The following is a 57,671-nucleotide window of genomic DNA, read 5'->3' as shown; positions in this document are numbered from 1 at the left end:
AGTTTGTTCGTCAACAATTAGAATTTTGTTGTCCATGATAACGTATTCTACATCTTTTTCAAACAAAGTGTATGCTTTTAAAAGTTGTGTAAGCGTATGAATACGTTCTGACTTTATACCAAAGTCTTGAAACAATTTTTCTTTGGCTTCGGCTTCTTTATCTTTTTCTAAATTTTGTTTTTCAATTTTAGCAATTTCGGTTCCAATATCTGGAAGAATGAAGAAATCATCTGAAGTGTCTTGCGATAGATATTTAATTCCCATATCGGTCAATTCCACTTGATTGTTTTTTTCTTCGATAACAAAATATAATGCTTCGTCAACGATTGGCATTTTACGATTGTTATCCTGCATGTATTCGTTCTCCGTTTTTTGAAGTAATTGCTTATTTCCTTCTTCACTTAAAAACTTAATTAACGGTTTGCTTTTCGGTAAAGCACGATATGCTCTTAATAATTGGAAGCCACCATCTTTTGTGTTTCCTTCTTTAATCAAACGTTTAGCTTCGGTTAAAAATCCACCTGCAATTTGACGTTGAAGATTATAAAGATTTTCAATTTTTGGTTTTAATTCATTGAATTCATGTCTATCACCATCAGGAACTGGACCAGAAATGATTAATGGCGTTCTAGCATCATCAATCAATACAGAGTCAACCTCGTCAACAATAGCGTAATTATGTTTTCTTTGAACTAAATCTTCTGGCGCATGCGCCATGTTATCACGCAAATAGTCAAAACCAAATTCATTGTTTGTTCCATAAGTAATATCAGCTTCGTACGCTTTTCTTCTTGCATCAGAGTTTGGCGAATGATTATCGATACAATCAACCGTCATTCCGTGGAATTCAAATAATGGTGCTTTCCAAGTGCTGTCACGTCTAGCTAAGTAATCGTTTACGGTTACCAAGTGAACACCGTTTCCTGTCAAAGCATTCAAATAGAGTGGAAGTGTTGCCACTAATGTTTTTCCTTCACCCGTTTGCATTTCTGCAATTTTTCCAGTGTGCAATACAATTCCACCAATCAACTGAACGTCGTAGTGAATCATATCCCAAGTGATTTCTTTTCCAGCTGCATTCCATGAATTTGACCAAATAGTTTTGTCGCCTTCTAATGTGATGTATGGTTTTGTTGCAGAAAGTTCTCTATCTTTTGGAGTTGTTGTTACTTCAATTGTAGTATTGTCTTTAAATCGACGAGCAGTTTCTTTAACAACAGCAAAAGCTTCTGGAAGTATATCCATTAAAACTTTCTCTGAAATGTCATAAGCTTCTTTTTCTAAAGCATCAATTTCATTATAAATATCTTCTCTTTTATCGATATCTGTTGTGCCTTCAGCTTCAGTTTTTAAAGCTGAAATTCTAGAATCTTTTTCAAATCTAGCTTCTTTGATTTTTTCTTTGAATTCAACAGTTTTTTGTCTCAATTCGTCGTTTGATAATGCAGCTAAACTGCTTTCAAACGCTTTAATTTTATTTACAAGTGGTTGTATTGCTTTTACATCTTTTTGGGATTTGTCTCCAACAAAAGCTTTAAGAATACTATTAATGAAACTCATATTATTTTTATGTTTTTAAAGTGTGCAAATTTAAACAAAAAAAAAGCCCTAAATGGACTTTTCTTTCTTAGTGTTTACTTATTTTTTAATATTCATCCTCGTTCCAAAGATAGTCTTCGTCAGTTGGATAATCAGGCCAAATTTCTTCCATCGATTCGTATATTTCACCTTCGTCTTCAATAGATTGAAGATTTTCTACTACTTCAAGTGGAGCACCAGCTCTAATTGCGTAGTCAATTAATTCGTCTTTGGTTGCTGGCCACGGCGCATCGCTTAAATATGATGCTAATTCTAATGTCCAATACATTGTCTATCGGGTTTAATTTTATGCAAAAATAAATTTATTACTGAAAAAGTCAAGTAAAAAATGATTTATTTTAAAAAAAAGATAAGAACGGCTTTTTAATATCAGAATTAGAATTCAAATTATTGGATTCTATAAATTCTATAGGCCAATTTGTTCAAAAAAATTATTTTCTAGGAATCCATTGAACTTCGTCGGCTTGCAAGTCGTAGGACAACTTCCGTGCCAATACAAAAAGGTAGTCAGAAAGTCGGTTTAGGTATTTAATTACAAGCTCATCTGTAGGTTCAATTTCGTTAAGATGTACTGCTAAACGTTCGGCTCTACGGCATACGCAGCGCGCAATATGACAATATGACACAGTAGTATGTCCGCCAGGTAAAACAAAATGTGTCATTTGTGGTAAACTTTCATCCATTTTGTCTATTTCTTTTTCTAAAAACTCAATATCCGATTCAACAATACCAAGATTTTGAAGTCTTGGTTGTCCGTTTTTTAAGATTTCTTTTTCTGGTGGTGTAGCAAGTATTGCTCCAACTGTGAATAATCGGTCTTGTACTTCAATTAATACATTTTTGTAATCTTGATTGATTTCCTGATCACGGATTAATCCAATATAAGAGTTTAATTCATCTACGGTTCCATAACTTTCAATACGAATATGATGTTTTGGAACTCGCGTTCCACCAAAAAGAGCTGTAGTTCCTGTATCTCCAGTTTTTGTGTATACTTTCATGGATGTAATAAATTGGATTTTTTAATTCTCAAAGATACAAAAAATGCTATGGATTATTTTTAGCCCTGATTGAAGTGGAAATCCTCGAAGAGATTGTAACGAAAAGCAGGAATTACATAAATAAAATTACCCAAACCATTTGCTTCAAATTATTTGTGCTTGTCGTTAAGGTTATCACTTTCAATCATTCCGTCACGCAAACGAATGATTCTGTGCGCATAGGCAGCAATGTCTTCTTCGTGAGTTACAAGAATTACTGTGTTACCATTTTTATGAATTTCGTTGAAAAGATTCATGATTTCAACTGAGGTTTTACTATCTAAATTTCCTGTTGGTTCGTCGGCAAGAATAATTGAAGGTTTGTTGACTAATGCACGAGCAACGGCAACACGTTGACGTTGACCACCAGAAAGTTGATTGGGTTGATGGTCCATTCTGTCGCCAAGACCAACTTGATTTAAAACTTCTGTTGCACGAATATTTCGTTCTGATTTTGCGTGTCCAGCATAAATCATTGGCAAAGCGACATTGTCTAAAGCCGTTGTGCGAGGTAAAAGATTAAATGTTTGAAAGACAAAACCAATTTCTTTGTTTCTGATTTCTGCTAATTCGTCGTCATGCATTTGTGAAACATCATTTCCATTTAAAATATATGTTCCAGAAGTTGCAGTGTCTAAACATCCTAAAAGGTTCATCAGAGTAGATTTTCCAGAACCACTTGGTCCCATTAATGCAACATATTCGCCTTTGTTGATTTGTAAATCAATACCTTTTAAAACATTTATAATTTCGCTGCCTAGAACAAAATCTCTTTTGATTTGTTTTATATCTATTAATGGATTTGCCATTTTTTAATCGAATTATTTATTTTGGAATACATTTAATAGGACTAAATTCATTTCAAATTGTTACAATTTTATTGTTTTTTTAAGTTGTTTTTGGAATAAACAGTTTTTTAAAAATGAGTTTTATAGTTGTTACATTTAAAGGAAACTCATATAAAACATGAAGCATACTGAGAAAAAATAATGCTGACAAACCTACTTTATAATTATAAAAATACAACCCGATACTAGCAATCCAAATAGCAAGAATTACAAAAATTCTAATTTTAGAAGCATTCTTGTTCCAGCCGATTATAGAAGTTTTTGAAAACCAATTTAAGTAATGATAAGTATAACAAAAAGCCACAAAAACTTGAATTTTCAGCCCAATTTCGGAGATTAACAAAAATTTACCATCATTATTATTTGATAACAATGTAGCTATATAATAATTTAAATTATGCATTCCTGAAGCGTAAAAAGTATCACGAGTTGTACCTGAAAAACTATAATTATTGGTATTTATAGGATAGAAACTAACAAAAAATGGAACTAGAATTAGAAAAACTATTGCAAGAATTCCTGGAAATGTTTTTTTGTTAATTGTTCCATAAATCATGAAAAGTAATGTAAATAAATAAACATGAATTATAGTTGGAACAAAAATAGTTAATATAATTTCTGTTACTGAGAAAGTTGATATTATAAAATTTGCAATTATTAAACTTAGAATTCCATAAATAATTATTGATTTTGCTTTGTCTAAGTAAATCAAGCCAATTGCTAAAAGAAAGCTGATCAACAGAATATAACTGTTCGAATTGGCACTTTTGCGAATTAATGAATGTACAAACGAATTTTCTTTTAAACTCGAAAAATAGGGTAGATTAAAAAAATGTGGAATAGAAAGAATTAAGCAAAGAACTAAAAAAGTATAAATCCATTTTTTGGATTTAATAAAATAGTTTTTTTTATCTAACCAATTGATTTCTGTGGCATAATGTAATGGTCCAAGGACTGCATATGAAAATAAAAAAAGCTCAAAAGGCAAGAAGTAAGCTAAAATTAACGAAAGAACAATTAATCCAACGTTTAAAGTATCTATTGATTTCAAAAGGAATATTTTTTATAAAAATAGAAAATTTATTTTTCTCAAACTCTGATTACAAAATCTTCTTTTTCCTGTTCACTTCTAAAAAAAACAATTCCCCATTGAAACGTGTCTATCGTAACTGTTACTTTTGGGTGTTTTTTTATGATTTCCCATGCTTGTTCCATTTCAATGCTCCAATGTATGTCATCAAAAATCCAAACACTATCATTGGTAATTGTTGGCAAAAGCAATTTAAAATAGTCTAAAGTTGCAGTTTTTGAATGATTTCCGTCAAAATAGATAAGTTTGAAGTTTGAATTTTCAGATTTTATATTCTTTAAATAAGATGGGAATTTAGTATTTATAAAATCAACGTTCTGAAGTTTTGAAATTGTAAAGTTTTTTTTTGCTTCAGATAATGTATTTGGACAACCTTCTAATGTTGTAATTTTTGCTTTTGGGTTACCTAATGACAATGCCGAAGTGGCTAAACCAAGAGAAGTTCCAATTTCTAAAATAGTTGATGGTTGAAAATAATTTGTAATTCTAAACAGTAATTCAGCTCTTTTTCTAGAAATTCCAGCTGTTTTAGCAATTTGAGAAACTTGTCTTTTGTTGCTTTTAAAAACTCTTGAACCAGCACCAAAATCGGTTACTTCAATGAATTGATTATTGGTTAAAACTGAATTTCTATAGTTTTTTAAAATGGAATATTCTGGATAATTCTTTTTGTCGTAAAAACATTTGGTGACTAAATCAAATACAAACGGCGAATGCACTCCGTGTTCGTTTTTGGAATTCCAGAGAAATTTTAAATATGATTTTACTATTTGAAACATTATTCCATTTTTGAAGAAAGTTCAAACCAACGTTCTTCTTTTTGTTCTAATTTTTCGATAATTTTTTGCAATTCCAAAGCTTTTTTCTCAATGTCATTGTCTGCAACTTTTCCTTCTGAAAACAAATTTTCGATTTGCTTTTTCTCGTATTCTAAATCCTTAATTTCACGTTCAATTTTGTTGAATTCCTTTTGTTCGTTAAAATTCAAACCAACAGTTGTTGGGTTATTTTGTTTCCAATTTACTTTTTCAGTACTGACGTTTGATAAGTTTTTAGGTTCTGAACTATCTTCATAAGCTCTGAAATCTGAATAATTTCCTGGAAAATCTTCAATAATTCCTTCACCTCTAAAAATAAATAAATGGTCTACAATTTTATCCATGAAATATCGGTCGTGAGAAACCACAAGCAAACACCCTGGATAATCTAAAAGGAAACTTTCTAAAACATTCAACGTTACAATATCCAAATCATTTGTTGGCTCATCCAGAATTAAAAAATTTGGATTTTGGATTAAAACGGTACACAAATACAAACGTTTCAATTCGCCACCACTCAATTTTTCTACAAAATCATATTGTTTTTTGGCGTCAAAAAGAAATCGCTCCAATAATTGCGAAGCCGAAATAATTTTTCCTTTCGTTAGCGGAATGTATTCGCCATATTCCTTAATTATATCAATAACTTTTTGACCAGGTTTTGGATTAATTCCACTTTGTGTGTAATAGCCAATTTTTATCGTATCACCAACAACCACTTTTCCTGCATCGGGTTGTGTTGTTTTAGTTAAAATATTTAGAAAAGTAGATTTTCCGGTTCCGTTTTTACCAATAATTCCAATGCGTTCGCCACGTTGAAAATCATAACTGAAATTGTCTAATATCGTTTTGTCTTTGAATTTTTTATACAATTTGTGCAACTCAATAATCTTACTTCCCATGCGTTCCATGTTGATTTCGAGTTCTACTACATTTTCTTTTCGGCGACTTTCAGCAACTTCTTTTATTTTATAAAAATCATCCTGACGCGATTTAGATTTGGTAGTTCGTGCTTTTGGTTGACGACGCATCCAAGCCAATTCTTTTACAAAAAGATTTTGTGCTTTGTCAATCGTAGCATTTTCCATAGCAATACGTTCTTCTTTTTTCTCTAAATAATAAGAATAATTGCCTTTGTAAGAATATAACTTTCCGTTGTCTAACTCGATAATTTCGTTACAAACACGTTCCAAAAAGAATCGGTCGTGTGTAACCATAAATAGCGTGATGTTTTCTTTGGCAAAATAACTTTCTAACCATTCAATCATTTCTAAATCTAAATGGTTTGTTGGTTCATCCAAAATCAATAAATCCGGACGATTAATAAGAATTATAGCTAATGACAAACGTTTTTTTTGGCCACCAGAAAGACTTTTTACTTTGAGTTTTAAATCGTCAAGTTTAAGTTTGGAAAGAATTTGCTTGAATTGTGTTTCAAAATCCCAAGCATTGTATCGGTCCATTTCATCAAATGCCAATTGGTATTTTTCTTCATCTTCAGGATTTTCAAGCGCTTTTTCATAACGCTCAATCACATGAAGGATTTGATTATCTGAAGCAAAAATACTTTCCTCAATAGTCAATTCGTCTTGTAAATTATTGTTTTGCGAAAGAAAAGCCATGTTCAAACCTTTTCTAACTACAACTTGTCCAGAATCTGGTTCATCTTCACCATTGATGATTTTCATGACACAGGTTTTTCCTGAACCATTTTTGGCAATAAAAGCAATTTTTTGGTCTTTATTGATGCCAAAAGAGATGTCTTTAAACAATACTCGTTCACCAAAAGCTTTGGATATATTTTCTACTGAAAGGTAATTCACAATTGAGATTTCTAAAATTTATGCAAAAGTACTATTTTAAAGCATTACAAAAGTTTCAAATTTTCAAATTGATATTTTTTCACGTTATATTTGTCGAATGCAACTATCGGTAATCATACTTAATTATAATGTTCGTTACTTTTTGGAACTCTGCGTTTTGAGTGTACAAAAAGCTATTCAAAATTTGGATGCCGAAATTATTGTGGTTGACAACAATTCTTCCGATGATAGTTGTGCAATGATGAAAGCTAAATTTCCTCAAATCAAACTCATTGAGAATAAAGAAAACCTAGGTTTTCCAAAAGGGAATAACATTGCCGTTGAACAAGCAAAAGGCAAATATATCTGTATACTGAATCCTGATACTATTGTTTCAGAAGATACTTTTCATAAAATATTTAATTCTAATCTTTTAATTCAAAAAACAGGAATTATTGGATGTAAACTAATTGACGGCTCAGGAAAATTTTTACCCGAAAGTAAACGTGGAATTCCAACACCTTGGGTTGCTTTTACAAAAGTTTTTGGGATGTATAAATGGTTTCCATATAACACTTTGTTCAATAAATATTATGCACAACATTTGGACAAAAATCAATCGGGTGAAATTGAAATTCTAGTAGGTGCTTTTATGTTTTTAGAACGCAACTTATATAATGAAGTTGGCGGTTTTGACGAAAAATGCTTTATGTATGCTGATGATATTGATTTGAGTTATATGGTTTTGCAAAAAAAGAAAATCAATTATTATTTTCATGATACAACTGTAGTTCATTTTAAAGGTGAAAGTACAGTTAGAGATGAAAAGTATATAAAACGTTTTCAAGAAGCAATGAATTATTTCTATGCTAAACATTTTAAGAAATCTTTTTTCTTTACATTTTTTATGAAAACAGGTTCAATTCTGTTTTCTTTTTTGAAAAAAAGTCAAGCCAAAAAGCCTGCAAAATCAAACCCAGAAAACTATGTTTTGATTTCTGATAATATAACTTTAAAGGATAAATTATCTGATAAACTTCAAAAAAATATTCAAATTAGTCCACTAGAAAATGGAAAAGTAGTATTTTCGCAATCGATTTCGAAGAATAGTAAAACTGAAATAATTTTTGATGTTAATTACTGTAATTTCAAGGAATCACTTTCGTTTATGGAAGAAAAATCTAAAATGTTTACATTCAAATTTTTAGTTCCCGAAAGTGGTTATTTATTAGGAAGTAATAGCAGTAATGACAGAGGTGAAATTATTTTTGTTTAGTCAAAATGTTGATAAACTATCTCGAAATTATTAATAAGTAAAACCAGTAAATTATCGCTTAAGTTCAATATTTAGTACTTTTGCATAGAAATACAACCACACTTTAGTTTACAATTATGGCAAAGTTTGAATTGAAATTACCAAAAATGGGAGAAAGCGTTGCAGAAGCAACCATTACCAATTGGTTAAAAAACGTTGGCGATACCATTAATGCTGACGAGGCAGTTTTGGAAATTGCAACGGACAAAGTAGATAGCGAAGTTCCGAGTGAAGTATCAGGAACATTGTCTGAAATTTTGTTTCAAGTAAATGATGTTGTGAAAGTTGGTCAAACTATTGCTTATATTGAAACAGAAGGTTCTTCAGTTCAAGCAGTGCCAACTGTTCAAGCAGTTGTTCCTGCAGCAGTTGCAGAAGTCACAAAAACCTTTGAAGCAGCAAAAGAAAGTGTTGCGCCTGTTGTTTTAGAAAAAACAGATTTTTCAAGTTCAGATAAATTTTTCTCTCCATTGGTTAAAAATATTGCGCAACAAGAAGGCGTTTCTATTGGTGAATTAAATTCGATTTCAGGTTCAGGAAAAGAAGGAAGAGTTACTAAAGAAGATATTTTAAAGTTTGTTGAAAGTAGAAAATCAAATGGTGTTTCAATACAAACTCCTTCAACACCAGTTTCAACACCAGCACCAGAAACTATTTCTGCACCTGCGCAAGTTGAAACTCCAAAACCAATATCTCAACCTACTGCTGCAAAAGTTGAAACTCCAAAAGCTCCTGTTTCTGTGAATGGCGGTGATGAAATTATAGAAATGGACAGAATGCGTAAGTTGATTTCTAAATATATGGTTGAATCTGTACAAACTTCAGCGCATGTTCAATCATTTATTGAAGTTGATGTGACTAATATTGTAAAATGGCGTGATAAAGTAAAAACAGCTTTTGAAAAGCGTGAAGGTGAAAAATTAACATTTACACCAATTTTTATGGAAGCAGTTGCCAAAGCGTTGAAAGATTTCCCAATGATGAACATTTCGGTTGATGGTGAAAATATCATTAAACGTAAAAATATTAATTTAGGTATGGCTGCGGCTTTACCAAATGGAAATTTAATTGTTCCTGTAATTAAAAATGCTGATGAATTAAATATTGTTGGGATGGCAAAAGCAGTAAACGATTTAGGAAATAGAGCAAAAGCAGGTAAATTAAAACCAGATGATACTCAAGGTGGAACATATACAGTTACCAATGTTGGTACTTTTGGTTCTGTTTTCGGTACACCAATTATTAATCAACCTCAAGTTGGAATTTTAGCACTTGGTGCTATTAGAAAAGTTCCTGCGGTCATTGAAACTCCAGAAGGTGATTTTATTGGAATTCGTCAAAAAATGTTTTTGTCACACAGTTATGATCATCGAGTTGTTGATGGCGCTTTAGGTGGAAGTTTTGTGAAACGTGTAGCCGAATATTTAGAATCTTTTGATGTCAATAGAGATTATTAAAACATATAAAAATCCCGATTTAATAATCGGGATTTTTTTTGATAAAAAATGAATTAACATATTTTAACAATAAAAGCTAAGTTCAAAATTTTATCTTTGTTAACTAAAAATATATAATGGAGTTAAAATTAAACAGACCAATTTGCTTTTTTGATTTAGAAACTACTGGAATTGATGTTGCTAAAGATAGAATTGTTGAAATAGCAATTTTCAAAGTGTTTCCAAACGGAAATAAAGAAAGTAAGACTTGGTTGGTAAATCCAACAATTCCTATTCCTTTTCAAGCTACAGCTGTTCATGGAATTACAAATGAAAAAGTAGCTAACGAACCAACTTTCAAAGAACTTTCGGGCCAAATTTATAATATGATTAAAGATTCAGATTTGGCGGGTTATAATTCAGATAGATTTGATATTCCTTTATTGGCTGAAGAATTATTGCGTGCTGATGTTGATTTTGATATGAAGAATAGAGTTTCTGTTGATGTTCAGACAATTTTTCATAAAAAAGAAGAAAGAACGTTGAGCGCAGCATTGAAGTTTTATTGTAACCAATCATTAGAAAATGCCCATTCTGCTGAAGCTGATACAATGGCAACCTATGAAATTTTAAAAGCACAACTTGATAGATATGAAGATTTAGAGAATGATATAAAATCGCTTTCTGAATTTACTACTCGAAAAAAATCAGTTGATTTTGCTGGGTTTATTGCTTTAAATGATAAAGGACAAGAAATTTTTACCTTCGGAAAACACAAAAATGCTTTAGTAGATGAAGTTTTAGAGAATGAACCAGGTTATTTTGGTTGGATACAAAATGCAGATTTTCCATTATATACCAAGAAAGTTTTAACTGGAATCAAATTAAGAAAGTTGAATAATAAATTGTTTTAATATCAAATGAAGATAATTTGTATTGGACGTAATTATGTAAATCACATTGCAGAGTTAAACAATGAACGTCCAGATGAACCTGTAATTTTTTTGAAGCCAGACACAGCTATTTTACCAAAAAAAATGCCTTTTGTAATTCCAGAATTCAGTAATGAAATTCATCATGAAGTAGAAGTTTTGGTTAAAATTTCGAAAGTAGGGAAGTATATTAATCCAAAATTTGCTCACAAATATTATGATGAAATTGGATTAGGAATAGATTTTACGGCAAGAGATTTACAATCAAAATTGAAAGAGAAAGGATTACCTTGGGAAAAAGCAAAAGCATTCGACGGTTCAGCGGTTATAGGTGATTTTTTTCCAAAAAGTGATATTAATTCCGTTGAAAATATTACTTTTGAATTGAAGAGTAACGGAAAAGTGGTTCAACAGGGAAACACTAGTCATATGCTTTGGAAGATTGATGAAATTATTTCATATGTTTCTCAATTTTTTACACTCAAAAAAGGAGATATTATTTTTACGGGAACACCTGAAGGTGTTTCAAAAATAAATTCAAATGACGTTTTAGAAGGATTTATTGAAAATAAGAAATTATTTAGTCTACACATAAAATAAAATGGCAATAAACTACAACCTAGCAAAAGTTTACGAATTATCAGATAATGATCCAGAATTCGTGATGCAAATTATTTCACTTTTTGTAAGTGAAGTTCCAGATGATATGAAACAAATTGAAATTGGAATTGAAAACAAAAACCATAAATTAGCATACAGTTATGCTCATAAAATAAAGCCAACTCTTGATTTACTTGGAATGACAACGGCTCATCAAGAAATACTTGAAGTTGAAGCTTGGACCAAAAGAGAAGGAAAACGAAAAGAAATTAACGAAACTTTCGAAAGTATTAAGAACCAAGTTGAAAAAGCAATCAAAGAAATTAAAAAAGACTTCGAAGTCTAATACTTTTTTTCTACAAAAAAAATTCCCTAAGTTTATTAAAATATGAAAGCATCAATTGTTACAATTGGCGATGAAATTTTAATTGGTCAAATTGTTGATACAAATTCTAGTTACATTGCAAAAGCTTTGGATAGAATTGGGGTTCAAACCCACGAAATGCTTTCGATTTCAGATGATAAAAAACATATTCTAGATACATTTTCAAATCTTCAAAACAAAGTAGACTTAGTAATTATAACTGGTGGTTTAGGTCCAACAAAAGATGATATTACAAAAAAAACTTTTTGTGATTATTTTGATGATGAGTTAGTTGAAAACGAACAAGTTTTAAATCATGTTAAAGAATTGATAGAAGGTTTTTATAAACGTCCAATTACTCAATTAAATAAAGACCAAGCTTTAGTTCCATCAAAATGCATAGTGCTTTTCAATAAAATGGGAACAGCTCCTGGAATGTGGATGAAGAAAGAGAATACGGTTTTTATTTCATTGCCAGGCGTTCCATATGAGATGAAATATTTAGTTGAAAATGAAATAATTCCAAAAATAGTCAAAGAATATAATCGACCATTTATTATTCATAAAACAATATTAACCTATGGACAAGGAGAAAGCTTAGTTGCCGAAAGGATTGAAGATTGGGAAAATAATTTACCTGAATTTATTAAATTAGCTTATTTGCCAAATCCAGGAAGAGTAAGATTACGATTGACTGCAAGAGGAGAAAACAAAGAAATATTAGAAAAAGCAATAGCTGAAAATGTAGATTCACTAACTAAAATAATCAATGATATTATTGTAGGTTTTGATGAGGATGAAACTATTGAAGTTATTTTAGGAAGATTATTAAATCAACAAAATAAATCATTAGCAACTGCCGAAAGTTGCACAGGCGGAAAAATTGCTCAGATGATTACTTCAGTTTCTGGTGCATCGAATTATTTTAAAGGAAGTATTGTTAGTTATGCAACCGAAACTAAAATATCTCAATTAGGTGTCAATGCTGAAACAATAAAAAAATATTCTGTTGTGAGTTCTGAAGTTGCAAAAGAAATGGCTTTAGGCATCAAAAGCGCTATGAATGTTGACTATGCTATTGCTACGACTGGAAATGCTGGTCCAAATAAAGGTGATTCTGTTGCTGAAATTGGAACAGTTTTTATTGCTATTGCAACACCTGATATTGTTTTAGTTGAAGAATTTAATTTTGGTCAACCTAGAGAGAAAGTTATTGATAGAGCATCTAATAAAGCCATGGAATTATTACAAAAAGAAATTTTAAAAAATCTACAATAATTTTTTTGTTACAATGATTTATTTTGCGTAAGTTTGCACCCTGATTTTGAATAACGATAAAAGTAAAGCATAATGTCAAGAGTTTGTGACCTTACAGGTAAAAGAGCGATGGTAGGAAATAATGTTTCTCACGCTATGAATAAAACTAAGAGAAAGTTTTCTGTAAACTTAGTGAAAAAACGTTTCTATCTTGCTGAAGAAGACAGATGGATTACACTTAGAGTAGCAGCATCTACAATTAAAACAATTAACAAAAAAGGGTTAGCAGCAGTATTGAAAGATGCAAAAGCTAATGGATTTATCGGATAATTCCATAACCTAATAAATATATAGTAAGATGGCAAAGAAAGGTAATAGAATACAAGTTATATTAGAATGTACTGAGCACAAAGAATCTGGTTTACCAGGAACTTCTCGTTATATTACTAACAAAAATAAAAAGAATACTCCAGACAGATTAGAGATTAAAAAATTTAATCCAATCTTGAAGAGAATGACTGTTCATAAAGAAATTAAATAATTAGAGATTTTTACAAAAGTAAAATTTCAAATACACATTTAAATCATGGCAAAGAAAACCGTAGCAACTTTACAAACTACTTCAAAAAGATTAACCAAAGCTATTAAAATGGTTAGATCACCAAAAACTGGTGCTTATACTTTTCAAGAAGCAATCATGGCTCCAGAGCAAGTTGATGAATTCTTAAATAAAAAATAATAAGACAAACTCAATATAACTAAGCTACTTTCAATCGGAAGTAGCTTTTTTATTTTATATATTTGTTCGATTAAATTATTACTAATAAACTTAATAAAATGAGTTTTTTTAAAAAACTATTTTCTTCTGAAAAAAATGACCCAAGCAAAAGCGAAGAGGCAAAACAAAATCTTGATAAAGGATTAGAGCAATCTAAAACATCATTTTTTTCAAAATTAACAAAAGCAGTTGCTGGGAAGTCAAAAGTTGATGATGAAGTTTTAGACAATCTTGAAGAAATTCTTGTTTCATCTGATGTTGGAGTAAGTACAACTTTGAAAATTATTGAAAGAATTGAAAAACGTGTAGCTTCTGATAAATATCTTGGCACAGAAGAATTGAATAAAATACTTCGTGAAGAAATTGCAGGATTACTTTCGGAGACAAATTCTGGTCAAGAAACTGTTTTTTCTGTTCCTAAAGATACAAAGCCTTATGTGATTATGGTTGTTGGTGTTAATGGAGTTGGAAAAACCACTACAATAGGTAAGTTAGCACATCAATTTAAAAGTGCTGGATATAAAGTAGTTTTAGGTGCTGCAGATACTTTTAGAGCTGCTGCAATAGACCAATTGCAGATTTGGGCTGATAGAGTTGGAGTTCCAATTGTAAAACAACAAATGGGAAGCGATCCAGCTTCTGTAGCATTTGATACATTACAAAGCGCAGTTTCTCAAAATGCTGATGTTGTTATTATTGATACTGCTGGTCGTTTGCACAACAAAATTGGTTTGATGAATGAGTTGTCAAAAGTTAAAAAAGTAATGCAAAAAGTGGTTCCTGATGCGCCAAACGATGTGATGTTAGTGCTTGATGGTTCAACTGGTCAAAATGCTTTTGAACAAGCTAAACAGTTTACTGCTGCAACCGATGTAACTTCACTGACAATAACAAAATTAGATGGTACTGCTAAAGGCGGAGTTGTAATTGGTATTTCAGATCAATTTCAAATTCCTGTAAAATATATTGGAGTAGGTGAAGGAATTGAGCATTTACAGGTTTTTAATAAAGTTGAGTTTGTAGATTCTTTTTTTAAATAATATATGAATAAAATAACTACTTTTTTTAGAGAAGCTTCACCTCTAAAATTGATATTAATAGCATTACCTTTTCTATTAATTTCATTATTTATCGAGAAATCACTACCAAGTGTTTTTCTTTTTGCAAGATTAACTACTTTTATATTGGTTATTTATGCGTTTATAAAATTCTTTAACTCTAAGTTTTAAAAACTATTGAATTAAAGCATTTATTTTCCCCCATAATTCATTATCAAATCCAGATAATGCAAAATTTTGTTCATCAGCGGCATCACCCATTCTGATGACGACCATTTTTTTACTAGGAATTACATAGATTTTTTGGTCATCTCTTCCTAAAGCCATGAACATATCATTTGGAGCATTTGGAATCAAACTTCCATTAAATTGAAATTGACTTTGAGGTAAATGATAACTCGATTTTCCGTTTAACCACCAAAGATATCCGTAAGCAAGATTAATGTTTTGTGATGTATTTGTTGCTTGCGTAAAATAATTTTCGTTTAAAATCTGATTACTTTCCCATTTTCCTTTATTTAGATTTAACAATCCAAATCGAGCCATACTTCTAGTAGTACTTGTATAAACGCTTAAATCGCCATTTGTTAAACTATTAAACCAAAATCCATTCATTCCAATTTTATCTCTCAATTTGGCATTGAAATAAGCATTCCATGTTTGACCTGATGCCTGAGCAACAACATCTTGCATTTTTACATAGACGTTATGATATGCCCAACGTGTTCCTGCATCAGCAACATATTGAAGATTCGCTGGTGAAACATTATCGCCTAACGCATCATTTAATCCAGAATTCATAGAGAGTAAATTTTTGCAAGTAATTAGATTTTCTTTTGCAATTGGTGCACTTGTCCAACCTGTTCCTAAGTAATCAGAAACTTTATTGTTTATGTTAATTAGTCCTTCTTGTTCAGCAATTCCAGAAATTGTTGCTGTTAAAGTTTTTCCAGCACTTGCCCAATAATGATTTGAAGAAGCAGTATGTCCGTTGAAATAATTTTCCATCACAATTCGACCATTTACTAATATCATAAAAGATTTAGTGTGTTTTTCCTCTAAGTACGTCAAAAGTGGTTGTACTGCATTTTGATTCCAGTTTAAACTTGAAATTGATTTTGTTTCCCAAGTATTGCTTCCATCAATTGGAGGAAAATACATTTGTTCGTTAACTGGATTTGGATTTTCGTTTGTATCTGAACTACAATTGCTTAAAATAAATGGGAATAATAAAATTATATAAAGGTATTTCATTTTCAAAGTTTTTTTGTTGGACTTTAAAGATATAAAAAGGTTTAATGTTAATAATTTTAATTTTTAAAAACAGTCTCTTTTGATTATAAAAATTAAATTTGTGAATAATGAAATTATAGTCAGAAAACCATGAAAAAAACAACTCTTTTATTAATTACTTTTCTTTTTATTTCCTGTCAAAAAGAAGTAAAAAAAGAGGATTTATTTAAACTTAATGGTTATTGGGAAATTCAACAAGTTGCAAAACCTGATGGAGAAAATAAAGATTATAAAGTAAATGAAACAGTTGACTATTTTGAAATAAGCAACAATGTAGGTTTTCGCCAGAAAGTAATGCCTCAATTTGATGGAAAATTCAAAACAAATGGTATTCAGGAAACAATTAGAATAATAGATAGTAATAAAGTTTTCTATGTTGAGTATTCAACTGATTATGGTAAATGGAAAGAACAAATTTTAGAACTTAAAGATTCAACTTTGGTATTAAAAAACAAAGAAAATTTGAAATACACTTATAAAAAATTCAAACCTTTTTCAATAAAATAATGGCTAAACGATTAAGCAATGAAAGTCCCATTGGTGATGTCCTAAAAGAGTTTATCGAAGTTAATAAACTCCAATCGGGTATGGATAAAATTGATGTTCAAAAAGCTTGGAAATCATTAATGGGCAATGGTGTTAATAGCTATACAAATGAAGTAATTTTAAAAGGTTCTACATTATATGTTTCTTTGTCTTCAGCAGTTTTAAGACAAGAATTGAGTTATGGAAAGCAAAAAATTATTGTTATGCTTAATGAAGAATTGCGTAAAGAAGTAGTTAAAGAAATTGTTCTTCGCTAAGTATTGATTTCTAAATCTTTGATGTAATCTTCATGCTCTAAAAAAAAGTATTCAAAAGCACTCATTTTTTCATTAAAAAAATCAAAAATAGTTTCCCAAGTTTTTTTGTTATTAATGCTAACATTTTCGAGTTCAACCCAAATTCTACTAATTGTTTTTCCGTTTTCTAAATAAAAATTTCGTTCCAAAATTGCTTCAGGTAAATGTTCTTCATGAAGTATAGTTTTTAGAGATTCAATTTTTTCGAAATAAATTTTACGCTTTTCTTCATCCTTAGGCTCAATATCAAGTAGAACTTGAGCTTTTTTATTATCTACATAGAACTTAAAAGAAACTTCTTTAATTTTAGTGTCATACAACATCCATTTCCTCGGATATGTTTCTGCAAACGCTATCCAAAATTCTTTTTTTATTTTTTGAGCTTCTTCTTTACTATACATTTTATTTATGAAAAATGATTTTGAATACTTTTTTAGGTAACTTTATGTTTTATTTTAACGAGAAATGCAATTTGATTATTTTTTACAATTTACGCCAAAAATAATAAATGTTGGGCTTCCGGCAACGGAAGCGCATGCAAAAATGGCTCCTTCAAACAGAATAGAGTTGCTTAAAAAAATAAATCCTGAAAATTTCAATGCAAAAAAAGCAGCAGTAATGATGCTTTTTTATCCTAAAAATAGTCAAACACATTTGGTTCTTATTTTACGTAATTCTTATAAAGGTGTTCATTCATCTCAAATTGCATTTCCAGGCGGAAAACCAGAAATTGTTGATGTTGATTTAAAAGATACTGCTTTGAGAGAAACGCACGAGGAAATTGGGGTTTTGCCTGATAAAATTGAAGTTATCCGTTCTTTTACTGAAGTTTATATTCCGCCTAGTAATTATTTAGTCCATCCTTTTTTAGGTATCAGTAAAGAAGAATTACAGTTTGTTCGTCAAGAGGAAGAAGTCGCAGGTATTATTGAATTTCCTCTAGTAGATTTTTTGGATGATAGAATAATTCAAAATAAAAGATTAGATACTTCTTATGCTACAAACTTTGAAGTTCCAGGTTTTTTAGTTAATGAACACTTTGTTTGGGGAGCAACGGCCATGATATTGAGTGAGTTAAAAGAAACCCTAAAAATGGTGTTGTAAACCATTAGTTTTCCTATTTTTGTAAGTCTAAAAACTCAAAAAATAATGGGATTATTTAAAAGAAATCCTTTTGGTCATATTCTTTTTATCAAAAAATGGTTAATTAGAATCTTTGGGGTTTTAACCCACAGAAGATATCGCGGATTTAATGAACTTCAAATAGAAGGTTCTGAAATTATTACTTCACTTCCCGATAAAAATGTACTTTTTATATCAAACCATCAAACCTATTTTGCTGATGTTGTAGCAATGTTTCATGTCTTTAATGCTAGTCTTTCAGGAAGAGTTGATAGTATTAAAAACGTTGGCTATTTGTGGCAACCAAAAATGAATATTTATTATGTAGCTGCAAGTGAAACAATGAAAGCTGGATTATTGCCGAGAATTTTGGCATATGTTGGTGCTATAACCGTTGAGAGAACTTGGCGTTCAGGAGGAAAAGATGTTAAAGAAAAAAGAGAAGTAAACCCTAATGATACAGAAAACATAAAAATTGCTTTAGATGATGGTTGGGTTATTACTTTTCCTCAAGGAACAACCAAATCGTTTAAACCTGTTAGAAAAGGAACGGCACATATCATTAAACAACATAAGCCAATTGTTGTTCCGATAGTAATTGACGGTTTTCGAAGAGCTTTTGATAAAAAAGGTTTGAGAGTAAAAAAGAAAAATATTCTTCAATCGTTTATTATTAAAGAACCTCTTGAAATTGATTATGACAATGAATCTATAGAAGAAATTGTTGAAAAAATTGAATATGCTATTGAGCAACATCCTTCATTTTTGAAAGTTATTCCTGCTGAAGAAATAGAAGAACAAGAGCGTTTAAATAGATTGCGTCAATGGCAGATGTAGAAAAAACTATAAATAAAAAAGGCTCACATTGTGAGCCTTTTTTATTATTTTACTGGATTGTCTGAATTGAAAATATCTCTAAATATTTTCCACTTTCCGTCTTCTTTTTTGAAAATTTCTAATGCTTTTCCGTTGTCAATTACATTGCCTTCTTTGTCGGCCATTAGCCATTCCATTTCAGCGGACATAGTTTCAGAATCACCCCAAGTTCCAGTTGTTTTTAATGCAAAGGTTGGAACTCCTTTTGCTAGCATGCTTTCAAAATGTGCTTTAATATTTTCTTTTCCAACAACTGATTTTCCATTGGGTAACATAAATTTCGCATCTGTTGTATAACAATCTGCCATCATGTTTGCATCACCTTTGTTAAATGCTATTACAAATATTTCGTTAACACCAATTACAGCATTCTTTACTTCTTCTAGATTGGTTTCGGTTTTTGGAGCAGAATCAAAACCAGAAGATGCTTTGGTTTTATTACAACTTACAGTTAGTAGAATAAAAAAGAGTGCTAAGAATCCGTTTGCAATTATTTTTTTCATAGTAGTAAAATTTAAAATTATATTGGTTTTTTGGTTGTTTCTATAAAATTAGAACATAATAATTTTAAATTTACTGAAAAATAAAATAGTTTTTAACAAAAAAGACCAACTTTTTTTAAAAAGTTGGTCTTTAAAATATTTTATTCTTAATTATTACAAGTGAATAACTTCACCATAAGCATCCGCAACGGCTTCCATTACAGCTTCACTCATGGTTGGATGTGGATGAACCGCTTTAAGTATTTCGTGACCAGTTGTTTCTAATTTTCTTGCAACAACTGCTTCTGCAATCATATCAGTAACGCCAGCACCAATCATGTGACAACCTAACCATTCACCATATTTTGCATCAAAAATTACTTTTACAAAACCATCTGGCGTACCAGCAGCTTTTGCTTTTCCTGATGCTGTAAATGGAAATTTGCCAATTTTTAATTCGTATCCTTTTTCTTTAGCTTGTTTTTCGGTTAAGCCAACAGAAGCAATTTCAGGTGTTGCATAAGTACAACCAGGAATATTACCATAGTCAATTGGTTCTACGTGTAAACCTGCAATTTTTTCAACACAGTTAATACCTTCAGCAGAAGCAACGTGAGCTAAAGCTTGACCTGGAGTAACATCTCCAATAGCGTAGTAACCAGGAACGTTGGTTTGATTGTAAGCATTTACTAAAATTTTGTCTTTATCTGTTGCAATTCCAACTTCTTCTAGACCAATATTTTCAATATTTGTTTTAATTCCTACAGCTGAAAGTAAAATTTCTGCCTCAAGAATTTCTTCTCCTTTTGGAGTTTTTACAAAAGCTTTTACACCGTTTCCTGAAGTATCAATTCTTTCAACAGATGAATTTGTCATAATGTTGATTCCAGCTTTTTTTAGTGAACGTTCAAATTGTTTTGAAATGTCTTCATCTTCAACCGGAACAACATTTGGCATAAATTCTACTATGGTAACTTCTGTTCCCATTGCGTTATAAAAATGAGCAAATTCAACACCAATTGCACCTGAACCAACTACAATCATTGATTTAGGTTGAGTAGGCAATGTCATTGCTTGACGATAACCAATTACTTTTTTCCCATCTTGTGGAAGATTTGGTAATTCACGTGAACGAGCGCCAGTTGCAATGATTATATGGTCAGCAGAATACTCTGTAACTTTTCCATCAGCAGAAGTTACATCAACTTTTTTGCCTGGTTTTATTTTTCCAAAACCATCAATTACATCAATTTTATTTTTCTTCATTAAGAATTGAACTCCTTTGCTCATTCCATCAGCTATATCACGAGAACGTTTTACAACTGCTGAGAAATCTTTATCAAATTCTTTTACAGTCAATCCATAATCTGAAGCATGTTTTAGGTAATCAAAAACTTGGGCCGATTTTAAAAGTGCTTTGGTTGGAATACAACCCCAATTCAAACAAATTCCACCTAAACTTTCTTTTTCAATAACGGCAACTTTAAAGCCTAATTGTGAAGCACGAATTGCAGTTACATAACCGCCTGGACCACTTCCTAAAACAATAATATCGTATTTCATTTTAAATTGATTTTCTAAATTAATTGAGTTTGCGAATTTAAGGAATTATTTTTTAAAAATTAGGATTCAACTGCGAACTGAGCTTCATATAAATTTTTATAATATCCGTTTGATTTTAATAGCAATTCATTATGCGAACCCATTTCAACAATTTTTCCTTTATCCATAACAATTATTTTATCCGCGTTAATAATTGTTGCTAATCGATGGGCTATAACAATTGATGTTCTTCCTTGAGTAATTTTTTCTGTAGCTTTTTGAATTAATTCCTCGCTGTAGCTATCTATAGAAGAGGTTGCTTCGTCTAAAATTAATATACTTGGATTGCTAACATAAGCTCGAAGAAAAGCTATCAATTGTCTTTGTCCGGAAGACAACATCACACCACGTTCTTTTACATTGTAATCATAACCATTTGGCAAAGTCATGATGAATTTATGAATTCCTATTTTTTTTGCAGCAGTAATTACTTCTTCTCTTGAAATTTCAGGATTATTGAGAGTGATGTTGTTAAAAATAGTATCGGCGAAAAGGAAAACATCTTGCAAAACTATAGCAATTTGTTTTCTTAAACTTTCTAATTCAAATTCTTGTATATCGTAGTTGTCGATTGTGATTTTTCCAGAATCGATTTCATAAAAACGATTTAATAGATTTATTATGGTTGATTTTCCTGCACCAGTTGAACCAACAATAGCAATTGTTTCACCTGATTTTACCTCTAAATTAATTCCTTTTAAAACTTCTTCTTCTTTAATGTAGCTAAACCGAACGTTTTCAAAATGTATATTTCCTTCAAAATGAGGTGCAATTTTGTTTCCATTGCTTTGAACATCGGAATCTTTATCAATAATATCAAAAACTCTATTGGCTGCAATCATTCCCATTTGCATTTCATTGAATTTATCAGCAATTTGGCGCAACGGATTAAAAAGCATACTTATAAACATAGTATATGAAAACATATCACCAAAAGTGGTAAATTTATCTCCATCTAAAATATGAAAACCACCATAAATTACAACTGCTCCAAGTGTTAATGAGGAAATAATATCAGCTATTGGAAAGAAAATAGAGTTGTATAAAATGGTTTTTATCCAAGCAGTTTTGTGTTTATCATTTATTGCTTTAAACTTTTCATATTCAATTTCTTCACGATTAAAAAGTTGAACAATTTTCATTCCTGTTACTCTTTCTTGTACAAAAGTATTCATGTTTGCCACCTGAGTACGCACTTCTTCAAAAGCTACTTGCATTTTTTGTTGGAACTTTCGAGTAGCATAAACTAATATTGGCATTGCTAAAATTACAACCCAAGTAAGTCTCCAATTCATATAAAACATAAACCCAAGAATAACTACCATTTTTAATAAATCGCTGATAATCATAAAAAGTCCTTGACTAAAAATTCTAGCAATTTGTTCAATGTCAGAAACTGAACGCGTTACTAATTGACCAACGGGTGCATTGTCGTAATATTTCATTCGGAAAGTCAACATATGTTTAAACAATTTCACACGAATATCTTTAATAATATCTTGTCCTAACCAGTTAGCCCAATACACAAAATAGAATTGTGAAAAAACCTCAAGAATTAAAACAATTCCCATCCAAATAGCATAAACCAATAAACCATATTTGTCTTTTGGTTCAATATATTCATCGACAGTTTGTTTTAATAAATACGGACGTAAAGCTGCAAAAATTGATAAAAATACAGCAAAAGCAATCACTCCATAAAAACGTGCTTTATAGGGTTTGGTGTATTTTAAAATTCTTTTAAATAAATTAGAATCAAATACTTTTGCTTCCATTACTAATTTTTTGGCTTATAGATTAATGTAGTTATATTCAATTTTTGTTAAATACAAACCATGAGCAGGAACTGAAAATCCAGCTTGACTTCTGTTTTTACTTTCTATTATTTTTTTTAAATCTTCTAAAGATATTTTTTCTAATCCAATATTTATCATTGTTCCAACAATCGCTCGAACCATATTTCGTAAAAATCTATCAGCAGAAATCGTGAAAACTAATTGATTTTCATTTTGTTTCCAAAAGGCTTCATATATTTTGCAATTGAATGTATTTACATCAGTATGTGTTTTTGAAAAACATTCAAAATCTATATAATCAAATAAAATTTTACAAGCTTCATTCATTTTTTCAATGTTCAAAGCATGAGAATAATACCAACTATCATCACATTCAAAAGCATTTTTTTGTGTATGAATATAATATTCATAGGTTCTTTTGGTAGCGTCAAATCGCGCATGAGCATCATCATGAACAGTCAGAATATTAAAAACAGCAATATCTTTTGGTAGAAAAGAATTCAATTTTCGAACTAATTTTTCGGAATCAATAATTTTGTCAAAATCAAAATGAGCAAACATTTGTTTGGCATGAACACCAGAATCGGTTCTTCCTGCACCAACAATAGAAATTGGTTTTCTTAATAAAGTTTGCAAAGCTTTTTCTAAGCATTCCTGAACCGAAATAGCATCGGGTTGCGATTGCCAACCGTGATAATTGGTTCCTTTGTATGCTAAATGTATAAAGTATCTCAAGGTAGAATTTGCGAATTTTCAAAGTTGTAAAGTTACAAAGATTTTATGTTGTGTAAAGGTTAAAGTTTTCTTGTAAAGAATTTATATTTTAGCCATTCATAATTATAGAATGAAAAAAATCCTTTTGCTTTCCGATACTCATAGTCATATAGATGAAAAGATTTTAAAATATGTTCGTCTTGCAGATGAAGTTTGGCATGCAGGCGATATTGGAAATTTAGAAGTTACCGATGAAATTCAAAAAATAAAACCACTTCGAGCCGTTTATGGAAACATTGATGATGATAAAGCAAGAATGGAATTTCCGTTGAACAATCGTTTTTTTTGTGAGAAAGTCGATGTTTGGATAACACATATTGGTGGTTATCCCGGAAAATACAATCAAATAATTAGAGAAGAAATTTATCAAAATCCACCAAAGCTTTTTATTTGCGGACATTCGCATATTCTAAAAGTACAATTTGATAAAAAACTAAATTTACTCCACATGAATCCTGGTGCAGCAGGAATTCATGGTTTTCATCAAGTGCGAACTATGTTGCGCTTTGAAATTGATAATGATAAAATTCAAAATCTAGAAGTTATAGAAATTGGAAAGAAATAAAAAACCCGAACAATTGTTCGGGTTTTTTGCAGCACTAAAAAACTAAGTTTATAGGTTTATCGCAAACGATCCACAGATTTTACGAGATCTTCATCCTTTTTTATGGCTTTGTTGGCCAAAACCAAAAGTACGATAGAAAAAATAGGTAAGAACATCCCAACACCTTTCTCAGAAATAGCTGTTTCTCCAGATGCAGTTAGTGTTCGATACACAAATAATCCTAATAAAATTAAATTCAATATTATATTCAATCTGCCCATGACAAATTGTTGTTGTCTTTTTTGATGTGATAAAATACTCAATAGCGAAAGCGTAGTACTTAATCCAAATAAAGCTGAATAAATTATTTCAGACATAAAATAAACAGCTTTGTCATTAATTTTCCATAATGGAAAAACAAACGGCAAAACACCATTTACAAGTAAAGCTCCAATTAAATAATATGTTTGAGGTCTAAACATTTTTCAAAATTGAAGCACAAAAATAAAGTTTCTTTTTTAATAAATACTATTGCATCCTTAAAATTTATTTGTATTATTGCATAACAAAACCGTAAGTACTTCATCCTACGGAACATTAAAGATTTATATTTCTACCCATTTTTTTATTTCCTTATTAAACTAATTTAATACAATATAGGACATTCATGTTTGATATTTCTGCCTTAAAAGAAATGAAGCTTGCTGAGCTTCAAGAAATTGCCAAGTTGGCAAAAACTATAAAAATTACTGGTGTTAAAAAAGATAAACTCATCGAGGATATTTTAGAACATCAAGCAAAAACTACGGAATCTGAAGAAAAACCGAAACCTAACGCTAAACCAAAATTAGAAAAGCCTAAACGCAATAGAATTTCTGCTGAAGAAATTGTTAAAAAAGAAGAAAAGCAAGGTGATTTATTTGTAAACGAATCAGAATCTGAAAAAGTAGTTGAAGAGAAAACGGAAGCTAAACCAAAATTTAAGAAACCCGTTTTTGAAAAAAAAGCTCCTGCAAATACTGAAACAACAACTACTGAAGAAAAATTATCAGAGGAAACTGAATCTGAAAACTCAAAACAAGCTAACAATTCTCGTGAGCATAAGCATAAAAACCAAAACGGTAATAATCACAATGCTAACAATAATAATCCAAACTATAAAGGAAAGAAACAAAATTTCCGTGATTCAGATTATGAATTTGACGGAATTATAGAAAGCGAAGGTGTTCTTGAAATGATGCCTGATGGTTATGGTTTTTTACGTTCATCTGACTATAATTATTTGGCTTCACCAGATGATATTTACTTATCAACTTCACAAATTCGTTTGTTTGGTTTAAAAACAGGTGATACCGTAAAAGGGGTTGTTCGTCCACCAAAAGAAGGCGAAAAATTCTTTCCTCTAGTAAAAGTTTTAAAAATAAATGGTCATGATCCGCAAGTAGTTCGTGATAGAGTTTCATTTGAACATTTAACACCGATATTTCCAAAAGAAAAATTCAATTTAGCCGGAAGACAATCAAGTATTTCAACTCGAATTATAGATTTGTTTTCACCAATTGGAAAAGGACAACGCGGTATGATTGTGGCGCAACCAAAAACAGGTAAAACCATGCTTTTGAAAGATATTGCCAATAGTATTGCTGCCAATCATCCAGAAGTATATTTGTTAGTTTTGCTTATAGATGAACGTCCAGAAGAAGTTACCGATATGCAGCGTAATGTTCGCGGTGAAGTTATTGCTTCAACGTTTGATGAACCAGCAGACAGACACGTAAAAGTGGCAAATATAGTTTTAGAAAAAGCAAAACGTTTGGTAGAATGTGGTCATGATGTGGTGATTCTTTTAGATTCAATTACACGTTTAGCTAGAGCTTACAATACCGTTCAACCTGCATCAGGAAAAGTACTTTCAGGTGGAGTTGATGCAAACGCATTGCAAAAACCTAAACGTTTCTTCGGTGCTGCACGTAATATAGAAAATGGTGGTTCGTTGAGTATTATTGCAACTGCTTTAACTGAAACTGGTTCAAAAATGGATGAGGTTATTTTTGAAGAATTTAAAGGAACCGGTAATATGGAATTACAATTGGATAGAAAAATTGCCAACAAACGTATTTTCCCAGCTATTGATTTAACTTCTTCAAGTACTCGTCGTGATGATTTGTTATTAGACGAAAAAACCATTCAACGTATGTGGATTATGCGAAAATATCTAGCCGATATGAACCCAGTAGAAGCAATGGATTTTATAAACGATAGATTCAAAAAGACATTAAATAACGAAGAGTTTTTAATTTCAATGAATGATTAAAATACAAATCCCAATCTATAGGTTGGGATTTTTTCTTTACCTAAATATATGATTCAGTTCAATCGTAAATATTTTTTACTTTTTTGTTTACTTTTCTTAACAGAAGTTCTCATTGCACTTTATATGAATGATTCTTTCATCAGGCCTTACTTTGGGGATTATTTAGTGGTTATTTTAATTTATTGTTTTTTGAAAAGTTTTTTATCTTCTTCAAAATATAAAGTTGCTTTTTTTGTTTTACTATTCGCTTTTACAGTTGAGTTTTTACAATATTTAGATTGTATCACTTTTTTAGGTTTACAAGATTATAAGATAGCACGAATTGTTTTAGGAACTTCATTTTCTTGGCATGATATGTTGGCTTATTTTTTTGGGTATTTATCGATAGTTTTGGTTGAATTTTATATTTGTAAAAATAATTAATCCATTAACTCCTTAATTTGTGGTATTAATTTAAAATGTCATCTTGTCATATCGAATTTCAATAAAACTGACAATTTATTCTAATTCTTTCCTTGGCACAAAAGTTGACAAATAACAGACGTACAACACAACGTACTATTCACTCGTAGAGTAATAATCAAATTAAAAATTAAAAGGAGAAAATAAAAATGGGAAAAATTATTGGTATCGATTTAGGTACAACCAATTCTTGTGTTGCAGTTATGGAAGGTGGAGAACCAGTTGTAATTGCTAATGCAGAAGGAAAGAGAACAACACCATCAGTAATTGCATTTGTTGAAGGTGGCGAAATCAAAGTAGGTGATCCAGCAAAAAGACAAGCGGTAACAAACCCTACTAAAACCATAGCGTCTATTAAACGTTTTATGGGTAATAAATATACAGAAAGTGCTAAAGAAGCATCAACTGTTGCATACAAAGTGGTTAAAGGAGACAATGACACACCAAGAGTTGATATTGACGGAAGACTTTATACACCACAAGAATTGTCAGCAATGACACTTCAAAAAATGAAGAAAACTGCAGAAGATTATTTAGGGCAAACCGTTACTGAAGCTGTTATTACTGTTCCAGCATATTTTAATGATGCACAACGCCAAGCTACAAAAGAAGCTGGAGAAATTGCAGGATTAAAAGTAATGCGTATTATCAATGAGCCAACTGCTGCAGCGTTAGCATATGGTTTAGATAAAGCAGGAAAAGACCAAAAAATTGCTGTTTACGATTTAGGTGGTGGAACTTTTGATATTTCAGTTCTTGAATTAGGTGATGGAGTTTTTGAAGTATTATCAACAAATGGTGATACACATTTAGGAGGAGACGATTTTGACCAAGTAATTATTGATTGGATGGCAGATGAATTCAACAAAGAAGAAGGTGTTGATTTACGTAAAGATCCAATGGCATTACAACGTTTAAAAGAAGCTGCAGAAAAAGCAAAAATTGAATTATCATCTTCTACTCAAACAGAAATCAATTTACCATATGTTACTGCAACAGCTTCAGGTCCAAAACACTTAGTTAAAACGTTAACTCGTGCTAAATTTGAACAATTAGCTGAAACTTTAGTAAAACGTTCAATGGATCCAGTTGCAAAAGCATTAAAAGATGCAGGTTTGTCAACTTCTGATATTGATGAAGTAATTTTAGTTGGTGGTTCAACTCGTATTCCTGTAATACAAGAACAAGTTGAAAAATTCTTTGGTAAAAAACCATCAAAAGGAGTAAATCCTGATGAAGTTGTAGCAATTGGTGCTGCAATTCAAGGTGGAGTTTTAACAGGTGATGTTAAAGATGTATTGTTGTTAGATGTTACACCATTATCATTGGGAATTGAAACTATGGGTAATGTAATGACAAAATTGATTGAAGCTAACACTACCATTCCAACAAAAAAATCACAAGTATTCTCAACAGCTGCTGACAATCAACCAAGTGTTGAAATTCACGTATTACAAGGTGAAAGAGCAATGGCTGCAGATAATAAAACAATTGGTCGTTTCCATTTAGATGGAATTCCACCAGCACAACGTGGTGTTCCACAAATTGAAGTAACTTTTGATATCGATGCTAATGGTATCATCAAAGTTTCAGCAACGGATAAAGGAACAGGAAAATCTCATGATATTCGTATTGAGGCTTCATCTGGCTTAACTCCAGAAGAAATCGAAAGAATGAAAAAAGATGCAGAAATGAATGCTGAAGCTGATAGAAAAGCAAAAGAAACTGCTGATAAATTGAACGAAGCAGACAGTATGATTTTCCAAACTGAAAAACAATTAACTGAGTTTGGCGAAAAATTATCTGATGGTAATAAGCAAGCTATTGAAGGTGCATTAACTGAATTGAAAGCAGCTTATGAATCAAAAGATTTGAATGCTATCACGCCAGCTTTGGAAAAAATAAATGAAGCTTGGAAAAATGCTTCTGAAGAAATGTATAAAGCACAAGGTGAAGGTCAAGCTCAAGAAGCGCAACCACAAGCCGATGCTTCTGGAGATCAAACTCAAGATGTTGACTTCGAAGAAGTGAAGTAATTTAGATAATAAGGTTAATAAATTGAAAACCGAGTGAGTAATCGCTCGGTTTTTTTATTTAACATTTACCAGAATAATTATTTTGTATATTGGCATTCAAATTTTAATGATATGAAAAAAATAGTTTTCCTTTTGACGGTAGTTTTGTTTGCTAATTTTTCTTTTGCACAAAAGAGAAAAACAGCAGTCAAAAAAGTTGCAACCGAAAAATCATCTTCGGCTAAAGTTGATAATCTTACTGCAGAAATAAAAGGAAAAACATTTCAAGTTACAATCAATGAAAAGGGTAAACCAGTTGATGCAATAAATGTCAAGGAGTTGACTGATAACAATAAACCAATTGATATTAAACTATCTTCTTTTACAGCCAATGGAACTAAATTGTATTTACTACAATGGACTGAAAAAACAAATACCAAAACCGATTTGAAAACGGAAGATATTACTACTGTTTACTCTGTGGTTCATGAAATAACTAATAAAAAACAAGTGTTTTCAAATTTTGAAAAAACGAATAATATTGTAGAAAAAGTTTTTTTAGACAAATTGAAAAATGCTTCAGAAACGCAAGAAAAAATAAGACGTGAAGGATTTGTCTTTACTCTTAATCCTGATGGTTCAATAACTCAGAAAAATAAAACCCAAGAAAATAAATGGGTTTATGATGCTGTAAAAATTGATTATGTTGATGCTAAGAAAAAATAAATAAAAAACTCCCGAAATTTTCGGGAGTTTTTTTTAATTCTTTACTCTAATTTCAAATGTCTTATTCCAGTTTTTTCCAGTGACAAATAGTGTTTTTGTTTTTTTGTTATAAGCAATACCATTTAAAACTTCAGCTTCTTTATTAGTAACTTTTGCTCTTAATCCAGATAAATCTAAAACACTTTCTACAGCTCCAGTTTCAGGATTTATTACAGCAATAGCATCTTTTTGCCAAATGTTTCCATATATTTTTCCATCAATCCATTCTAGTTCGTTAACACTTTTTATTTTACTATCATTAGTGTAAACATTAACAAAGTCAATTAACTTTTGGGTTTCTGGATCCATTTTCCATATTTTTTCTGTTCCATCAGAATGGTAAATAAATGTACCATCATTGGTCATTCCCCAACCTTCGACTTTTTTATCATAGGTGAATGATTTTATCTTTTTTAACGTATTAGCATCATAAATAAATCCAGTCGCATTTTGCCACGTTAATTGATAAATTTTGTCATTTATAACGGTAATTCCTTCGCCAAAATATTGTTGCTCTAAATCAACTTTTTTAAACGATTTTCCTGTTTTATAATCAATTTTAGCTATATATGATTTTCCGTTTTGTCCAGTGCTTTCAATTAAAGTATCACGATATAATTCATAACCTTCAGTAAATGCATTGATATCATGGTCATAAGTATTCACAATATCATATTTCAATAAACTTGGTGCATTATCAGCAACCAATTCAATTCTTTTACGTGTAGAAACTGTATCATTGTCAAAATAAACCAAGGCTTTTAAGTTTTGATAACCTAATTTTCTTCCTTTTAAATTAAAAGAAGATTTTCCGCTTCCTTTAACTGATTTTACTCTTTCGTTATTTATGAAATAAACAACACTATCAATGGTTTTATTTTTATTGTTGATTATTTCTAAATTTACTTCCTCAGTACTATTAAATTTTGGTTTTAAAATAGTTTCGTTGATACTAAAATAGCTTTCTTTTTCTTGTTGTGTGTCATCACAACTTACAATTGTTAATCCTAATAAAATGGTTACTAGTATATTATATTTTCTCATATTTAAAGTAAAAAATTATCCTCACAAATATATTTATAATGCTCTTAAATTCTTGCTAAAATTTAAAAAGATTGTATATTTGCACCGGCAAGTCCTACACGACCAGCTCCTGCAAAATCCTCCAGGATGGGAACATAGCAAAGGTATGCGGTTGTAGCGGTGCGATGTAGGTCGCTTGCCATTTTTTTTTGAAACTTTAATTGCTGTCCGAACTTGTTTCGGATTTTTTTATACCTTTCATTCATGAAAATTCAATGGCAAATAGTAAAATTTAAACTCAAAGAAACTTTTGTTATTGCTTATGGAAATTATAACAATCGTGAAGCTTTAATTATTTCTCTTGAGCATCAAGGTTGTAGAGGTTATGGCGAATGTACTTCGATAGATTATTACAATATTAATTTATCAGAGTTTGAAAGTGTTCTTCAAAAAGTTAAGTTTCAAATAGAATCACATAAAATTGTTGAACCAACTGATTTTTATGCTTTTCTTTTGAAATTAAATTTGCCTAGTTTTCTGCGTTCAGCTTTAGATTGTGCTTATTGGGATTTGTTTGGAAAGTTGGAAAAGAAATCTTTTTTAGAGTTGAACCAAATCAATTCTTCTCAACTACCAGAATCTTCATTAACCATAAGTATTGATTCTATTGAAAATCAAATCAAAAAAATCAATGAATCCAATTGGAATTATTTTAAAGTGAAATGTAATTCATTGAATAAAAATTCTGTTTTCAACTATTTTGAGACTAATAAAAAAATAGCCTTAGATTCCAACGGAAGCTTTACAAATGAGGATTGTTTTTGGTTGGAAAATAATGAAGAAACATCAAAATTTCTTTATTTAGAACAACCAATGGGAAAAGAAAATTTTGCTTCATTAAGCAATAGTAATTTTGCAAATTGGATGGCTGACGAAGATTGTCAAGCTAGTGAAGACCTAGAAAAATTGCAATCACATTATAAGAGTATCAATATCAAATTAGTAAAATGTGGCGGATTAACTCCGGCATTGTCTATGATTAAAGATGCTAGAAAACAAAATTTTAAAGTCATGATTGGTTGTATGACGGAATCTACTATTGGTATTTCTGCTGGAGCAGTTTTATCACCATTATGCGATTTTGCCGATTTGGATGGTGCTACTTTAATCGAAAATGACATTGCCAAAGGTTCTCAAATTGAAAATGGTAAAATAAAATTAAGTCTCAATTTCGGTTTAGGAATTCAGTTGATATAAGTATCTTTAGCCATAATTTTAAAATTAATCAATGAGTAAAGTTGTTTTAATAACTGGTGGTTCATCTGGAATAGGCAAAGCAGTTGGTGAATTTTTACTTCAAAAAGGATATATCGTTTATGGAACGAGCAGAAATCCTGAAAAAATTACAAACTCAAAATTTCCTTTATTAGCATTAGATGTTAGGAATGTTTCTACTATTAAAAAAACTATTGCTGAAGTTATTGAAAAATCGAATAGAGTTGATGTAGTAATTAATAATGCTGGAGTTGGAATTACTGGTCCAATTGAAGAAATCCCAACAGATGAAATCAAAAATAATTTTGAAACCAATCTTTTCGGACCAATTGAAGTTATGAAAGCGGTTTTGCCTCAAATGCGTGAGCAAAAATCAGGTTTGATTATCAACATTACTTCTATTGCTGGTTATATGGGTTTGCCATATCGTGGTGTTTATTCTTCATCCAAAGCAGCTTTAGAAATTATTACCGAAAGCATCAGTATGGAAGTAAAATCATTTGGAGTTAATGTGGTTAATGTTGCGCCAGGCGATTTTGCTACTAACATAGCTTCGGGTAGATATCATGCACCGGTTATTGAAGGTTCAGCTTATGAAATTCCATACGGAAATACATTGAAACAAATGAATGAACATGTTGATAGCGGAAGTAATCCTGATGAAATGGCTTTTGCAATTTATCAAATCATCAATGAGAAAAACCTAAAAATTCACTATAAAATTGGTGCTTTTATGCAACGATTTTCTATAGTTTTAAAAAGAATTTTACCTGATAGAATTTATGAAGCGATGTTGATGAATCATTACAAATTGTAAATGTCAATTGAATTTGATTTTGTAATTTTGCACAACTTTAAAAAACACACAACTTAATTTTCATTAAACACAAAACACATTATGAAATTTTTTATTGACACGGCTAATCTAAAAGAAATCAAAGAAGCACAAGAATTAGGTGTTTTAGACGGCGTTACAACAAATCCTTCGCTTATGGCAAAAGAAGGAATTACAGGAAAAAATAATATTTTAAAACACTATGTTGACATTTGTAATATTGTAGATGGCGATGTTAGTGCCGAAGTAATTGCTACTGATTTTGAAGGAATGATTAAAGAAGGTGAAGAATTAGCTGAATTACACGAACAAATTGTTGTTAAAATTCCAATGACAAAAGATGGAGTTAAAGCTTGTAAATATTTTTCAGATAAAGGAATCAGAACCAATGTTACTTTAGTTTTTTCAGCTGGTCAAGCATTGTTAGCCGCAAAAGCTGGTGCAACTTATGTTTCTCCATTTTTAGGAAGATTAGATGATATTTCAACTGATGGATTATATTTGATTCAAGAAATCCGTGAGATTTATGATAATTATGGATTTGAAACCGAAATCCTTGCCGCTTCAATTCGTCATACAATGCACGTAGTTAATTGTGCTAAAATTGGTGCAGATGTTATGACTGGACCATTATCTTCAATTCTAGGATTGTTGAAACATCCATTGACAGATATAGGATTGGCTCAGTTTTTAGCCGATTACGCTAAAGGAAATCAATAATTAATTAGAGAATAAAAAAAGGCTTTCTAATTTAGAAAGCCTTTTTTTTTATTTTAAATTTTCTTCAAACTTCGTGTCAAAAACGTTGGTAAATGCATTTTTGATTTTGCCGTTTTCGTCTAAAATAATCGTTCTATGAATTTTATTAATTGCCCATTTGGCTTTAATGTCTTCAAAATTTGCACAACGTAATTCGGTTATTTCAGTAATTTGATAGCTTTTCAAAAATTTCAACCAATCTTCTTGTGAGTCATTTAAATTAATAGCGATGTATTCGTAGCTCGGATATTTTTTCTTGAAATCCAAAATCTTTTTATGAACGCCTTCAAAGTGTGCGATTGCCCTACCAGTCCAAAAGAAAATTACAGTCTTTTTGGGTTTGAAAGCTGTAGATTTAAACTTATTTCCATTAACATCAATTAAATCAACTTCAGGTAAATCATTTCCAACCTTTAAATTCTGAATTGCATTACCAATTTTTGCGACTTCATTTTTCTTACTTTTATCCGTCGAAAATTTGTGATATGATTCTAAAAAAGCTTTGTTATTAACCATATTTTGATCTTCTAACAAATAAGTGAAAGCAATGTTATCTAAAATATTATTTTTTAGTTTTTCGTTTTTAATTAATGTATCGGCAATTTGCATTTTGTTGATATTGGTCTTCAATGCTAAATCAGCTTCGGTAAAATGATTGTGATAATTAATTGCACCCATATTGTTTAACATATGCGACAAATACATAACAAAAGGCGCATAATTTGCTAATTCTACATTATCAAAATCAATATTCTTTCTGTAATCATAATAATTAGATGGCAATTCTTCAAAAACATCATTTCCAGTTCTAATATTATGAACTCGAGGATACAACTCTTTTTTTGTGTAGTATTGAAAATTTACTGCTGCTTTTGCAAAAACATCAAATTCATCACTCCATTTAATTTCTTGTTTTTTGGCTAAATAAAATTTTTCATTAGCTAAATTAGATGAATCTATAGTTTTAGTAAATTCTGTTAATCCGTAATCAAAAACTTTGAACATTGAGTTCTTGTCTTTTTCATTTCTGAGATATAAATCAATTAGAAAGTTGTTTTTCAAATCACCTTTACCACAAAAGACCAAAGAATTATCAAAATCTCTAGAATTTACTCTAACCATAATGCTATCATTTTTGTCAAAATAAACATATTGGTATTCTGGTTCATGCTTGAAAGTATACATTCCAGGTGCTAATGAATCAAATTTGATAAAAAAGCGATTGTTTTGGTCTAGTTTCAAAGAATCAATAACAACATTGTCTTTGCAAAAAAGCACGTAAGGATTATTTGGATTTACTATTTCTCCGCCAAAATAGGCAACATATTCTCCATCATCATTCTTATTAAAACAAGAATAAAAACTTAGAAGGAATATGTAAAAGGAAAGTAATTTTATTTTATAGGCAAGTTTCATTTACATTAAATCATTTAAACAAATTTAATCAGATATTGTTACAATAGGTGTTAATCAATAGTTAAAGTTGATTTTCACCAAATATCTAAAAATAGTGACAAATAGCAATTATTTTTTTAGTTATTCAATTTGAAATTTAACAAAACTTTATGTTCGTTTGGTTCGGTGTTTGCCGAACCAATAGTATATTTGCAAAAAAAATAATAGAATGGATACAGAAAAACTAGAATTAATTGAGTTATTCGGAATTCACTTTGAGCAACAATATAATATTCCACCTTTAGCAGCAAGAATTTTAGGTACATTAATTATTGATGGTTGTAAATCGGGTTTAACTTTTGAGGAATTAGTAGAAAAAATGCAGGCAAGTAAAAGTTCAGTTTCTACGAATTTGAATTTGATGCAAAAGATGAATTTGATTAACTATATAACAGTTACTGGTGATAGAAAGAAATATTTTAAGGCTTCGCCATTAAGTCAACGATTAAAAAAATATTTAACATTAGTTGATAACGAGAAAATATTAATTGACAAAATAATTAATTATAGAGAAAAAAATATCTCTTGTTCTCAGGAAAACATCAACCTTCAAAATAGTTATGCTTACAAGGAACACATTTTGGATGTTGAAGAACTTTTAAAAAAATCAATAAAAAAATTCGAAGAAATTGAAATAAAAAATCAATCCAATAAATAAATATCTTAACTAAATATGAAAAGGAAAATAGCTTTTGCAAGTATTTTGATTCTAACAATCAGTTTAATTTCTTGTAATAAAAAGGAAGAGAAAAAAGAAATGCCAATCATGCCATATAAAGTGGTAGAGATTTCAAAATCAACAGCTACTATAAATGCAGAATATCCAGCAACTTTAGAAGGTGTTATTGATATAGAAATCCGTTCAAAAGTTGATGGATATATAGAAAAAATATACATAGAAGAAGGTCAAGAAGTAAAAAAAGGACAATTACTATTTAAACTTGAAACTCAAACAACAAGTCAAGAAGCTGCAGCTGCAAAAGCAAAAGTAAACGCTGCTCAAGTTGAAGTAAATCGTTTAATTCCTTTAGTAGAAAGAAATATTATCAGTGAAGTACAATTAGAAACTGCCAAAGCTAATTTGGCTAGTGCAAAAAGTACATACCAAAGTATTTTAGCTAAAATAAATTATGCTTCCATTACGAGTCCAATAAATGGAATCGTTGGAACATTACCTTTAAGAGTTGGAAGTTATGTTAGTAGTCAAACTGCAGAACCATTAACACGTATTTCGGATATTAGTAAAGTTTATGCTTATTTCTCAATTAATGAGAAGCAACAACTTGATATTATAATGAATGCAGAAGGAAAATCATTTCAGGAAAAAGTTTCTAAAATGCCAGAAGTCAATTTGATTCTTAGTAACGGGATACAATATGAACAAAGAGGAAAAATAGAAACTTTTAGTGGTCAAGCTAATTCGCAAACAGGTTCGTTTAATGTGAGAGCAAGTTTTCCAAATTCAAATAGGCTTTTACGTTCTGGAGAAAGCGGAATTGTTCAAATTCCTACCAACTTAAAAGATGTCATTCTGATTCCTCAAAACGCAACATTAGAATTACAAGACAAAAGAATAGCTTTAATTGTAGATAATGAAAATAAAGTAAAAGCAATTCCAATTGAAGTTAGAGCAGTTTCAGGTGGAAAATTATTTGTTGTTGACAAAGGTTTGAATGTGAATGATAAACTTTTGGTTGAAGGTGTTGGTATTGTTCAGGAAGGAACACCAATAAAACCTGAAGTCGTAGATTTTAACTCCGTTATTACTCCTGAAACAAAATAATTGACTTTAACTAACATTTGAAATAATAAATATGTTTTCAAAATTTATTGATAGACCAGTATTATCAACGGTGATTTCGATAATCATTGTTATTTTGGGAATACTCGGGTTGATTTCGCTTCCCGTTTCCCAATATCCAGAAATTGCACCGCCAACGGTAACAGTTTCCGCAAGTTATCAAGGTGCAAGTGCTGAAGTAGTTATGAATTCAGTTGTAATTCCATTAGAAGAACAAATTAATGGAGTTGAAGACATGACTTACATGACTTCAACATCTAACAATGATGGTTCAGCTTCCATAAACATTTACTTTAAATTAGGAACAAATCCAGATTTAGCTGCGGTTAATGTTCAAAATCGTGTAGCAAGAGCAACTCCTTTACTACCGCAAGAAGTTACAAGAGCTGGAGTTACTACTGCAAAAAGACAAAGTGACAACATTTTGATTTTCTCACTTTACAGCGAAAACCCAACTTATGATGCAACTTTTCTTCAAAACTATGCGAACATCAATATAATTCCAAAAATTAAACGTGTTCCAGGTGTTGGAGAAGCAATGATATTCGGACAGAAAGATTATTCGATGCGTATTTGGCTTAAGCCAGATATAATGGCTTCTTATGGATTAGTTCCTGCTGATATAACAGCACTTTTGGCTGAACAAAATATTGAAGCTGCTCCGGGACAATTAGGCGAAAACAGCAGTCAATCATTTCAATATGCATTAAAATACAAAGGAAGATTACAAAGCACAGAAGAATTTGAACAAATAGTAATTCGTTCTACACCAAATGGGGAAGTACTTCGTTTGTCAGATGTTGCTAGGGTTGAATTGGGTTCTGTAAATTATGCAAGTAATGCAACTACAAATGGAAATCAGTCAATAGCCGTTGCAGTTGCACAAACAGCTGGTTCTAATGCTCAAGATGTTATTGAAGGTTCATTAAAAGTTATTGAAGGTGCAAAAGTAAATTTCCCTAAAGGTGTAAATTATGTAACTTTGATTAATGCAAATGATTTTTTAAGCGAGTCAATGTCTAAAGTGGTTCGTACATTAATTGAAGCATTCTTGTTAGTATTTATCGTTGTGTTTATCTTTTTACAAGATTGGCGTTCAACATTAATTCCAGCTATTTCAGTTCCAGTTGCTATTGTAGGAACGTTCTTTTTCCTGAATTTATTTGGATTCACTATAAATTTATTGACATTATTTGCTCTTGTTCTAGCAGTTGGAATTGTTGTAGACGATGCGATTGTAGTAGTTGAAGCTGTTCATGCCAAAATGGAAGCAGGTGAACATAATCCTAAAAAAGCAGCTCACAACGCAATGAGTGAAATTAGCGGTGCTATTATTTCTATTACTTTGGTAATGTCAGCAGTGTTTATTCCAGTTTCGTTTATTAGTGGTTCAGCGGGTGTTTTCTATAAGCAATTTGGACTAACATTAGCTGTTTCAATTGTTTTGTCAGCAATAAATGCATTGACATTATCACCGGCTTTGTGTGCTATTTTTCTAAAACCGCATGGTGAAGAAAAGAAAAAAGGTTTTGTACAACGTTTTTACAGCGCTTTTAATACTGGGTTTGAAACTACAACTGCTAAATATAAAAAATCAGTTGAATTTTTTATAAAGCGCAAATGGTTAGCTTTTGCAGGAATAGCTCTTTTTGCTGGAATTTTTGCTTTACTGTTAAACATTACACCTAAAGCTTTTGTGCCAAATGAAGATACTGGAGCAATATTATCAGATGTGTCGCTTCCGCCAGGAACATCTTTGGAGCGAACAGAATCAGTTTTGTTACAAATAGAAAATAAAGTAAAAGATATTCCAGAAATAAAAGAAGTTCTACGTATTTCGGGTAGAAGTTTGATCAGTGGAACGGGGAGTAATTATGGAATGGTTATCGTAAAGCTAAAACCTTGGGCAGAAAGAAAAGATGCAACTCAAGAAGTATCAGCAGTAGTTCAGGAATTATTCAAACGTTCAGCTGCAGTTAAGGATGCAAAAGTTCTTTATTTTGCTCGTCCTACAATTGTTGGATTTGGTTTTACAAGTGGATTTGAGTTTCAGTTGCAAGACCAAAAAGGAGGAACAATTCAAGAATTAAGTACAGTAAATAATAAGTTTTTAGCTGATTTGAATGGTCGACCTGAGATTAAGTATGCGGCAACTTCATTTTCTCCAAATTATCCTCAGTACAGAATAGATTTGAATGTACCAAACATTAAAAAATATGGATTAACTGTTTCCGATGTCCTCGGAACAATGCAAGGATATTATGGAGGAGTTTATGCTTCGAACTTTAATAAATTCGGAAAACAATATCGTGTAATTTATCAAGCTGATCCAAATTTTAGAAGCGATCCAGAATCGTTGAATAAAATAAAAGTTAGAACTAACTCAGGACAAATGGCGCCAATCACACAATTTATAACGCTTAAAAAAGTTTTTGGGCCGCAAGCTATTGACCGTTTTAATTTATTTACTTCAGTAAAAATTCAAGGTGTACCAAATGATGGTTATACCACTGGTGATGCTATTAGAGCAATCGAAGAAGTAGCAAGTCAAAGTCTACCTGTTGGTTATGGATATGAATTCTCGGGAATGACTCGTGAAGAAATAAGCGCTGGTGGACAAACCTTGTTTATTTTCATGCTGTGTTTGGTATTTGTGTTTTTCTTGTTAGCAGCACAATACGAAAGTTATATTTTACCGTTTGCAGTATTATTTTCACTACCTATTGGTTTGGCGGGTGCTTATTTATTTGCTTTCTTCTTTGGTGTGAGTAATAATATTTACCTTCAAATTACATTGATTATGCTTATTGGATTATTGGCCAAGAATGCAATTTTAATTGTAGAATTTTCCGCAAATGCAAGACGAAATGGTGCTACAGTTGCTCAAGCAGCCATTCAAGGTGCTGTAGCTCGTTTACGACCAATTTTAATGACATCATTTGCATTCATATTAGGATTATTACCATTAATGTTAGCAAAAGGTGCTGGTGCTGTTGGAAACAAAGCTATCGGAACAGGTGCTATTGGTGGAATGTTAATCGGAACAATTTTGGGAGTTTTTGTTATTCCAGTATTGTTCATTGTTTTTCAAAATTTACAAGAACGAATTAGTGGAAAACCTTCAATTAATGATGTTGAAATTTTATAATTAAGAATCATGAAAAAGAAAAATATAATTAAAGGTAGTGTTCTTTTATTAACTGCATTGTTACTACAATCTTGTTTTGTAGCTAAGGAATATAAAACACCTGAAGTAAAAACAGATAATCTTTATAGAACTGAACAAGTTGCAGATAGTACTTCTTTAGCAATGCTATCTTGGAATAAACTATTCACCGATGAAAAGCTTCAAGGTTACATTCAAGAAGCCATTCAGAATAATTTAGACATGAAAATTGCTTTGCAAAATATGGCAGCAGCTGAAGCAACTTTAAAGCAAAGCAAAGCGGGTTATCTTCCAAGTATTAATGCAACCGCAACAGCTACTCATCAAGAATTGGCAAAAAACAGTCAGTTTGGAAGTATATTTAATGGTTCAATTGAGCAATTTGAATTTTCTACAAAATTATCATGGGAAGCCGATATTTGGGGTAAAATTAGAAGTACAAAACGTGCTTCTGCGGCTAAATATTTAGAATCAGCCGTGGCTAAGCAAGCTATTCAAACTGAATTAGTAGCTAATGTTGCTTCGTTATATTATCAATTATTGGCTTTAGATGAACAAATTAAAGTTGCCAAATCAACATTAGAAAACAGAAATTCAAGTGTTGAGGTTATTAAGGCTTTAAAAAAATCGGGAAGTGTAAATGAAGTAGCTGTTAAACAAACTGAAGCTCAAAAATATGCGGTTGAGATTATTATTGAAGATTTAAATTATAATATTAAAGTACTAGAAAGTTCTTTTAATCAATTATTAGGAAAACCTGCAAGTGCTGTAGAAAGAGGAGTTTTTGCTAATCAAACAATTGATGCTGAAATCAAAGCTGGTTTGCCATCATTACTTTTAAGTAAAAGACCGGATGTTGTTGCTGCGGAATTAAATTTTAGAAATGCTTTTGAATTAACAAATGTTGCTAGAAGTTATTTTTATCCATCGTTAACATTAAGCGCAACGGGTGGTTTTCAAAGTTTAGAATTGAAAGAATGGTTCAGTACCAATTCAATATTTGCTACTTTAATAGGAGGAATTACACAACCAATATTCAATCAAAGACAAAATAAAACTCGTTTAGAAGTTGCTAAAGCAAACCAACAAAAAGCATATTTACAGTTTGAAAAATCATTGTTGGTAGCCGGAAAAGAAGTTTCAGACGCATTAGCTAATTATGAAAATGAAACAAAAAAATTGTCTATCAGAAAAAATCAAGTCGAAGCTTTAAAAAATGCAGCAAACTATTCAGATGAATTACTTCAATATGGTATGGTAACTTATTTGGAAGTGCTTACTGCTAAAGACAATGCTTTGAATACAGAAATAAATTATATTGATAACAAATATAAACAACTAAACGCAGTAATTACTTTATATAAAGCATTAGGTGGAGGAAATTAATTGTTGTTAGAAATCTAATAACAATTCACTACTTTTGCACCACAATTTTAAAAACAAACACTTTCATGTTAACAGTTTCTAATTTATCAGTTCAATTTGGTAAAAGAATATTATTTGACGAGGTAAACACCACATTTACACAAGGCAATTGCTATGGAGTAATTGGTGCAAATGGCGCTGGAAAATCTACTTTTCTAAAGATTCTTGCTGGAGATATTGACCCAACTTCTGGTAGAGTAATTCTTGAACCAGGAAAACGTATGTCAGTTTTGAATCAAAATCACAATATGTTTGACGAACATACGGTTTTAGAAACAGTAATGATGGGAAACAAAGTTTTGTTTGCAGTAAAAGCTGAAATGGATGCTTTGTATGCTGATTATGATGATAAAAATGCCGATAGAATAGGTGAGTTGCAAGTGCAATTTGAAGAAATGAATGGATGGAATGCCGAGTCGGATGCAGGCGCAATGCTATCCAATTTAGGAATTCAACCTGATATGCACTACACTTTAATGAGTGAATTGGAAGGGAAAATGAAAGTTCGTGTGCTTTTGGCACAAGCACTTTTTGGAAATCCTGATGTGTTAGTAATGGATGAGCCAACTAACGACTTGGATTTTGAAACCATTTCGTGGTTAGAAAATTTCTTGGCTAATTATGAAAATACAGTAATTGTTGTTTCGCACGACCGTCACTTTTTAGATGCAGTTTGTACGCACATTTCAGATATTGATTTTGGAAAAATTAATCATTATTCAGGAAACTATACGTTTTGGTACGAATCAAGTCAATTAGCGGCAAGACAAAAAGCACAACAAAACAAAAAAGCCGAAGAGAAAAAAGCAGAATTGGAAGAATTTATTCGTCGTTTTTCGGCTAACGTTGCTAAGTCAAAACAAGCAACTTCTCGTAAAAAGATGATTGAAAAACTAAATCTTGATGAAATTAAACCATCAAGCCGACGTTATCCTGCCATTATTTTTGATACAGAGCGTGAAGCTGGTGACCAAATTTTAAACGTTCAAAATCTATCAGCTTCGGTTGATGGTGAAGTATTGTTTAAAAATGTGGATTTAAACATGGCAAAAGGCGATAAGATTGTTGTATTTTCAAAAGATTCACGTGCTACAACGGCTTTTTATGAAATATTAAATAACAACCTAAAAGCCGATTCAGGAACCTTTGATTGGGGAATTACTACCACGCAATCCTATTTACCAAACGACAATAGCGAATTCTTTACAGATGGAAGTTTAAACTTAGTTGACTGGTTACGTCAATGGGCAAAAACCGAAGAAGAACGCGATGAGGTTTATGTTCGTGGCTTTTTAGGAAAAATGATTTTCTCAGGAGAAGAGGCTTTGAAAAAATGTACAGTTCTTTCGGGAGGAGAAAAAGTACGTTGTATGTTATCAAGAATGATGATGATTCGTGCGAATGTTTTAATGCTTGATGAGCCAACAAATCACCTAGACTTAGAATCAATTACAGCTTTCAATAATTCATTAAAAAACTTTAAAGGTTCGGTATTGTTTACAACACATGACCACGAGTTTGCACAAACCGTTGCTAACAGAGTTTTAGAAGTAACTCCAAATGGTGTTATCGACCGTTATATGACGTTTGATGAATATCTTGAAGATGATAAAATAAAAGAATTACGCAAGAAGATGTATTCTTAAAAAATAAAAACCATTTCAAATCGAAATGGTTTTTATATTTATTTAATCTGAATTTTTTGCTACCTTTCCAATGGTCATTCCTTGTATGAGTATTGAGAAACAAACCACTACGTAGGTAATCGTTACCCAAATATCACGATTTAAATTCACTGGAATAGATAAAGCTAATGCTATTGAAATTCCACCACGTAATCCACCCCAAGTTAAAATGATTAAGGTATGACGTGTCATTTTTTCTTTCAATCGGATGAAAATTGAAGGTATGTAAACAGAGATATATCGTGTAATTAAAATGATTCCTATTAATATAAATGAAACTATAAAGAAGGTTTTATTTGTTTCAATTATCAATAATTCCAATCCAATTAAAACAAATAAAATAGCATTCAATATTTCATCCATTAATTCCCAAAATTTATCTACATATTCAGCTGTGGTATCAGACATACCGTAGGTTTTACCATGATTTCCAGTAATTAATCCGGCAACAACCATAGCCAATGGACCTGAAACGTGAATGTAATGAGCTAAAGTATATCCACCCATAACAACTGCTAAAGTAATTAATACTTCTACCTGATAATTATCAATGCTTGCAACCAATCTATAACCAAGCCATCCAATACCTAATCCTAGAATAATTCCGCCAACAGCTTCTTGTCCAAACAAAGTAATCACACTGAGAAATGAAGTATCAACTTCGGGTTTGCTCAATTGTAGAATTGTTATAAAAACCACAACAGCAACACCATCATTAAACAATGATTCTCCTGCAATTTTTGTTTCTAATGATTTAGAAACACCAGCACTTTTTAGAATACTCAACACTGCAATTGGATCTGTTGGAGAAATTAAGGCACCAAAAAGCATCGAATTTACTAAGTCAACTTCTAACCCAAAACCATTTAATAGGTAAAACGAAGCATAACCAATGATTACTGTACTTAAAACAACACTTATGGTTGAAAAAAGCATAATGCTTAGTTTTTCAGACTTCAAATCTGCATATTTAATGTGAATAGCTCCAGCGAAAAGCATAAAACTAAGCATGCCTTCAAGTAATAATTCACTAAAATTTATGGAACTTAACTGATTTGCAATACGAATTTTCATTTCTGGAAAAAAGTTCCTCAGCGACAAAATTCCCAAAGAAAAAATTAATGAAACAAGCATTAAACCAATTGCATTTGGCAATTTTAAATACTTGAAATTAATATAAGCAAATACAGCAGAAAGTACAATTAGGATAGAGAAAAGATGAAAGAATTCCATTTTTATGCCTTGATAAAATTAGAATTGCGAAGTTACAATTATTTCACCGCAATCATAGAGATTTCTACGTTTACATTTTTTGGTAAACAAGCCACTTGAACAGTTTCTCTGGCGGGTGCTGTTTTTTCGTCAAAATAATTTCCGTAAACGGTATTTATTCTTCCAAAATCATTCATGTTCATGATGAAAATGGTGGTTTTAATTACGTTATCAAAAGTCATTTCGGCAGCTTCAAGAACCGCTTTCATGTTTTCCATTACTTGTTTGGTTTCAGCTTCAATGTTGTCCATAACCAATTCCATCGTTTCAGGATGTAACGCAATTTGTCCCGAAGTATAAAGTGTGTCATTGATTAGTACTGCTTGATTGTAAGGTCCGATTGGTGCAGGTGCTTTGGTTGTAAAAATTATTTTTTTCATAATATATTATCTTAAAACTCTGTCTGGTAAGTTTCGCTTATCCCATTTGATATCGCTCAATACTCCTGATTTTATTCCAATAAAGAATCCCCAGTTTGCATTTTGTCCAAATGGCGACCAGTTAAAATCCATACGCCAACTTAGTAAATCGCGTTCAAAACGAAGCTGAGTAAAAGTAACACCTTGTTGAACAAAATCATATCCAGAGGAAACCCCAATCTTCCATTTAGGAGTCAAATCGGTATTCATAGAAACCATTAGGGAGTTTCCAGTGATTTTGCTTTCCCGGTTTACATTTGAATAGGTTAGGGAATAGGCAAAAGTTAAATCAAAGGGCAATTTGTATTTAAAAAACTCCGTTGGCGCTTTGTTGTCGGTTTCATTATCATCAAATTGGCTTTCCCTTCGGTCACCAATGTCAGTGTTTTTTCCAAATAAATCATCTTCTCTTCCACCATTTTGTTTACCTGTTTTATTATCCTTTTCTTTTCCTTCGAGTTCTTGACTTGAAAACCGGTAATTCATGGTAACATTTGCACTAGTCATTCTGAACAAACTTCCTCCATTGTCAATATTCCATGTATCAATTCTTCTACCTGCATTATTGATGGCATAGGGATCAAGTGTTGTGGCAAAATTAATGTCAAGTTTTTGTTTGAATAATTGCGTTCCTGCGCTTACTCTCAATGGAGCCAATTTTAAAGAATCAGCAGTCATGTCATAACTGGTTGATAGGTTTAAATTGTTTAATAACATTATTTTTTTAGGCTCTGTTTTGGTAGAATCTTTATCGGTTACTTTTGCTTCAAAAGTATTGTTTAAAGAGAAGCTTAAGTTATTTGACATCGTTTTACCAGGTGCTCCAAAAATTCCACCTTCAAAACGTGTATAATCTTTTCTAATTGTTCCACTTCCGTCGGGATCATAAGTGTCGTAATAATTTGAAAAGCTTGGTGTGTAGCTATAAGTTACATTTGGACGCATAACATGTCTTATTGCCTGTAGTCTTTTACCTTTTTTGAAATTAAATGTTCCATAAATAGTAGTTCCGACTCCAGTCGAAAAAGAATACGTTCTATAAGCATCAAATCCAGGAACTTCAGTATCTACAACGGTATTTTGTGTATCTGAATATTGTCTTTGAATTGTTTTGAAATACCAAACTTCATTATAATTAACCGATGAAGAGGCACTGAAATATTTGAATAATTTAAAGTTAGTACTCAAAGGGATTGAATGTTGAAAACCTAACTTAGCATCTCTAAACATTTCTGATTTAAAAAATAATGAATCAGTTGTAGCAATTCTGTTTTCGCCTCTTAAATTATATTGAAAGTTTATGTTTTTTATTAATCCTTTTTTAATTCCATCAGCAGGTGCAAAAGGGAAAATTCGATCTACACTTGCTTGAAGTGTAGGCAAAGTCATGTTGATTTGTTGTGTATTTGTATTTTGTTGATGCGTTGCAGTCAAAGAAAGATTGACTTGAGGAATAGAATTAAATGTCTTAGAATATGAGATAGAAGAGCTTAAAGTATTATTCAATTGCGAACCATTATTAATTTGGTTAACGGATTGCCTAAAATATTGGCTACTTCCTAAATTAACAGATGCTGAAAACCTTGAACTTGGGTTTGCTTTTGCATCTTGTGAATGCGACCATTGAATATTATAAATTGTTGTTCGGATATAATCAGGAAATCCACGTTCGCTATTGACTAAGTTTTCATATCTGAAATTCACATTACCATTAAACCTATACCTTTTAGCATAAGTACTTTGGAATCGTAATCCATAACTTCCGTTCGTGTAATAATCGCCTAAAACAGCCAAATCATAACTATCACTCAGTGCAAAATAATAACCGCCATTTTGAAGCGAAAAACCTCTTTGATTACTATCGTTATAAGTTGGCATAATAATTCCAGAGTTACTGCTATCAGTCATTGGGAAGTATGCAAAAGGCAAAGCAATTGGTGTTGGAACATCGGCAATAACCATATTGGTTAAACCAATAACTACTTTTTTGCCAGGAACAAATTTTACTTTATTGGTTTGGAAATAATATTCAGGATTTTCAATGTCTTTAGCAGTAGTAAATCGTGCACCTTTCATGTAGTAAACAGAGTCATTTTCACGCTTCGTAATTCCTGCTTTTACTTTAAATTCGCCTTGTTCGGTTCTTGAATTCCAAATTAACGCTTTCTTAGTTTTAAAATTAAAGCGTATGGAATCGGGTTCCACTACATTTGAACCTTGTTTAAACACAGGAAGTTGTGTGTATTTACCCGTTGAATCTTTAATTCTTCCAGCATAAACCTCATTTTTTTGGTAATCAATGACAATAATTCCCGATTTTAATTCAATATCCTGATAATAAACTTCGGCTTGATTATATAAAGTTATTTGCTTTTTCTTTTGGTCTATTTTTTCATAATCAACCGCTTTTCGTCTAATAATATCTTCTAAAAGGGGTTTCTTTTTAACGATTGAATCAATTTTTACAGTATCAGTTACAACTAATTTTTCCTTATTTTCTGGCTTAGTGTCTTGATTTTTAGCAGGAAAAGAAGTTTCTTTTTTAGGCAATTCTTGCGAATAGGTTTTGCCATTTCCAAATGTTAGGAAGATTGTTAAAAAAACGATATAAAATAAGTTTCGTTGCAAAGGTTTAATACTATTTTTGTATAACTATGGCTCGGTTTTTGAAGCGGCAAACTTAATCATAATTTCTGCTCAAAAATAAACAAATATTAACTTTATAACCTTTAGGTTTTAATTTAAATTAACTTTTACACATAATGTTTTTTTTAAAAAATATAAAAATAGCCGCTTTACTTCTCTTGATGTTTAACATTTTGGCAATAACTGCGCAAACAAAATCAGGTAAGTTTGTTGTTGTTTTAGATGCTGGACACGGTGGAAAAGATCCTGGAAATTCCTATCATGGCTATGTGGAGAAAGACATTGCATTGAAAACAACTTTAAAAGTGGGTGATTTTTTGAATGATGAAAAAGACTTTGAAGTTGTTTATACTCGAAAATCAGATGTTTTTATTGAATTGGTTAACCGACCAAAAGTTGCAAACAAAATAAATGCGAATCTTTTTGTATCGATTCACTGTAACTCCGTTAAGAATTTTGAGCCAGCTGGAACAGAAACTTTTGTTATGGGATTATCAAGAACTGATATGAACATGGAAGTTGCCAAAAATGAAAACTCTGTAATCTTTTTAGAAGACAATTATAAAAAGACATACGAAGGATTTGATCCTCACAAGCCTGAAACATTTTTAGGATTAAAATTAATTCAAGAAGAGAATTTAAACAGTAGTATTAATTTAGCATCATCGATTCAAGAAAATTTCACAAGCAATTTGGGTAGAAAAACTCGTGGGGTTAAACAACAACCACTTTGGGTTTTAGACGCAGCATATATGCCTGGAGTTTTAATTGAACTTGGTTTTTTGTCCAACAAAGAAGAAGGCGAATTTTTAAATTCAGATGAAGGACAAACAAAAATGGCAAGACAAATAGCAGATGCAATAATTAGCTATAAAAGAGAGAATTTTAGTGAAAGTATAGCTGTTAATGAAGCAAAATCAAATGTACGCAAAGAAAGAGATGAAAGAAAGGAAGTAAAGGATTCAGCAAAATCCAAATCTAATGATGACAAAGATGATGATAATGCTAACGGAAAATACAAAGTGCAATTGTTTGCAACTTCAAGAAAAAGAGATACACGTTCTTCTGATTTTAAAGGCTTAAAAAAGATAACCTTTACTTATGAAAATAAACTTTATAAGTATTATTTTGGCTCAGCTGCTAGTGAAGATGAAGCAAGAAAATTATGTGATGAAGCAAAAGAGAAAGGTTTTAAAGATGCATTTGTTGTGTCATTTTAAATAATTTAGAGTAAATAATGATAATGGATAAGAAGCTGAAAATTGTAATGGTGGCAATAACTTTATTGGTTACCAGTTTTATGTTTTCTCAAGGAAGTAAAAAATTTAAAGTAACACTTGATGCTGGTCATGGAGACCATGATTTTGGTGCTGTTTATGACGGAAGAATTGAAAAGAAAATTGCTCTGGCGGTAGTTTTGAAGGTTGGAAAAATTCTCGAAAAAAGCTCCGATATTGACGTTATTTATACTCGAAAAACAGATGTTTTTATTGATTTGATTGAGCGTGCCAACATTTCCAATAGAGCAGATGCTGATATTTTTGTTTCAATTCACTGTAATGCAAATAAAAACAGAGAAGCTTCTGGATGTGAAACCTATGTAATGGGTATGTCTAAAAATGCATCAAACCTTGAAGCGGCAAAGAAAGAAAATCAGGTAATTACTCTTGAGAAAGATTACCAACAAAAATATAAAGGTTTTGATCCAAAGTCACCTGAATCAATGCTTGGTTTGATAGTTGAGCAAGAAGAATATCTTAGCAACAGTATTGAATTGGCAGGAAATATTCAAAAAGAGTTTATTAATGTTGGTAAAAAAAGTCGTGGTGTAAAACAAGCGCCATTTATGGTTTTGCATAAAGCCTACATGCCAAGAGTTTTAATAGAAATGGGCTTTATTTCTAACCCAACTGAAGGTTCAAAATTAGATTCAGAAGAAGGACAAGATGAAATTGCAGAAGCGATTGCTAAAGCGATTGTTAGATACAAAAAAGAATATTATGGAACTGGTTCAGATGCAAATGAGAAGCCTTCAGATAAAATTGAACCAACTGTTGTAGATTCTAAACCAGCTACAAATAACCCAACAACGGCAACGCCAAAAGTTGAAGACAAACCAAAAGAAACTCCGAAAGAAGTTGCAAAAGGCATTGTCTTTAAAGTGCAAATTTCAGCAAGTAGCACAAAATTAGAATTAGCACCAAGCAATTTCAAAGGTTTGAGCCCAATTTCGATGTTAGAATCGAATAAGTTTTATAAATACATGTATGGTGAAACCAAAAGTTATTCGGAAGCCAAATCATTATTGCAAGAAGCTAAGGCTAAAGGATTTGAAACCGCATTTGTTATTGCTCTAAAAGATGGAGTTAGAATAGATATTAGCGAAGCATTAAAACAATTATAGACAAGATTTTTTATAAAAAAGTTTACCTTTGTAAAAAAAATATTAGCCTTGAAAATAACACGAGAAATCAAAACAGCCATTTTAGTTATAGCATCCATTTTACTATTTATTTGGGGTTATAGTTTTTTGAAGGGGAAAGATTTACTTTCAAACTACTCAACGTTTTACGTTAAGTATGACAATGTTGACGGCTTGGTAAAGTCAGCGTCAGTTACCATTAACGGTTTGGTAGTTGGAAAAGTAAACACGATTAAGTTAGATGAAGATTGGACTTCTGTTGTAGAACTTCAAATCAATGGTGATTATAAAATCACTAAAAATTCTATTGCAGAGTTATATTCTCCAGGACCAATCGGAGGAAAGCAAATTGCTTTGATTCCAAACAAAGAAACCAAAGACCTTGCTGTTTCGGGTGATTATTTAGTTTCTTCTAGCAAGCTTGGATTAACAGAAACCGTTTCAAATGAAATTAAGCCTATTAAAGATAAACTAAACAGTGTGCTTGAAAATGCCAATACTATGTTGGTGAACATCAATCAGGTGTTGGATGCTAAAACAAAAGAAAATCTTAGAGCAAGCTTAGAAAACTTAAATGCAACTTTAGCACAGTTTAAAGAGGTTTCTCAGAATGCCAATGAAATGCTGGCAGATAACAAATCAAAAATTAGTGCTACAATGACCAATGTTGAAAAAGCATCGGGTAATTTTTCTAAAATGTCTGACTCATTAGCCAAGGCAAATATTGGTGAAACAGTAAAAAAACTAGAAAACACTTTAGCTTCTGTTGATAAATTAATGGCAGACATTCAATCAGGAAAAGGAACTTTAGGAAAATTGGCAAAAGATGAAGCAATGTATAATAACTTTACTAAAGCTTCAAAAGAATTAGAATTGTTATTACAGGATTTAAGATTAAATCCAACACGATATATAAATGTTTCTTTATTTGGTAAGAAGAACAAGCCATATAAAGCGCCAACAAGCGAAACCATTTCTGAGTAAAACTATTAAGCTATGATGTATATTGACAACCTACTTTTTGCAATACTTCTTGTTATTGGTATCGGCTATTTTTCTAAAAACGTTAAGAAATTAGTTCGCAACATCAATTTAGGTAGAGATGTAAATCGTTCTGACAACTCGTCTGAGCGTTGGAAAAACATGGCGATGATTGCATTAGGTCAATCAAAAATGGTAAAAAGACCAATTGCTGGGTTTTTACACATCATTGTTTATTTAGGGTTTATCATCATCAACATCGAAGTTTTAGAAATCATTATTGATGGATTATTCGGTTCACACAGAATCTTTTCTAAATTTCTAGGAAGTTTTTATGGCGTTTTAATTGGTTCATTCGAAGTTTTAGCAATATTGGTTTTAGTAGCTGTAATTGTTTTTTGGATTAGAAGAAACGTTATAAAACTTAAGCGTTTTATGAATTCTGAAATGAAAGCTTGGCCAAAAAATGATGCAAACTACATCCTGTATTTCGAAATGGTATTAATGTCATTGTTTCTGATTATGAACGCAACCGATGTTCATTTTCAAGATATGAATTCAGGAAATATAATTTCGCAGCACGTTGCTTCATGGTTTAATGGATTCAATGAATCACAATTACACTTAATTGAAAGAACAGCTTGGTGGTTGCATATTGTTGGAATATTAGTGTTCTTAAACTATTTATATTTCTCAAAACACTTGCACATTCTTTTGGCGTTTCCAAACACTTATTTTGCCGATTTGAATCCAAAAGGACAATTTGATAACCTTGAAAGCGTTACCAAAGAAGTAAAGTTAATGATGGATCCAAATGCTGACCCATTTGCAGCGCAACCTGTAGATGAAAATGCAGTTCCAAGTAAATTTGGTGCTTCAGATGTTCAGGATTTGAATTGGGTGCAACTATTGAATGCCTATACCTGTACCGAATGTGGAAGATGTACTTCTTCATGTCCTGCCAATCAAACGGGCAAAAAGCTTTCGCCTCGTAAAATCATGATGGATACGCGCGACAGATTAGAAGAAGTTGGTAAAAATATTGATGCTAATAAAGGTGTTTTTGTTCCCGATAATAAGTCATTATTGAATGATTATATCACCACCGAAGAACTTTGGGCTTGTACTTCTTGTAATGCTTGCGTTGAAGAATGTCCTGTAAACATCAGTCCATTATCAATCATTATGGACATGCGTCGTTACCTTGTGATGGAACAAAGTGCAGCGCCACAATCATTAAATGCAATGATGACCAATATTGAAAACAATGGAGCACCATGGCAGTACAACCAAATGGACAGATTAAACTGGAAAGACGAAAATTAAATATATAAAAAATGATAAATTCTCATAAATGTGAGGCTTGAGGATTTGTCGAATGAATTTGAAAACTATAATAAGTAAAAGATGAAAACGGAAGACATTGACAAGAACTTGCAAAGTATCAGTGAAAATGGAAAACATTTAAGTCCAATTTTACCTGAAGGAATTAAGAATTATTTAATCGATATTGATGGAACTATCTGTGATGATATTCCAAACGAAGAACCTGAAAGAATGTTAACGGCAGAAGTTTACCCTGATGCATTAATAACATTAAACAAATGGTATGACGAAGGACACATCATTTTCTTTTTCACTTCAAGAACTGAAGCTCACAGAGAATACACAGAACGTTGGTTGAAACAACACGGGTTCAAATACCATGGAATGGTAATGGGTAAACCACGTGGTGGAAATTACCATTGGATTGATAATCACTTGGTAAAAGCAACTCGCTACAGAGGTAAATTTACTGATTTAGTTGAAAAAGAAGTGACTATTCAGGTATTTGACGACGAACACCACGAATAAACGATTATAATAAGTTTACAATTATTTGAATCTTTTAAACTCTTAAACTTTTAAACCGTTTGCCAAGCAAACTTTAAACTTTTTAAAAATATGTCAGAAGTAATTAATGTGCCTACAATGGCAGAAATGTTAGCACAAGGAAAACAACCCGAAGTTTTGTTTTGGGTAGGTTGTGCTGGTAGTTTTGATGATAGAGCTAAAAAGATTACCAAAGCATTCGTAAAAATTTTAAATCGTGCTAATGTAGAGTTTGCAGTTCTTGGAACCGAAGAAAGTTGTACTGGCGATCCAGCAAAAAGAGCAGGAAATGAATTTCTGTTCCAAATGCAAGCCATGATGAACATTGAGGTTTTGAATGCTTATGAAGCCAAAAAAATAGTTACAGCTTGTCCACATTGTTTCAATACCTTAAAAAATGAATATCCTGAATTAGGAGGAAAGTATGAAGTAGTGCATCACACAGAATTTTTAAAATCATTATTAGATTCTGGAAGATTAACTATTGAAGGCGGACAATTCAAAGGAAAAAGAATTACGTTCCATGATCCTTGTTATTTAGGAAGAGCAAATAATATTTACGAAGCACCAAGAGAATTAATTCAAAAGCTGGATGCCGAGTTGGTAGAAATGAAGCGTTCTCGTGCCAACGGATTGTGTTGTGGAGCTGGTGGTGCTCAAATGTTTAAAGATGCCGAACCAGGAAACAAAGAGGTGAATATTGAAAGAACCGAAGATGCTTTAGAAACTCAGCCAGAAATTATAGCCGCTGGATGTCCATTTTGTAACACGATGATGACCGACGGAGTTAAGAATAAAGAAAAAGAAGCTGACGTAAAAGTATTGGACGTAGCAGAACTAATTGCAAATGCTCAGGATTTATGAAATTAAAAAAAATTTTCGGTCTGCTATTTTTTGTTGCTACTTGTTCAGTAAACGCTCAAGTTGTTTATGATATTATAGGTCAGGAAACATGTGATTGTTTAAAAGCAAAAAATATTGATTTTTCAAAGCCTGAAAATGCTGATTCAATTGAGTTGAATGTAGGATTGTGCATGCTTACTAGCTATAACAAACATAAAGATGAGTTTCCAGCTAGTGAAAGGTTTGAAATGAGTGATAAAGAATCAATGAAAAGATTAGGTGAAAAAGTAGCCTTAGGCATGGTGTCTCACTGTCCTGATTTTTTAATGGCATTAGGTAAAAATTATGTTGATGACGAAGAAATGGTTGAAACTACACAAGCACAATTCCTTGAAGGAAAAGTAACTGCTATTGAAACCAAAGAGTTTGTAACGATAAAAATAAAAGACAAAAACAATCGTGTTCATAGTTTTTTATTGCTTGAATATTTTGAAACCGCTTCGTTATTTACTGATAATCAAATAAAAAATGGTACTAATCTTAAAATTGGCTATTATGAAGTAGAACTTTATGATACTCTTAGCAAAGATTTTAAATATTTTAAAGTAATTTCCAGTCTAGAAAAAATATAATAATGTACGTACCATTTGACACATTACCAGAATATTCAAGAATTTGGATTTATCAATCCAACCGAAAATTCTCTGACGAGGAAATGACTGAAATCGAAAATGAATTACAATCATTTATCGAGAATTGGTCGGCTCACGGAACAGGTCTTGAAGCTTCTTATCTATTAAAATACAATCGTTTTATTGTCATTGCGGTCAATCAGGATGTACAGCAGGCAACAGGATGTTCTATTGATTCTTCCGTTAGTTTTATTCAAGGTTTAGAACAAAAATACCAAGTAGATTTGTTGGATAAAATGAACGTTACCTTCAAAAACGGCGAACACATTGCACACAAATCATTGATTGATTTTAAACGCATGGCAAAAGAAAAAGCCGTTACTGCCAATACCATTGTCTTCAATAATTTAGTAAATACTATAGAAGAGTTTAACGAAAATTGGGAAGTTCCTGCTGGTGATAGCTGGCACAGTCGCTTTTTTTAAAAACAACTAATGATGAGTAAGCAGGCGTACAGAATATCTTTATTCGTAGCATTTTTCATTTTTGTCAATTGTTCCATTAACAAACAAGCGACAAAGGTACCTGCTGCGCCTAAAACTCCAGAAATTATATCTCCCGAAGTAGCGGTTGACGAAGATGTTTACATTCCTAGAATCAAAAAAGACCGACGCGATTTCTTCCCAAAAACAGAACGCGAAGATTTTTGGGTAGACAGTATTTACAATCAAATGAGTTTCGAGGAAAAAGTAGGCCAATTGTTTATGGTAGCTGCCTATTCTAATAAAGATGCCGCACACGTAGCCGAAGTTGAAAAACTGGTTACCGATTATAAAATAGGTGGTTTAATCTTTTTTCAAGGCGGACCAATGCGTCAAGCAAAGCTCACCAATCGATATCAGTCAAAAGCCAAAGTTCCTTTGTTTATCGGAATCGATGCCGAATGGGGTTTAAGCATGCGATTGGATTCTACCTATAAATATCCTTGGAACATGACCTTGGGTGCCATTCAGGATTTGAAACTGATTGAAAAAGCAGGCGAAAACATGGCTAAAGAATCCAAGCGTTTGGGTGTTCATTTTAATTTCTCTCCGGTTTTAGACATCAATACCAATCCTAAAAACCCGATTATTGGGTTCCGTTCTTTTGGTGAAAACAAAAAGAATGTTTCCGAAAAAGCCATTGCTTTAATGAAAGGAATTCAAAACAACGGCGTGTTTACTACCGGAAAACATTTTCCGGGTCATGGCGATACTGCTACCGATTCGCATTATGCGTTGCCATTGGTAACGGCTTCAAAAGAGCACATGGAAAAAGTAGAATTGTATCCTTATAAACGCATGTTCGATGAAGGAATGGTTTCGGTTATGGTGGCCCATTTGAGCGTGCCTAATTTAGAAAGCAATCCTGCTGTGCCAAGCTCGTTGTCTAAAAGCGTAGTGACCGATTTGCTTAAAAACGAATTAGGTTTCGACGGACTTATCTTCACCGATGCTTTGAACATGAAAGCGGCTAGCAACTTCAAAAAGCCAGGTGATATTGATTTAGAAGCATTTTTGGCAGGTAACGATGTGTTATTGTTTGCAGAAAATGTTCCTGTGGCGGTTGAGAAATTAAGAACCGCTTATCAGGAAGGAACCATTACCGAAGACCGTTTGGCCGAGTCGGTAAAGAAGATTCTACGATACAAATACAAAATAGGGTTAAACCATTATGAACCAGTTGAAGTAATCAATCTTACGAACGAATTGAATGATACTTCTAAGAATGCTTTAACGTATCAGTTGTATGAAAACGCGGTTACGGTCATTAAGAATGCCGAGCAGTTAGTACCCGTTAAAAATTTAGACCAAAAGATAGCCTACATTAAGTTAGGCGACGATGATAATACCAAATTCCTTTCAACCCTAAAGAAATATACCGAGGTAACCGAAATCAAAGAGACCAATCTCGATACTGTAAAGAAACAGTTGAAAGGCTATAGTACGGTAATTATGGGATTCCACAAGTCGGACAAAGCGTGGAAAAATCATGATTTTAATACCAAAGAGATTCAATGGATTGATGAAATTTCGAAGCAAAATAACGTTATTTTAGACGTCTTTACTAAGCCTTATTCTTTGTTGCAACTGCCTAACTATGATGCTATCAAAACCATCATGGTTTCCTATCAGAACAGTCCAATTGCTCAGGAAGTATCGGCACAAGTTATCTTTGGCGCATTGCAGGCAAAAGGTAAACTACCCGTTTCTATTACCAGTCAGTTTCCTTCCGGAACAGGAATTACCACTAAAACGCTTAACCGTTTAGGGTTTACAGCTCCCGAAAATGTGGGTATGAGCGCAATCAAACTGGCGGCTATTGAGAAGATTGCCAACAAAGCTATTGACGGAAAAATGGCACCAGGAATGCAGGTTTTAGTAGCCCGAAAAGGAAAGGTTATTTACCAAAAATCATTTGGCTATCAAACCTATACTAGGCAAACCAAAGTTAAAAACAGCGATTTATACGATGTGGCATCTTTAACCAAGATGGTGGCTACTTTGCCTAACGTGATGCAACAGTATGATACCAACAAAGTAAACCTCCAAACCACTTTGGGCGAAATGTTGCCAGAGTTCAGAGGTTCAAATAAAGACAGCATCACCTTCAAAGAGTTGTTGTCGCACTATGCAAAACTGCAGGCATGGATTCCGTTTTACAAGCAAACCTTAGACGAAACCCTGAAACCTTCAGAGAAATATTATCGTAAAACCTATAGCGCTGAGTTTTCAAAACAAGTATCCGAAAACCTTTTTATTCGTAATGATTATGAAGATACCATTATGAAGAAAATCATCGACAGTCCGTTGTTGGCTAAGAAAGAATACAAATACAGCGATTTTACGTTCATCATTTTAAAACACTACCTCGAAAAAGCAACAGGAAAATCACTCGATGAATTGACCTATGATAACTTCTACAAGTCAATGGGGATGAACTATACGATGTATAATCCGTTGCGAAAATTTGACTCCCATGTCATTGCGCCAACCGAGGTCGACAGTTACTTCCGATACACCATGCTTCAGGGATATGTGCACGATATGGAAGCGGCTATGGAAGGCGGAGTAGGTGGTCATGCAGGTGTTTTTTCGAATGCGATGGATTTGGCAAAGATGATGCAACTCTATCTTCAAAAAGGAAACTACGGCGGAAAACAATACTTCTCCGAAAAGACCTTTACCGATTTTAATACTTGTTACTATTGCGATAATGGTGTACGCAGAGGTTTAGGATTCGATAAACCGCAGTTAGGCACAGCAGGTCCAACCTGTGGTTGCGTTTCCATGTTCA

55 protein-coding genes and 1 other RNA gene (2 of these 56 only partly in view) are annotated in these 57,671 nt (G+C 31.7%); 37 read left to right on the top strand and 19 right to left on the bottom strand.

The window, feature by feature from the left end; genetic code table 11:
- The 7 genes from secA to RN605_RS06375 form a co-directional block, all read right to left on the bottom strand.
- Positions 1–1,560: the start of a preprotein translocase subunit SecA gene (secA, locus tag RN605_RS06405; RefSeq protein ID WP_313323265.1), read on the bottom strand. Its footprint begins 1,788 nt before the window's first position; only the first 1,560 of its 3,348 coding nucleotides appear in the window; the start codon lies at positions 1,558–1,560; the stop codon falls past the left edge of the window.
- Positions 1,561–1,645: 85 nt separating this feature from the next.
- Positions 1,646–1,867, bottom strand: a complete 222-nt coding sequence (locus RN605_RS06400; protein WP_022828503.1) for a DUF2795 domain-containing protein — start codon at positions 1,865–1,867, stop codon at positions 1,646–1,648.
- Positions 1,868–2,030: 163 nt separating this feature from the next.
- On the bottom strand, positions 2,031–2,600 hold the full coding sequence (locus tag RN605_RS06395; protein ID WP_313323235.1) for a cob(I)yrinic acid a,c-diamide adenosyltransferase: 570 nt from the start codon (positions 2,598–2,600) through the stop codon (positions 2,031–2,033).
- 149 nt (positions 2,601–2,749) lie between these two features.
- Positions 2,750–3,448 carry an ABC transporter ATP-binding protein gene (locus tag RN605_RS06390; protein WP_313323233.1) on the bottom strand — a complete coding sequence of 233 codons (699 nt, stop codon included), beginning with the start codon at positions 3,446–3,448 and terminating at the stop codon, positions 2,750–2,752.
- A gap of 79 nt (positions 3,449–3,527) precedes the next feature.
- Entirely contained in the window at positions 3,528–4,538 is a 1,011-nt protein-coding gene (locus RN605_RS06385) for a hypothetical protein (RefSeq protein ID WP_313323232.1), read from the bottom strand.
- 38 nt (positions 4,539–4,576) lie between these two features.
- Complete coding sequence (locus RN605_RS06380; protein WP_313323230.1) at positions 4,577–5,356, bottom strand: O-methyltransferase; 780 nt, start codon at positions 5,354–5,356, stop codon at positions 4,577–4,579.
- Entirely contained in the window at positions 5,356–7,218 is a 1,863-nt protein-coding gene (locus tag RN605_RS06375; RefSeq protein WP_313323228.1) for an ABC-F family ATP-binding cassette domain-containing protein, read from the bottom strand. Before RN605_RS06375 ends, RN605_RS06380 begins: the two co-directional genes overlap by 1 nt.
- A gap of 97 nt (positions 7,219–7,315) precedes the next feature.
- Here RN605_RS06375 and RN605_RS06370 point away from each other — a divergent pair, with 97 nt between their 5' ends.
- From RN605_RS06370 to ftsY, 10 genes are all read left to right on the top strand, one after another.
- Positions 7,316–8,473 carry a glycosyltransferase family 2 protein gene (locus RN605_RS06370; RefSeq protein ID WP_313323226.1) on the top strand — a complete coding sequence of 386 codons (1,158 nt, stop codon included), beginning with the start codon at positions 7,316–7,318 and terminating at the stop codon, positions 8,471–8,473.
- A gap of 116 nt (positions 8,474–8,589) precedes the next feature.
- Positions 8,590–9,969, top strand: a complete 1,380-nt coding sequence (locus RN605_RS06365; RefSeq protein WP_313323225.1) for a dihydrolipoamide acetyltransferase family protein — start codon at positions 8,590–8,592, stop codon at positions 9,967–9,969.
- A 116-nt stretch (positions 9,970–10,085) separates the two neighbouring features.
- Entirely contained in the window at positions 10,086–10,862 is a 777-nt protein-coding gene (locus RN605_RS06360; protein WP_313323223.1) for a 3'-5' exonuclease, read from the top strand.
- A 6-nt stretch (positions 10,863–10,868) separates the two neighbouring features.
- Positions 10,869–11,480: a fumarylacetoacetate hydrolase family protein gene (locus RN605_RS06355; RefSeq protein ID WP_313323221.1), complete on the top strand. Its 612-nt coding sequence runs from the start codon at positions 10,869–10,871 to the stop codon at positions 11,478–11,480.
- A 1-nt stretch (position 11,481) separates the two neighbouring features.
- The gene (locus RN605_RS06350) at positions 11,482–11,826 is read left to right on the top strand and encodes an Hpt domain-containing protein (RefSeq protein WP_313323220.1); all 345 of its coding nucleotides are present in this window, start codon (positions 11,482–11,484) and stop codon (positions 11,824–11,826) included.
- 42 nt (positions 11,827–11,868) lie between these two features.
- A complete protein-coding gene (locus RN605_RS06345) occupies positions 11,869–13,122 on the top strand; it encodes a CinA family nicotinamide mononucleotide deamidase-related protein (protein WP_313323219.1) in 1,254 nt (417 codons plus the stop codon).
- A 72-nt stretch (positions 13,123–13,194) separates the two neighbouring features.
- Positions 13,195–13,431 carry a 50S ribosomal protein L28 gene (rpmB, locus tag RN605_RS06340; RefSeq protein ID WP_169524749.1) on the top strand — a complete coding sequence of 79 codons (237 nt, stop codon included), beginning with the start codon at positions 13,195–13,197 and terminating at the stop codon, positions 13,429–13,431.
- Between the two features lie 28 nt (positions 13,432–13,459).
- The gene (gene rpmG, locus RN605_RS06335) at positions 13,460–13,642 is read left to right on the top strand and encodes a 50S ribosomal protein L33 (protein WP_313323216.1); all 183 of its coding nucleotides are present in this window, start codon (positions 13,460–13,462) and stop codon (positions 13,640–13,642) included.
- Positions 13,643–13,687: 45 nt separating this feature from the next.
- The gene (locus RN605_RS06330; protein WP_313323214.1) at positions 13,688–13,840 is read left to right on the top strand and encodes a DUF4295 domain-containing protein; all 153 of its coding nucleotides are present in this window, start codon (positions 13,688–13,690) and stop codon (positions 13,838–13,840) included.
- 98 nt (positions 13,841–13,938) lie between these two features.
- The gene (gene ftsY, locus RN605_RS06325; RefSeq protein WP_313323212.1) at positions 13,939–14,919 is read left to right on the top strand and encodes a signal recognition particle-docking protein FtsY; all 981 of its coding nucleotides are present in this window, start codon (positions 13,939–13,941) and stop codon (positions 14,917–14,919) included.
- A 192-nt stretch (positions 14,920–15,111) separates the two neighbouring features.
- On the opposite strand, the gene RN605_RS06320 is transcribed toward ftsY, so the two are convergent.
- Complete coding sequence (locus RN605_RS06320) at positions 15,112–16,191, bottom strand: serine hydrolase domain-containing protein (protein WP_313323210.1); 1,080 nt, start codon at positions 16,189–16,191, stop codon at positions 15,112–15,114.
- A gap of 129 nt (positions 16,192–16,320) precedes the next feature.
- Here RN605_RS06320 and RN605_RS06315 point away from each other — a divergent pair, with 129 nt between their 5' ends.
- Complete coding sequence (locus RN605_RS06315; protein WP_313323208.1) at positions 16,321–16,737, top strand: lipocalin family protein; 417 nt, start codon at positions 16,321–16,323, stop codon at positions 16,735–16,737.
- The gene (locus RN605_RS06310; protein ID WP_313323207.1) at positions 16,737–17,033 is read left to right on the top strand and encodes a DUF721 domain-containing protein; all 297 of its coding nucleotides are present in this window, start codon (positions 16,737–16,739) and stop codon (positions 17,031–17,033) included. Before RN605_RS06315 ends, RN605_RS06310 begins: the two co-directional genes overlap by 1 nt.
- On the opposite strand, the gene RN605_RS06305 is transcribed toward RN605_RS06310, so the two are convergent.
- Positions 17,030–17,473 (bottom strand): DUF4268 domain-containing protein, encoded by a 444-nt coding sequence (locus RN605_RS06305; RefSeq protein ID WP_313323205.1) that lies wholly within the window; start codon positions 17,471–17,473, stop codon positions 17,030–17,032. The two genes, RN605_RS06310 and RN605_RS06305, sit on opposite strands and share 4 nt — an antisense overlap.
- Before the next feature lie 64 nt (positions 17,474–17,537).
- Here RN605_RS06305 and RN605_RS06300 point away from each other — a divergent pair, with 64 nt between their 5' ends.
- Together RN605_RS06300 and RN605_RS06295 are read left to right on the top strand one after the other, a co-directional pair.
- Positions 17,538–18,176 carry an NUDIX hydrolase gene (locus tag RN605_RS06300; RefSeq protein WP_313323203.1) on the top strand — a complete coding sequence of 213 codons (639 nt, stop codon included), beginning with the start codon at positions 17,538–17,540 and terminating at the stop codon, positions 18,174–18,176.
- A gap of 45 nt (positions 18,177–18,221) precedes the next feature.
- Positions 18,222–19,031 carry a lysophospholipid acyltransferase family protein gene (locus tag RN605_RS06295; protein ID WP_313323201.1) on the top strand — a complete coding sequence of 270 codons (810 nt, stop codon included), beginning with the start codon at positions 18,222–18,224 and terminating at the stop codon, positions 19,029–19,031.
- Between the two features lie 44 nt (positions 19,032–19,075).
- On the opposite strand, the gene RN605_RS06290 is transcribed toward RN605_RS06295, so the two are convergent.
- From RN605_RS06290 to truA, 4 genes are all read right to left on the bottom strand, one after another.
- Complete coding sequence (locus RN605_RS06290) at positions 19,076–19,573, bottom strand: YybH family protein (protein ID WP_313323198.1); 498 nt, start codon at positions 19,571–19,573, stop codon at positions 19,076–19,078.
- 153 nt (positions 19,574–19,726) lie between these two features.
- On the bottom strand, positions 19,727–21,115 hold the full coding sequence (lpdA, locus tag RN605_RS06285) for a dihydrolipoyl dehydrogenase (RefSeq protein ID WP_313323196.1): 1,389 nt from the start codon (positions 21,113–21,115) through the stop codon (positions 19,727–19,729).
- 59 nt (positions 21,116–21,174) lie between these two features.
- Positions 21,175–22,929 (bottom strand): ABC transporter ATP-binding protein, encoded by a 1,755-nt coding sequence (locus tag RN605_RS06280; protein WP_313323194.1) that lies wholly within the window; start codon positions 22,927–22,929, stop codon positions 21,175–21,177.
- A gap of 15 nt (positions 22,930–22,944) precedes the next feature.
- Positions 22,945–23,685 (bottom strand): tRNA pseudouridine(38-40) synthase TruA, encoded by a 741-nt coding sequence (truA, locus tag RN605_RS06275; RefSeq protein ID WP_313323193.1) that lies wholly within the window; start codon positions 23,683–23,685, stop codon positions 22,945–22,947.
- Between the two features lie 109 nt (positions 23,686–23,794).
- On the opposite strand from truA, the gene RN605_RS06270 reads away from it, so the two are divergent.
- Positions 23,795–24,289: a metallophosphoesterase family protein gene (locus RN605_RS06270; RefSeq protein WP_313323192.1), complete on the top strand. Its 495-nt coding sequence runs from the start codon at positions 23,795–23,797 to the stop codon at positions 24,287–24,289.
- Between the two features lie 56 nt (positions 24,290–24,345).
- Here RN605_RS06270 and RN605_RS06265 read toward each other — a convergent pair whose 3' ends face one another.
- The gene (locus RN605_RS06265) at positions 24,346–24,750 is read right to left on the bottom strand and encodes a DUF4293 family protein (protein ID WP_313323191.1); all 405 of its coding nucleotides are present in this window, start codon (positions 24,748–24,750) and stop codon (positions 24,346–24,348) included.
- A 185-nt stretch (positions 24,751–24,935) separates the two neighbouring features.
- Between RN605_RS06265 and rho the strand changes: the two genes are divergently transcribed.
- The 4 genes from rho (at position 24,936) to RN605_RS06245 (ending at position 29,785) form a co-directional block, all read left to right on the top strand.
- Positions 24,936–26,582, top strand: a complete 1,647-nt coding sequence (gene rho, locus RN605_RS06260; protein WP_313323190.1) for a transcription termination factor Rho — start codon at positions 24,936–24,938, stop codon at positions 26,580–26,582.
- Positions 26,583–26,630: 48 nt separating this feature from the next.
- Complete coding sequence (locus RN605_RS06255; RefSeq protein ID WP_313323188.1) at positions 26,631–27,005, top strand: ribosomal maturation YjgA family protein; 375 nt, start codon at positions 26,631–26,633, stop codon at positions 27,003–27,005.
- 188 nt (positions 27,006–27,193) lie between these two features.
- On the top strand, positions 27,194–29,080 hold the full coding sequence (gene dnaK, locus RN605_RS06250; RefSeq protein ID WP_313323186.1) for a molecular chaperone DnaK: 1,887 nt from the start codon (positions 27,194–27,196) through the stop codon (positions 29,078–29,080).
- A 111-nt stretch (positions 29,081–29,191) separates the two neighbouring features.
- Positions 29,192–29,785, top strand: a complete 594-nt coding sequence (locus RN605_RS06245) for a hypothetical protein (protein WP_313323184.1) — start codon at positions 29,192–29,194, stop codon at positions 29,783–29,785.
- A gap of 33 nt (positions 29,786–29,818) precedes the next feature.
- Here the strand turns inward: RN605_RS06245 and RN605_RS06240 are convergent, their stop codons facing one another.
- Positions 29,819–30,868 (bottom strand): glutaminyl-peptide cyclotransferase, encoded by a 1,050-nt coding sequence (locus tag RN605_RS06240; protein WP_313323182.1) that lies wholly within the window; start codon positions 30,866–30,868, stop codon positions 29,819–29,821.
- Positions 30,869–30,953: 85 nt separating this feature from the next.
- Between RN605_RS06240 and ffs the strand changes: the two genes are divergently transcribed.
- The 4 genes from ffs (at position 30,954) to fsa (ending at position 33,677) form a co-directional block, all read left to right on the top strand.
- Positions 30,954–31,052, top strand: an RNA gene (gene ffs / locus RN605_RS06235) — signal recognition particle sRNA small type.
- Positions 31,053–31,111: 59 nt separating this feature from the next.
- A complete protein-coding gene (locus RN605_RS06230; protein WP_313323181.1) occupies positions 31,112–32,104 on the top strand; it encodes an enolase C-terminal domain-like protein in 993 nt (330 codons plus the stop codon).
- Between the two features lie 31 nt (positions 32,105–32,135).
- Positions 32,136–32,939: an SDR family oxidoreductase gene (locus tag RN605_RS06225; protein ID WP_313323179.1), complete on the top strand. Its 804-nt coding sequence runs from the start codon at positions 32,136–32,138 to the stop codon at positions 32,937–32,939.
- An 81-nt stretch (positions 32,940–33,020) separates the two neighbouring features.
- Positions 33,021–33,677, top strand: coding sequence for a fructose-6-phosphate aldolase (fsa, locus tag RN605_RS06220; RefSeq protein ID WP_313323178.1), 657 nt, complete (start codon positions 33,021–33,023; stop codon positions 33,675–33,677).
- A gap of 48 nt (positions 33,678–33,725) precedes the next feature.
- On the opposite strand, the gene RN605_RS06215 is transcribed toward fsa, so the two are convergent.
- On the bottom strand, positions 33,726–35,132 hold the full coding sequence (locus RN605_RS06215) for a TlpA family protein disulfide reductase (protein WP_313323176.1): 1,407 nt from the start codon (positions 35,130–35,132) through the stop codon (positions 33,726–33,728).
- A gap of 208 nt (positions 35,133–35,340) precedes the next feature.
- Here RN605_RS06215 and RN605_RS06210 point away from each other — a divergent pair, with 208 nt between their 5' ends.
- From RN605_RS06210 to RN605_RS06190, 5 genes are all read left to right on the top strand, one after another.
- Positions 35,341–35,829, top strand: a complete 489-nt coding sequence (locus tag RN605_RS06210) for a GbsR/MarR family transcriptional regulator (RefSeq protein ID WP_313323174.1) — start codon at positions 35,341–35,343, stop codon at positions 35,827–35,829.
- A 15-nt stretch (positions 35,830–35,844) separates the two neighbouring features.
- Entirely contained in the window at positions 35,845–36,954 is a 1,110-nt protein-coding gene (locus tag RN605_RS06205; RefSeq protein WP_313323172.1) for an efflux RND transporter periplasmic adaptor subunit, read from the top strand.
- A gap of 31 nt (positions 36,955–36,985) precedes the next feature.
- Entirely contained in the window at positions 36,986–40,120 is a 3,135-nt protein-coding gene (locus RN605_RS06200) for an efflux RND transporter permease subunit (RefSeq protein ID WP_313323170.1), read from the top strand.
- 9 nt (positions 40,121–40,129) lie between these two features.
- Entirely contained in the window at positions 40,130–41,524 is a 1,395-nt protein-coding gene (locus RN605_RS06195; protein WP_313323168.1) for a TolC family protein, read from the top strand.
- A gap of 65 nt (positions 41,525–41,589) precedes the next feature.
- Positions 41,590–43,209: an ABC-F family ATP-binding cassette domain-containing protein gene (locus RN605_RS06190; RefSeq protein WP_313323167.1), complete on the top strand. Its 1,620-nt coding sequence runs from the start codon at positions 41,590–41,592 to the stop codon at positions 43,207–43,209.
- A gap of 42 nt (positions 43,210–43,251) precedes the next feature.
- Here RN605_RS06190 and RN605_RS06185 read toward each other — a convergent pair whose 3' ends face one another.
- Genes RN605_RS06185 through RN605_RS06175 form a run of 3 tightly spaced genes read right to left on the bottom strand, consistent with a single transcriptional unit; the run spans position 43,252 to position 47,567 of the window.
- Positions 43,252–44,481, bottom strand: a complete 1,230-nt coding sequence (locus RN605_RS06185; RefSeq protein ID WP_313323165.1) for a cation:proton antiporter — start codon at positions 44,479–44,481, stop codon at positions 43,252–43,254.
- Positions 44,482–44,519: 38 nt separating this feature from the next.
- A complete protein-coding gene (locus RN605_RS06180) occupies positions 44,520–44,900 on the bottom strand; it encodes a RidA family protein (RefSeq protein WP_313323163.1) in 381 nt (126 codons plus the stop codon).
- Positions 44,901–44,906: 6 nt separating this feature from the next.
- Positions 44,907–47,567: a putative LPS assembly protein LptD gene (locus tag RN605_RS06175; RefSeq protein ID WP_313323161.1), complete on the bottom strand. Its 2,661-nt coding sequence runs from the start codon at positions 47,565–47,567 to the stop codon at positions 44,907–44,909.
- 134 nt (positions 47,568–47,701) lie between these two features.
- Between RN605_RS06175 and RN605_RS06170 the strand changes: the two genes are divergently transcribed.
- From RN605_RS06170 to RN605_RS06130, 9 genes are all read left to right on the top strand, one after another.
- A complete protein-coding gene (locus RN605_RS06170; RefSeq protein WP_313323159.1) occupies positions 47,702–48,805 on the top strand; it encodes an N-acetylmuramoyl-L-alanine amidase in 1,104 nt (367 codons plus the stop codon).
- Between the two features lie 17 nt (positions 48,806–48,822).
- Positions 48,823–49,989: an N-acetylmuramoyl-L-alanine amidase family protein gene (locus RN605_RS06165; protein ID WP_394853497.1), complete on the top strand. Its 1,167-nt coding sequence runs from the start codon at positions 48,823–48,825 to the stop codon at positions 49,987–49,989.
- 48 nt (positions 49,990–50,037) lie between these two features.
- Complete coding sequence (locus RN605_RS06160; protein ID WP_313323155.1) at positions 50,038–50,991, top strand: MlaD family protein; 954 nt, start codon at positions 50,038–50,040, stop codon at positions 50,989–50,991.
- A gap of 12 nt (positions 50,992–51,003) precedes the next feature.
- Positions 51,004–52,314: a (Fe-S)-binding protein gene (locus RN605_RS06155; RefSeq protein ID WP_313323153.1), complete on the top strand. Its 1,311-nt coding sequence runs from the start codon at positions 51,004–51,006 to the stop codon at positions 52,312–52,314.
- Between the two features lie 81 nt (positions 52,315–52,395).
- Positions 52,396–52,842 (top strand): LNS2 domain-containing protein, encoded by a 447-nt coding sequence (locus RN605_RS06150; RefSeq protein ID WP_313323151.1) that lies wholly within the window; start codon positions 52,396–52,398, stop codon positions 52,840–52,842.
- A 90-nt stretch (positions 52,843–52,932) separates the two neighbouring features.
- Positions 52,933–53,724 (top strand): (Fe-S)-binding protein, encoded by a 792-nt coding sequence (locus RN605_RS06145; protein ID WP_313323149.1) that lies wholly within the window; start codon positions 52,933–52,935, stop codon positions 53,722–53,724.
- A complete protein-coding gene (locus RN605_RS06140; protein ID WP_313323148.1) occupies positions 53,721–54,335 on the top strand; it encodes a hypothetical protein in 615 nt (204 codons plus the stop codon). The genes RN605_RS06145 and RN605_RS06140 overlap by 4 nt, the downstream gene beginning before the upstream one ends.
- 2 nt (positions 54,336–54,337) lie before the next feature.
- On the top strand, positions 54,338–54,820 hold the full coding sequence (locus tag RN605_RS06135; RefSeq protein ID WP_313323146.1) for an ABC transporter ATPase: 483 nt from the start codon (positions 54,338–54,340) through the stop codon (positions 54,818–54,820).
- Between the two features lie 12 nt (positions 54,821–54,832).
- Positions 54,833–57,671, top strand: the 5' portion of a protein-coding gene (locus tag RN605_RS06130; RefSeq protein ID WP_313323144.1) for a glycoside hydrolase family 3 N-terminal domain-containing protein. Its footprint extends 176 nt past the window's final position; the window shows 2,839 of its 3,015 coding nt (coding positions 1–2,839); the start codon lies at positions 54,833–54,835; its stop codon lies off the right edge, out of view.

It is taken from the genome of Flavobacterium sp. PMTSA4 (assembly GCF_032098525.1).
Taxonomy (GTDB): Bacteria; Bacteroidota; Bacteroidia; order Flavobacteriales; family Flavobacteriaceae; genus Flavobacterium; species Flavobacterium capsici.
The sequence above is the reverse complement of the archived record's forward strand: the minus strand, read 5'-3'. Positions and strand labels throughout refer to the sequence as shown.

What these genes read in the sequence shown, in the direction of transcription:
- RN605_RS06400 (WP_022828503.1), bottom strand. Translation starts at nt 1,867, where the DNA reads ATGTATTGGACATTAGAATTAGCATCATATTTAAGCGATGCGCCGTGG.
- RN605_RS06395 (WP_313323235.1), bottom strand. Translation starts at nt 2,600, where the DNA reads ATGAAAGTATACACAAAAACTGGAGATACAGGAACTACAGCTCTTTTT.
- RN605_RS06390 (WP_313323233.1), bottom strand. Translation starts at nt 3,448, where the DNA reads ATGGCAAATCCATTAATAGATATAAAACAAATCAAAAGAGATTTTGTT.
- RN605_RS06380 (WP_313323230.1), bottom strand. Translation starts at nt 5,356, where the DNA reads ATGTTTCAAATAGTAAAATCATATTTAAAATTTCTCTGGAATTCCAAA.
- RN605_RS06370 (WP_313323226.1), top strand. Translation starts at nt 7,316, where the DNA reads ATGCAACTATCGGTAATCATACTTAATTATAATGTTCGTTACTTTTTG.
- RN605_RS06365 (WP_313323225.1), top strand. Translation starts at nt 8,590, where the DNA reads ATGGCAAAGTTTGAATTGAAATTACCAAAAATGGGAGAAAGCGTTGCA.
- RN605_RS06360 (WP_313323223.1), top strand. Translation starts at nt 10,086, where the DNA reads ATGGAGTTAAAATTAAACAGACCAATTTGCTTTTTTGATTTAGAAACT.
- RN605_RS06355 (WP_313323221.1), top strand. Translation starts at nt 10,869, where the DNA reads ATGAAGATAATTTGTATTGGACGTAATTATGTAAATCACATTGCAGAG.
- RN605_RS06350 (WP_313323220.1), top strand. Translation starts at nt 11,482, where the DNA reads ATGGCAATAAACTACAACCTAGCAAAAGTTTACGAATTATCAGATAAT.
- RN605_RS06345 (WP_313323219.1), top strand. Translation starts at nt 11,869, where the DNA reads ATGAAAGCATCAATTGTTACAATTGGCGATGAAATTTTAATTGGTCAA.
- rpmB (WP_169524749.1), top strand. Translation starts at nt 13,195, where the DNA reads ATGTCAAGAGTTTGTGACCTTACAGGTAAAAGAGCGATGGTAGGAAAT.
- rpmG (WP_313323216.1), top strand. Translation starts at nt 13,460, where the DNA reads ATGGCAAAGAAAGGTAATAGAATACAAGTTATATTAGAATGTACTGAG.
- RN605_RS06330 (WP_313323214.1), top strand. Translation starts at nt 13,688, where the DNA reads ATGGCAAAGAAAACCGTAGCAACTTTACAAACTACTTCAAAAAGATTA.
- ftsY (WP_313323212.1), top strand. Translation starts at nt 13,939, where the DNA reads ATGAGTTTTTTTAAAAAACTATTTTCTTCTGAAAAAAATGACCCAAGC.
- RN605_RS06320 (WP_313323210.1), bottom strand. Translation starts at nt 16,191, where the DNA reads ATGAAATACCTTTATATAATTTTATTATTCCCATTTATTTTAAGCAAT.
- RN605_RS06315 (WP_313323208.1), top strand. Translation starts at nt 16,321, where the DNA reads ATGAAAAAAACAACTCTTTTATTAATTACTTTTCTTTTTATTTCCTGT.
- RN605_RS06310 (WP_313323207.1), top strand. Translation starts at nt 16,737, where the DNA reads ATGGCTAAACGATTAAGCAATGAAAGTCCCATTGGTGATGTCCTAAAA.
- RN605_RS06305 (WP_313323205.1), bottom strand. Translation starts at nt 17,473, where the DNA reads ATGTATAGTAAAGAAGAAGCTCAAAAAATAAAAAAAGAATTTTGGATA.
- RN605_RS06300 (WP_313323203.1), top strand. Translation starts at nt 17,538, where the DNA reads ATGCAATTTGATTATTTTTTACAATTTACGCCAAAAATAATAAATGTT.
- RN605_RS06295 (WP_313323201.1), top strand. Translation starts at nt 18,222, where the DNA reads ATGGGATTATTTAAAAGAAATCCTTTTGGTCATATTCTTTTTATCAAA.
- RN605_RS06290 (WP_313323198.1), bottom strand. Translation starts at nt 19,573, where the DNA reads ATGAAAAAAATAATTGCAAACGGATTCTTAGCACTCTTTTTTATTCTA.
- lpdA (WP_313323196.1), bottom strand. Translation starts at nt 21,115, where the DNA reads ATGAAATACGATATTATTGTTTTAGGAAGTGGTCCAGGCGGTTATGTA.
- RN605_RS06280 (WP_313323194.1), bottom strand. Translation starts at nt 22,929, where the DNA reads ATGGAAGCAAAAGTATTTGATTCTAATTTATTTAAAAGAATTTTAAAA.
- RN605_RS06270 (WP_313323192.1), top strand. Translation starts at nt 23,795, where the DNA reads ATGAAAAAAATCCTTTTGCTTTCCGATACTCATAGTCATATAGATGAA.
- RN605_RS06265 (WP_313323191.1), bottom strand. Translation starts at nt 24,750, where the DNA reads ATGTTTAGACCTCAAACATATTATTTAATTGGAGCTTTACTTGTAAAT.
- rho (WP_313323190.1), top strand. Translation starts at nt 24,936, where the DNA reads ATGTTTGATATTTCTGCCTTAAAAGAAATGAAGCTTGCTGAGCTTCAA.
- RN605_RS06255 (WP_313323188.1), top strand. Translation starts at nt 26,631, where the DNA reads ATGATTCAGTTCAATCGTAAATATTTTTTACTTTTTTGTTTACTTTTC.
- dnaK (WP_313323186.1), top strand. Translation starts at nt 27,194, where the DNA reads ATGGGAAAAATTATTGGTATCGATTTAGGTACAACCAATTCTTGTGTT.
- RN605_RS06245 (WP_313323184.1), top strand. Translation starts at nt 29,192, where the DNA reads ATGAAAAAAATAGTTTTCCTTTTGACGGTAGTTTTGTTTGCTAATTTT.
- RN605_RS06240 (WP_313323182.1), bottom strand. Translation starts at nt 30,868, where the DNA reads ATGAGAAAATATAATATACTAGTAACCATTTTATTAGGATTAACAATT.
- RN605_RS06230 (WP_313323181.1), top strand. Translation starts at nt 31,112, where the DNA reads ATGAAAATTCAATGGCAAATAGTAAAATTTAAACTCAAAGAAACTTTT.
- RN605_RS06225 (WP_313323179.1), top strand. Translation starts at nt 32,136, where the DNA reads ATGAGTAAAGTTGTTTTAATAACTGGTGGTTCATCTGGAATAGGCAAA.
- fsa (WP_313323178.1), top strand. Translation starts at nt 33,021, where the DNA reads ATGAAATTTTTTATTGACACGGCTAATCTAAAAGAAATCAAAGAAGCA.
- RN605_RS06215 (WP_313323176.1), bottom strand. Translation starts at nt 35,132, where the DNA reads ATGAAACTTGCCTATAAAATAAAATTACTTTCCTTTTACATATTCCTT.
- RN605_RS06210 (WP_313323174.1), top strand. Translation starts at nt 35,341, where the DNA reads ATGGATACAGAAAAACTAGAATTAATTGAGTTATTCGGAATTCACTTT.
- RN605_RS06205 (WP_313323172.1), top strand. Translation starts at nt 35,845, where the DNA reads ATGAAAAGGAAAATAGCTTTTGCAAGTATTTTGATTCTAACAATCAGT.
- RN605_RS06200 (WP_313323170.1), top strand. Translation starts at nt 36,986, where the DNA reads ATGTTTTCAAAATTTATTGATAGACCAGTATTATCAACGGTGATTTCG.
- RN605_RS06195 (WP_313323168.1), top strand. Translation starts at nt 40,130, where the DNA reads ATGAAAAAGAAAAATATAATTAAAGGTAGTGTTCTTTTATTAACTGCA.
- RN605_RS06190 (WP_313323167.1), top strand. Translation starts at nt 41,590, where the DNA reads ATGTTAACAGTTTCTAATTTATCAGTTCAATTTGGTAAAAGAATATTA.
- RN605_RS06185 (WP_313323165.1), bottom strand. Translation starts at nt 44,481, where the DNA reads ATGGAATTCTTTCATCTTTTCTCTATCCTAATTGTACTTTCTGCTGTA.
- RN605_RS06180 (WP_313323163.1), bottom strand. Translation starts at nt 44,900, where the DNA reads ATGAAAAAAATAATTTTTACAACCAAAGCACCTGCACCAATCGGACCT.
- RN605_RS06170 (WP_313323159.1), top strand. Translation starts at nt 47,702, where the DNA reads ATGTTTTTTTTAAAAAATATAAAAATAGCCGCTTTACTTCTCTTGATG.
- RN605_RS06165 (WP_394853497.1), top strand. Translation starts at nt 48,823, where the DNA reads ATGATAATGGATAAGAAGCTGAAAATTGTAATGGTGGCAATAACTTTA.
- RN605_RS06155 (WP_313323153.1), top strand. Translation starts at nt 51,004, where the DNA reads ATGATGTATATTGACAACCTACTTTTTGCAATACTTCTTGTTATTGGT.
- RN605_RS06150 (WP_313323151.1), top strand. Translation starts at nt 52,396, where the DNA reads ATGAAAACGGAAGACATTGACAAGAACTTGCAAAGTATCAGTGAAAAT.
- RN605_RS06145 (WP_313323149.1), top strand. Translation starts at nt 52,933, where the DNA reads ATGTCAGAAGTAATTAATGTGCCTACAATGGCAGAAATGTTAGCACAA.
- RN605_RS06140 (WP_313323148.1), top strand. Translation starts at nt 53,721, where the DNA reads ATGAAATTAAAAAAAATTTTCGGTCTGCTATTTTTTGTTGCTACTTGT.
- RN605_RS06135 (WP_313323146.1), top strand. Translation starts at nt 54,338, where the DNA reads ATGTACGTACCATTTGACACATTACCAGAATATTCAAGAATTTGGATT.